We start from the raw sequence: 56879 nt of genomic DNA, 5'->3' as shown, positions 1-56879 counted from the left end.
TCGAAGCCGTGCGCGCCACGGATGTTGGCGACGACCGTGCGGGCCGGCTCATTGTTCAGCAGCCACTGGTACAGGCCCTGCAGCGCGAACTCGCGCGCGCGGTGGCGCGGCGTGCGGTTCTTGCTCGGGTTGGCGTGCGTGGTTTTATCGGTCATGTGATTCTCTTCCTTCCTTATTCCTGGAGCGCTTGACAAACCCCCACGGCGGCAAGGCCGCCATGGGGGAAAGCTCAGGCGCTCTTATTCTTCTTCGGCCTGCAGCTCTTCGAGCGCGAACAGCAGGTTCGACATCTCGACCGCGACGCGCGCCGCTTCCAGGCCCTTCTCGGCCATGCGGACTTCGGCCTGCTCGTCGTTCTCGGTGGTGAGGATGGCGTTGGCGATCGGCATGCCGTAGTCCAGGCCGATGCGGGTGATGCCCGCGCCCGACTCGTTCGAGACCAGCTCGAAGTGGTAGGTTTCGCCGCGGATCACCGCGCCGAGCGCGACCAGCGCATCGAACTGCTGGGTCTCGGCCATCTTCTGCAGCGCCAGCGGCACTTCCAGCGCACCCGGGACGGTAACGTGGAGGATGTCCTCGTCGCCGACGCCCAGGCGCTTCAGTTCGGCCAGGCAGGATGACAGCAGGCCATGGCCGACGTCGGCGTTGAACCGCGCCTGCACGATGCCGATGCGCAGGCCTTCGCCCGCCAGGTTGCTTTCATAAGTTGGTACCGTCATGGCTGACCTCTTCTTCTCTGTGATGTATATATATTAGTGTGATTTCTCTACGGCGCGTCGTACCGGACCCGTCACGCGGACGGCTGCGGCAGGTAGCCGGTGACTTCCAGGTCGAAGCCGGTCATCGACGGCATCTTGCGCGGGTTGGCCAGCAGTTGCATCTTGCCCACGCCGAGATTGCGCAGGATCTGGGCGCCGATACCGTAGGTGCGCAGGTCCATCGATGCCGCACGCGCGCTCCTCGGGCCGGTATCGCGCGGGGCGAACTGGGCGAACAGCTGGTCGGCGGTCTCGCCGCAGTTGAGCAGCACGATGGCGCCACAGTCGCCGCCCTGCACCGCCTTCATGGCCGAGGCCAGGTCCCAGGAGTGGGTCGAGGCGCAATTGCCGAGCACGTCCAGGATCGAGACCGGCTGGTGCACCCGCACCAGGGCTTCCTTGTCGCGCGCCAGTTCGCCGTGCACCAGGGCCAGGTGGGCGGCGCCGCTCGGCTTGTCGCGGAAGGCGACCAGCTTGAACTCGCCATACGGGGTGCTCAGGGGACGCTCGGCCACGCGCTCGACCAGGCTTTCGTTCTGGCTGCGGTAATGGATCAGGTCGGCAATGGTGCCGATCTTCAGCTTGTGTTCGCCGGCGAAGTCGATCAGGTCCGGCAGGCGCGCCATGGTGCCGTCTTCCTTGATGATCTCGCAGATCACCGAGGCCGGGGTCAGGCCGGCCATCTCGGTCAGGTCGCAGCCGGCTTCGGTATGGCCGGCGCGCATCAGGACGCCGCCCTTCTGGGCGCGCAGCGGGAAGATGTGACCCGGCTGGACCAGGTCGTCCGGGGTCGTTCCCTTGTTCACGGCGACCTGGATGGTGCGCGCGCGGTCGGCCGCGGAAATGCCGGTGGTCACGCCCTCGGCCGCCTCGATCGACACCGTGAAATTGGTGCCGAACGAGGTGCCGTTCTTCGAGGTCATCATCGGCAGCGCCAGCTCGTCGCAACGTTCTTCGGTCAGGGTCAGGCAGACCAGGCCACGCGCATGGCGGATCATGAAGTTGATCGCTTCCGGGGTGACGAAGTCGGCGGCAAGCACCAGGTCGCCCTCGTTTTCGCGGTCTTCTTCGTCGACAAGAATGACCATGCGCCCTGCGCGCAGTTCGGCAACGATTTCCTCGGTGCTGGAGATAGGCATACGGATTCCTTGAAACGGGGGATTTTGCGTAATCCGCTATTTTAAAGGATTTACTGTCTTTCAACCGAGGTGATGGCGGGCCCCAGGACCACAACGCTGGGAATACGTCAAGCTTTGTTCCCTGAAAGCAACAAATTCCGAACAGTGTGCGTGAAAGGACACAAATTTGTTTACCCTATAGTTTCCCGCACGCAACAAGACAGCGTGCCCACGCATGCCTGGATTATGATAAAGACATTGCGGCCGGGTGCGTCACGGAGGTGTTTCCCGAGTGATAGCCGGCCATTTTCTGGAGTTGCCATGATGGTCGTCCGCCATCCGCCCGATCCATGCAGCCTTTCTGCGCAAAGGCGGCGCTGAATGGCCACGATCCTCGTCGTCGACGACCGGCCGAGCAACCGTGCCTTCCTCAAGGCGCTGATCGCTTACACCGGCCACCGGCTGCTCGAAGCGGAGGACGGCGCCCAGGCCCTGGCGCTGGCACGCGCACAACGCCCCGACCTGATCATCACCGACCTGCTGATGCCCGTGATGGACGGCTACGAACTGGTACAGCAGCTGCGCCGCGATGCCGACCTGCGCAGCATCCGCGTGATTTTCTTTTCGGCCGTCTACGCGGAACGCGAGACCCGGGCGATGGCGGCGCGCTGCGGCGTCGCCACCGTCCTGTCCAAGCCGGCCGACCCGCAGCAGATCCTGGGCGCCATCGGAGCCGAGCTGGGCATGCGCGAGGGCGTCGCGCCGCCGGCGCCGCCGGTCCAGGAAAGCGAACGTGCGCTTCCCTTCGACCTGGGCGCGCGCCTGGCCGAACTCGAACGCATGTGCCTGACCCTGATCGGCGAGCGCCGCGTCGAGACCCTGGCCGCCTCCTTCCTCGACGCCGCGCGGCGCGTCCTGCACGCCGACTTTGCCGCCCTGTGCCTGCTCGACCGGGGCGAACGTAGCGTGCGCCACCTCGACACCTGGGCGCTCGCCCCCAGCCTGCTGGCCTCCCACGCCCTCGACGAAGCCCGACTGCCCGGCATGCTGCTGCGCGCCCGGGCGCCGCTGCGCCTGAGCAAGGGCGATCCCCTGCTGGGCGGCATCCCGTCCTGCCATCCGGCCATGGGCAGCTTCCTGGGCCTGCAGGTGCACGACCTGCAGCACCCGCACGGCTGGCTGTACTGCGCGCGCCGCCCGGGCGCACCCTCGTTCACCGACGAAGAGGAACGCTGGGCCACCGCACTGGCCGCCCAGCTGGCGGTGGCCTATGAAAACCTGAACCTGTACGACCTCATCCAGCGCCATGCGGCCCAGCTCCAGCTGGAAGCGCTGGCGCGCGCCGACGCCGACCATGCCCTGCGCGAAAGCGAGCACCGCCTCGAACTGGCGCGCCAGGTGTTCGACAGCACCCAGGAAGGCATCGTGATGACCGATGCCGACGCCAACATCGTGGCGGTGAATCCGGCCTTCGAGCAGATCACGGGCTTCGGCGAAGCCGAGGTGCTGGGCCAGAACCCGCGCATCCTGCGTTCGGGCCGCCATGACGCCGGCTTCTACCTCGCCATGTGGCAGTGCCTGGAACACGACGGCCAGTGGCGCGGCGAGATCTGGAACCGGCGCAAGAACGGCGAGGTCTATCCGGCGCGCACCAGCATCAGCGCCGTGCGCGACGAGGCCGGCAAGCTGACGGCCTACGTGGCCGTATCGACCGACCTGTCGGCCCTGAAAGCCGCGCACTACCAGCTCGACTTCCTGTCGAACCACGACGCGCTCACCCTGCTGCCCAACCGCTCGCTGTTCAACGACCGCCTGCAGCAGGCGATGGCGGCCGCGCGCCAGGGCGACGGCCAGCTCGCGCTGCTCATGTTCAATGTCGACCGCCTGTCGCGCATCAACGACAGCCTGGGCCACGCGGCCGGCGATGCGGTGCTGCGCGAGGTGGCGCGCCGGGTGGGCGACATCGCCGGCCCCACCGACACCCTGGCGCGGCTGTCGGGCGACGAGTTCGTCCTGCTGCTCACCGCTTGCCGCGACAACGAGGACATCATCCTGGCCGCGCGCCGCCTGATCGATGCCATCGCCCAGCCCCATTCGGTCGGCGGGCACGACGTGGTGGTGACCGGCAGCGTCGGCATCAGCATCTTCCCGCGCGACGGCAACGCCCCGGGCGACCTGCTGAAAGCCGCCGACGCCGCGCTGACCGAGGTGAAGGGTGCGGGGCGCAACGGGTTCCGCTTCTTCAAGGGCGAGATGAACGCGCAGGCCTTGCGCTGGCTGGCCCTGGAAACGCGTCTGCGGCGCGCCATCGAGCGCGACGAGCTGGCCCTGCACTACCAGCCACAGGTTGCGCGTCTCGACGGCCGCGTGGTCGGGATGGAAGCCCTGCTGCGCTGGCGCAGCGCCGAAATCGGCGTGGTGCCGCCGGGCGACTTCATCCCGCTGGCCGAGGATACCGGCCTGATCCACCCGATCGGCGAATGGGTGATCCGCCAGGCATGCTTCCAGAACAAGGCCTGGCAGAACGCCGGCCTGCCGCCGGTGCGGGTGGCGGTCAATGTCTCGGCCAGCCAGTTCAAGGCCGGCTCGGTGTGCGCCGTCGTGCGCAAGGCCCTGCTCGATAGCGGCCTGGCGCCGCGCTACCTGGAGGTGGAGCTGACCGAGAGCGTGATGCTGGGCGACAGCGCCGTGGCCGAGACGCAGATGGCCGAGCTGCGCGCCATGGGCGTGTCGCTCTCGCTGGACGACTTCGGCACCGGTTATTCCTCGCTCGGCTACCTGTCGCGCTTCCCGCTCGACAAACTGAAGATCGACCAGACTTTCGTGCGCAACATCACGGTCGAGCAGCGCAGCGCGGCGATCGCCCAGGCCACCATCGCGCTGGCCCAGGGCCTGGCGCTGTCGGTCGTGGCCGAAGGCGTGGAAACGGTGGGCCAGCGCGACTTCCTGGGCCTCATCGGCTGCGACGTCATGCAGGGCTACCTGTACAGCCGCCCGGTGCCGGCCCACGAAATGGCACAACTGCTGGCCAAGGGACGCGTTACTGTATGAACATACTACGGCCTTGGCGCAACAGCGTCGGCCGGCACGCGCGGTAGAATGCGTGCTCGTCACCAGAATCGGATTCCAGATGAGCAAGAAACCCCTGCGCGGCCCCCTCGGCCTGATCGGCCACTGCCTGGCCGCGCTGCTGTGCGTACAATCGCTGGCGGCCGTGCCGGTGGCCGCCGCACAAGCCCCCGCGACAGCCGAGCCGCCCAGCGCCAGGGCCACGTCCCGGACCGCCGGTTCCTTGCGCCTGGACGCCCCGATCCCGGTCGGTCCGCAGGTCAAGGTAGGCAAGCTCGCCAACGGCCTCACCTATTACATCCAGCGCAATGCCCGCCCCGAACGCAAGCTCGAACTGCGCCTGGTGGTCAAGGCCGGCTCGATCCTCGAGGACGAGGACCAGCGTGGCCTGGCCCATTTCGTCGAGCACATGGCCTTCAACGGCTCCACGCATTTCCGCAAGCATGAGCTGGTGTCCTACCTGCAGTCGATCGGGGTCGGCTTCGGCGCCGACCTGAACGCCTACACCTCGTTCGACGAAACCGTCTACATCCTGCCGATCCCGACCGACAAGCCGGAACACGTGGCCAAGGCCTTCCAGGTGCTGGAAGACTGGGCCCACGGCCTGGACTTCGATCCGGAGGCGGTCGACAAGGAACGCGGCATCGTGCTCGAAGAGCTACGCCTCGGCAAGGGCGCTTCGGACCGCATGGGCAAGCAGATCATGCCGGCGATCTTCAACGGCTCGAGGTATGCCGAGCGCCTGCCGATCGGCACCGAAGAGGTGCTGCGCAACTTCAAGCCTGACGCCTTGACGCGCTTCTACCGCGACTGGTACCGCCCCGACCTGATGGCGGTGGTGGTGGTCGGCGACATCGACCCGGCCCGGGCCGAGAAGCTGGTCAAGTCGCACTTCGCGCACCTCAAGAATCCCAGCCCGGCGCGCCCGCGCGCCTATGCCGAGATCCCGACGCGCCAGGCAAGCGAGGCCCTGGTGGTCACCGACCCCGAGGCGACCGGCAATGCGGTGCTGATCCGCTACCCGGTGCAGCCGGTGGTCGAGGCCGGCACTGTCCGCGCCTACCGCGACGACCTGGTGCAGTCGATGTTCTCGAGCATGCTGAACCAGCGCCTGCAGGAGCTGTCGCAGCTGCCGGAGCCGCCCTTCATGGGCGCCAGCAGCTCGCTCGGCAAGCTGACCCCGCGCTACCGTTCCTACAATGCCTCGGCCGCGCTCGGACCGCGCGGCGCCGAAGCCGCCCTCACCGCCCTGGTCGAGGAAAACGAGCGCGCGCGCCGCTTCGGCTTCAGCGCGGACGAACTCGAGCGGGTCAAGAAAAACCTGATGCGCACCTACGAACAGGCCTGGAACGAACGCGCCAAGAGCGATTCGGGCACCTATGCCGCCGAGTACATCCGCAATTTCCTGCAGCAGGAAGCGATTCCCGGCATCGACACCGAGTACCGCTACGTCAAGGAACTGGTGCCCGGCATCACGCTCGCCGAGATCAACGACTATGCGCGCCGCACCATCCCGCTCGCGTCGGGCAAGCTGGTGCTGTACACCGGCGTGACCCGTCCCGAGACGCCGCAGGGCGCACAGCTGCTGGGCGCGGTGGCCGCGGCGCAGCGCGCCGAACTGCAGCCGCGCGACGAGAAGACGCTGGCGAAACGCCTGATGGAACGCCCGCCCAAGGCAGGCAGCATCGTGGCCGAGACCCACGACAAAGCGCTCGGCCTGACCCGCCTGACCCTGTCGAACGGGGTCAAGGTGATCCTCAAGCCGACCGACTTCCGCAACGACCAGGTATTGATGAGCGCGGCCCGCTTCGGCGGCCAGAGCCTGTTCGGCGACCAGGACATCCTGAATGCGCGCTTCGCCAACGCGATCGTGGCCAGCATGGGCGTGAAGGATTTCACGCCGCTGGACATGCGCAAGATCCTGGCCGGCAAGGCGGCCCAGGTGAACGTCGGCCTGGCCAACTACACCGACGTGGTGGTGGGCGCCTCGGGCGCGACCGACATCGAGACCATGCTGCAACTGACCTGGCTGAAGTTCCAGGACGTGCGGCGCGACGAAGACCTGTTCCGCTCCTACGTCGGCAAGCAGGCCGAGCAGGCTCGCAACCAGACCGCCCAGCCGGGCGCGCACTTTGGCGACGCGGTCATGGCGGCGCTGTACAACAAGCATCCGCGCGCCCCGCGCACCCTGAAGGCGGAAGAATACGAGCAGATCGACCTCGACCGCAGCATCGAGATCTTCCGCCAGCGCTTCTCCTCCGCCCGCGACCTGAGCTTCATCCTGGTCGGCAGTTTCGACGTGGCCACGATCAAGCCCCTGCTGGCGACCTACCTGGGCAGCCTGCCGACGCCGGAACTCACCGTGGCCTACCGCGACGTCGGCCTGCGCCCGGCGCAAGGCGTGGTCAAGCGCGAGGTGCGCAGCGGCTCCGAGCCGAAGAGCACGATCTCGCTGACCTTTACCGGCGCGGCCGAATTCAGCGAAGCCGAACAGCTGCGCCTGTCGGCCCTGCTCGAGGTGCTCAACCTGCGCATCATCGATGTGCTGCGCGAGAAAATGGCGCTGATCTACGGCGGCGGCGCCTCGGGTGTGCTGAGCAAGATCCCCTACGGGCACTACTCGATCGGCGTGACCCTGCCCACCGGACCGGAACATGTGGACAAGGTGATCGCGGCGACCTTCGCCGAGATCGAAAAGCTGCAGCGCGATGGCCCGCAGGCGGCCGACCTGGACAAGGTGAAGAGCAACTGGATCCAGAACCACCGCCGCTCGCTGCGCGAGAACGGCTACTGGCTGGGACACCTGCAGACGGCGCTCAGCGAAGGCACCGACCCGGCATCGATCCTGCAGGTCGAGCAGCAGGTGCAGGCCCTGCGCGCCGAGGATATCCGGGTGGCGGCGCGGCGCTACTTCAACGAACAGAACTACGTGCAGGTGGTCTTGAATCCGGAGGCGCCGACGGCGACTGCCGTGGCGGCGTCCGGAACCGGGAGCGCAGCGCCAGGCGGTTGACTGTGTAGGGTGGGCGGATGTCCGCCCACGCGTTCAACCAGCAGCAAGATCGTCGTGCACGAGCATGGAACCGATAACGCCCACCCGACGATTCACCCCTTCGCCGACAGCATGCGCTCCACGTAGCGCGCGATCAGGTCGATCTCCAGGTTCACCTGCGAGCCGGCCTGCAAGTGCTTCAGGGTGGTGACCTCGATCGTGTGCGGAATCAGGTTGATCGAGAAGCGGCATACCTTGCCGCCTTCAGCCTCGAGGTCTTCCACGCGGTTGACGGTCAGCGACACGCCGTTGACCACCACCGATCCCTTGTAGGCCAGGAACTTGGCCAGCTCCCAGGGCGCATCGATCACCAGTTCGCGCGATTCGCCCACCGGCTCGAAGCTGTGCACGGTGCCCAGTCCGTCGACGTGGCCGGACACCAGGTGGCCGCCCAGGCGCTCGGCCAGGGTCAGCGCCTTTTCCAGGTTGACTTCGCCGGGCGCTTCCAGCCCGACGGTCTTGTTCAGGCTTTCGCGCGAGACGTCGACGGTGAAGCCTTGCCCGGTCTTGGCCACCACGGTCATGCAGGCGCCGTTGATGGCGATCGAGTCGCCCAGCGCGACATCGCCCAGCGCCAGCGGGCCGGCGTCGACTTCCAGGCGCACGCCCGCGAAAGAACCGCCTTCGAGCGGCTTGACCGACGTGATGGTGCCGACGGCGGCGACAATTCCAGTAAACATGTGGACTTCTTCCTCAGTGTTGGTGTTCAGTGTCAGGTGCGGCGAAGCGCGCCAGGATGCGGAGGTCCGCGCCGATCCGCGCCACGTCGTGGAAGCGCAGCCGGCGCTGATCGCCAAGCCGCGCCAGCGGCGGCAGGTCGAACATGCCCTGCCCCGGCCCGATCAGGCTCGGCGCCAGGTAGGCCAGCAGTTCGTCGACGCAGCCTTCGCGCACCATCGATGCGTTCAGTTTCGATCCCGCTTCCACGTGCACTTCGTTGATCTCGCGCCGGCCGAGCTCGCGCATCAGGGCCGGCAGGTCGACCTTGCCCTGCGGGTTCGGCAGCACGATCACCTCATGGCCCGCCGCGCGCAGCGCCGCCGCTTTTTCGGCGCATCGTTCCTGCACGTCGACGGCGGCGACGATCCAGCACGGCTCGCCCTGCAGGATGCGGGCGGCGAGGTCGATCTCGAGCCGGCTGTCGACGATCACGCGGCGCGGCTGCATCGGCGTGTCGATGCCGCGCACGGTGAGCTGCGGGTCGTCGGCCTTGACGGTGCCGATGCCGGTCAGGATCGCCTGCGCGCGGGCGCGCCAGGCATGGCCGTCGGCGCGGGCCTCGGGCCCGGTGATCCATTGGCTCTCGCCGTCCGCCAGTGCGGTGGCGCCGTCCAGGCTGGCCGCGACTTTCAGGCGCACCCAGGGCAGGCCGCGCCGCATGCGCGAGAAAAAGCCGATGTTCAGCTCGTGGGCCTGGTCGGCCAGCACGCCGGACGTGACGGCGATGCCCGCCGCCTGCAGCCGGGCCAGGCCGCGGCCGGCGACCAGGGGATTGGGGTCGGTCATGGCCGCCACCACCCGCCCCAGCCCGGCCTGCACCAGCGCATCCGCGCATGGCGGCGTGCGCCCGTGGTGGCTGCACGGCTCCAGCGTCACGTAGGCGGTGGCGCCGCGCACGTCAATGCCGCGCCGCGCCGCATCGCGCAGCGCCCCGATCTCGGCGTGGGCCTGGCCGGCCGGCTGGGTATGGCCGGCGCCGATCACGGCGCCGTCGCGCACGATCACGCAGCCGATGCGCGGATTCGGCGCGGTGAGATACATGCCTCGCGCGGCCCAGGCCAGCGCCAGCGCCATGCCGTCGTTGTCGTTGAGGATCTGTGCGCTGTCGTTTGCCAAAGTCTTTCGTTCCGCTGTCGAGGAGCCTGCTACGGCGCTTGCGGGCCGTCGCAGCCGTCGTCGCGCGCCGGATTGCACATCCGCACGCGCCCGAGCATGTTGATTTTAATACGCCGGATCTGCCCGCCGTGAAACAGCGAGAGCGTACCGAGCCGGGAGGCGCCGCTGTTGCTGTCGCTGCAGCTGCGCCCGGCGCCATTGTAGGCGATGTACTGCGGCGGTGCAGACTGGGTGAAGGAAAAGCCGACCTGCAGGCCCGGCGGCAGCGGCCCGTGCACCGCGATCAGCTCATCCGGCGGCCCCGGCTGGCGGTCGCCGTCGCGGTCGACGAAGACCGTCCAGCCCCGGGTCCAGTCGCTGCCCCGCGGGTCGCGCGGCACCAGCTTGACCCGCTCGCCCCTGGCGATGGCCTGGGCCCGGGTGGTCGCAAGGGCGTCGAGCAGCTCGCCGGAAACGGCTCTCAGCTGCTGGGCGGCGACCAGGGCGTGCAGGTCCGGCGCGGCCAGCGCGAAGGCGACGGCGGCGATCGCCAGCACCACGGCGAGCTCGGCCAGGGTGGCGCCGCCGCGCTTGCACGGGCTCATGGCCAGCAGCGTGCTGCCGCGCCGCTCGCGCCCTGCGCGCCGGTGCTGTCGAAGCTGAGCGTGCCGCAGTCCGGGTCGGTGAACCCGGCGTCGACCCTGTCCGTGCCCGGCCGGGCGCGCAGCTCGATGCACTGGCTGAGCTCCTCGCCGTCGCAGGGGCGCCCGTCGAGCTCGTAGGCGCTGTCCTCGGGCCGCGCGCCGAGCCACCAGCGAAATCCCCCGCCATCGGCGCCATCGGCGCCATCGGCGCCGTCGGCATCGCCGGCCGACGCGGAGAAGGCGACATAGGTATGGTGCAACGCGCGGTACTGCTCCTGCCGCTGCATGGCCTCGACCAGGGCCAGCTGCGCCTCGACCCTGCGGGTCTTGCGCACATGGCGTGCATAGCCCGGATAGGCGATCGCCGCCAGGATCGACACGATCGCCAGCACCGCCAGGACCTCGACCAGGGTGAATCCGTGCTGTCGTTTCATTGCGCTTCGCTCCTTGCCGCTAGGGTTTCCTGCCAGTTGCCGATTTCGCGCCAGCCGACGCGGAGGCCCGGGCCGCCGGGCGTGCCCGGCAAGGGCGGTGGCCCGGCCTGCGCTGCGTCCGGCAGCGCTTGCGCGGGAGCGCTGGCGGCCGGCAGCTTGCGGTAGTAGGCCTGGATCGCCACCTGGGTAGTCGCCGCGCTGCCGAAGCCGAGCGCGGATACCCGGTACAGCAGGCTGCCGCCGGCGGCCGGCATGCGCTCGATGAGATAGCGCGGCGCCTGCCCGCCCGCGCCTGCCGGCATGCGGGCGCCGGTGAAGGTGCCGAGCGCGACCGCCGGCCCGTCCGCATCGGCCAGCGCGGCGAAGATGTCGCCGGCGTCAACGGCCCCCTCGCACAGGCCGTCATAAGGTGCGCCGCCCCCGCAGCCGGCGGCGAACGCGGCCGGAGTGGCGCCGGCCAGCGCCGCCGCGCGCGCCGAGCCTGGGTCGGCGCCGCCTTCGATATCGTGCTCGGCGTCCGCCAGCGCCGCCATGGCGCCGTGCAGGGCCAGCATGCGGTCGCGCTCGTGGCCGGCGGCGCGGGCGCCGTTGATGGCCGTGCGCGCGGCGGCCAGGCCGGTCGCCAGGATCGCCAGCATCAGCAGCATGGCGGTCAGCAGCGCGACACCGCGCTGCCGGCCGCGACGCGATGCATGCGGGGCGGGTATCGTCATGCGGGCCTCAGCGGCTGCGCGCCGGCAGCGCGATCGTGGTGCCGAACACCTTGCGGTAGCGCGGCGGCTCCGCACCCGACAACAGGTCTTCGCCCAGGCGCGTGCCGGCGTCGTCGCCACCGGCCAGCTCGCCATAGTCGCTTCCGAACAGGTCGTAGACCGTGTCGCGTGCGCCCGCCAGCGGGCTGGCCGGGCCATGCAGCAGCAGGGCCACGCGCACGCTCGCCACCTGCTTCCAGTGGGTGCGCCGGCGCAGGTCGGCCTCGCGCTCGGCCGCGGTGGCGCCGGCCAGCACCAGGCCGGCGTCCAGCCCGGCCAGCGCGCTGGCGTTCACGTAGCGCTCCGGGGCGCCGTCGGCGTCGCCGTCCAGCCCATACAGCACCTGGAAGCTGTCGACCGCGCCGACCACCGCATCGGCCGACCAGGCGCTGGCGCCCCGGTACTTGCAGCGCAACTCGGCCTCACCCTGGGCATTGCGGGCGACGTAGAAGATGCTCCAGCCCTCTTCGTCGCGGTGCACGCTGAAGCCGGCGCAGTCGAGCGTGGTGCCGTCGCCGTTGGGCGCGGCGCCCGTGCCCGGGAAACGGACCGCCAGCACGTCGCTGCCATTGACGGCCTGGGTGCTGGAATTGTCGATCGCGACGCCGGCCTTGCTCACGCTGCGGGCGTCGAGGCCGGCCAGGCGCGCGGGGGCGGACGGATCCGGCCCGTCGGCCTGGCCCTCCCAGTCGACCGCGGCGGACTGCCTTACCGCGCGGGCAATCGCTTCCAGCGCATAGCGGCCGGCATCGTCCATGGCGGCCGTTTCCGCTTGCGCGGCGAAGCTCCGGCTGGCCCAGATGAACAGGCTGGCGCCGGCGAGCAGCACCCCCAGGCCGATCGCCATGGCGACCAGCAGTTCGGGCATCGTCATGCCGCGCTGGCGGGGCGCGCCGGCGCTCATCGGATCACCCCGACATAGCCGGGCCCGTCGCCGCTGCCCTGCCAGCCCAGCTTGACGACCGGCAGCGCATCCGCGTCACCGTCGCAGCGCCAGCGATAACGCCGGCGGGCGCTGTCCCACGGCGACCCGTCGCGGCACACGGCGATGCGCCCGCGAGGGAATTGCGCATGCACCGCCTGGCGGATGTCATGCAGGTCGAACGCGGCCAGCTGGGCCGGCGTGCAGGCCGCGCCGCCGAAACAGAGCACCCCGGCGGCGGGCGGCCCGTCGGCCGCGTCGTAGGCGAAGTCCAGATAAGGATTGGCGCCATCGGGCAATTGCGCGACGGCCGGATTGACCTGCATGCGCGCGGCCAGCGCCGCCGCCAGCTGGGCCGCCTCGGACATCAGTGCCGACTGCTGGCGCGTGCGTTCGGCGCTCAGTTGCGCGGCGCCCGCGCCGACGATCCCGACCGCCAGCACGAACAGGGCCACCAGCACTTCGACCAAGGTGAATCCCAGCGACTGCGCCCGCCTCCGCACCATATGCCTCCCTCGACAGCGTTGACCAACCGAGCTGCGAAGTTATCAGGCGGGCACAGGCCAGCAGTGAGCTGGCGCAATCGTGTCGGGGGAACTGCTGAGTGCGTGTATTGGGGGGAATTACTTGCGCGGGTGGCCCACTTCGGCCAGCGCTTCCTGGAACTCGGCCAGGTCTTCGAAGTTCTTGTAGACCGAGGCGAAGCGGATGTAGGCGATCTTGTCCAGGCGCTTGAGCTCCTGCATCACCAGCTCGCCGACATAGCCGGTGTCCACCTCGCGCCGGCCGCTGGTCAGGAGCTTTTCTTCGATGGTCGCGACCGCGGTGTCGATGGCCTCGGCGGCCACCGGGCGCTTGCGCAGCGCCAGCATCAGGCTGTCGCGCAGCTTGTTGGACGAGAACTCGGTGCGGCTGCCGTTCTTCTTGACGATGATCGGCATCGACAGTTCGATCCGCTCGTAGGTGGTGAAGCGCTTGTCGCACTTCGCGCAGCGCCGGCGCCGGCGGATGGCGTCCCCCTCCTCGGACACGCGGGTGTCGAGGACCTGGGTATCTTCATGCTGGCAGAACGGACATTTCATGGCGCCGGGGTGCTTCTTGAAAAGGGGCTGCGCGTTGCAGCAACAGCCTGCAGCCCCGGGTTGCCCAAGGTTCAGCTCAAGCGGCGTAGACCGGATACTTGTCGGTCAGCTGCTTGACTTCCGCCTTCACGCGCTCGATGGTCGCGGCGTCGTGCGGGTTATCCAGCACGTCGGCGATCAGGTGACCCACCTTGACCGCGTCTTCTTCCTTGAAGCCACGGGTGGTGAAAGCCGGGCTGCCCAGGCGGATGCCCGAGGTGACGAAGGGCTTCTGCGGGTCGTTCGGAATACCGTTCTTGTTGCAGGTCATGTGGGCCTGGCCCAGGATCGCTTCGGCTTCCTTGCCGGTGAGGCCCTTGGCGCGCAGGTCGACCAGCATCACGTGCGATTCGGTACGGCCCGAGACGATGCGCAGGCCGCGCTCGGTCAGGGTGTTGGCCAGCGCCGCGGCGTTCTTGACCACCTGCTTCTGGTATTCCTTGAACTCCGGCGACAGCGCCTCTTTAAATGCCACGGCCTTGCCGGCGATCACGTGCATCAGCGGGCCACCCTGGATGCCCGGGAAGATCGCGGAATTGATCTGCTTCTCGTACTCGGCCTTCATCAGGATGATGCCGCCGCGCGGGCCGCGCAGCGACTTGTGGGTGGTCGAGGTGACGAAGTCGGCGTGCGGCACCGGGTTCGGGTACTCGCCCGCGGCGATCAGGCCGGCGTAGTGGGCCATGTCGACCATGAAGTAGGCGCCGACTTCCTTGGCGATGCGGGCGAAGCGCTCGAAGTCGATGCGCAGGGCAAAGGCCGAGGCGCCGGCGATGATCATCTTCGGCTTGTGCTCCCGAGCCAGGCGTTCCATGGCCTCGTAGTCGATGTCTTCCTGCTCGGTCAGGCCGTAGGAAACGACGTTGAACCACTTGCCCGACATGTTCAGCGCCATGCCGTGGGTCAGGTGGCCGCCTTCGGCCAGCGACATGCCCATGATGGTGTCGCCGGGTTTGAGCATGGCGAAGAACACGCCCTGGTTGGCCTGCGAGCCCGAGTTCGGCTGCACGTTGGCGGCTTCGGCGCCAAACAGTTGCTTCAGGCGGTCGATCGCCAGCTGTTCGGCGACGTCGACGTATTCGCAGCCGCCGTAGTAGCGCTTGCCCGGATAGCCTTCGGCGTACTTGTTGGTCAGTTGCGAACCCTGCGCTTCCATCACGGCCGGCGAGGTGTAGTTCTCCGAAGCGATCAGTTCGATGTGGTCTTGCTGGCGAACGTTTTCCTTCTGGATGGCATCCCACAGTTCCGGGTCGACATTGGCGAGCGTATGGTCTTTGGCAAACATGTAAAACTCCAATCGAGAGAAATACCAGGCAACGGGCAGCGCGTCAGTGGCGGGACCGGCAGGCGCACAGGCAGCCCGCGCAAGGACACGGTCCAGTTGGTGGCTGCCCAGGCGAACGGCGAATGGCGTCTCAGGTTCCCCGGTGGATGTCCACCTTTTGCCGTGCGCGGCGCGATGTCGCGCGCACGGTGTTTCGCCAGTTACGTGAGACGTGAATTAGGACGATTGTATGTGATCCGGGCCTCTTAGGGCAAGGAAAGTGCTGTCTTCCTTGCAAGCCTGCCGATGGCGCGCGGGCGGCCAGCAGGCTTGTGGCGGTTTCGGCTACAATTTTCAGCTCCTCTGCTTCCCGGGACCACCATGATCGTCTTTATCACCGGCGCTTCGGCCGGCTTCGGCGCCGCGATGGCGCGCACTTTCGTCCGCAACGGCCACCGCGCCATCCTGGCCGCGCGCCGCACCGAGCGCATCGCCGAACTCGCGCGCGAACTGGGCGAGGCCGCCCTGCCGGTCACGCTGGACGTCACCAGCCGCGCCTCGATCGAGGCCGCGCTGGCCGGACTGCCGGAAGGCTGGCGCGAGATCGACGTGCTGATCAACAATGCGGGCCTGGCGCTGAACACCTTGCCGGCCCATGAAGTGCCGCTGGAAGACTGGGACACCATGATCGCCACCAATTGCCAGGGCCTGGCGGCGATGACCCGCGCGGTGCTGCCGGGCATGGTCGCGCGCGGCAGCGGCCTGGTGATCAACCTCGGTTCGGTGGCGGGCCACTACCCCTACCCCGGCGGCAACGTCTACGGCGCCACCAAGGCCTTCGTCGAGCAGTTCACCCTGAACCTGCGCGCCGACCTGGCCGGCACCGGCGTGCGCGCCACCAACCTGGCGCCGGGCCTGTGCGGCGGCACCGAATTCTCGAACGTGCGCTTCAAGGGCGACGCCGCCGCCGCGGCCAAGGTCTACGAAGGCACGCTGCCCCTGAGCGCCGAAGACATCGCGAACACCGCCTACTGGATCGCCACCCTGCCGCCGCATGTCAACGTCAACAGCATCGAACTGATGCCGACCTGCCAGGGCTTCTCGCCGTTCGCCATCAAGCGCAGCTGATGTCCGCCGGGCGCCGCTGCCACATGTACCGCGCGCTCTGCAATTGTGAGAAAGTGTTACAGTAATTGGCCTTTCGGCTATGTTTCACGTCTACTACTGCGCACCGTAGCTGCCTTGAACGAAAGGCACGCCCGACCATATTGCTTCCTTATGTTCGTAAGCGTACATAAGGATAGCAAAAATCGCGTAAAATGTTTCCAAATTACACTTAACGGCAGGGGAAATGCCTTCAGCTTTTGACTGGACAGTCAGGGTCTATTACGAAGATACCGACGCCGGTGGCATCGTGTTTTACGCCAATTACCTGAAATTCTTCGAACGGGCGCGCACGGAGTGGCTGCGCGCGGCCGGCGTCGGCCAGGGGGCATTGCTGGAGGCCGATGGCGCCGCCTTTGTCGTCAAGAACGTCTCCCTCGACTACCATGCGCCGGCCCGGCTGGACGACGTGCTGACCATTCGCACCACCGTCGAAAAGCTCGGCCGGGCGTCGGTCCAGTTCGCCCAGCAGGCCTGGAACGGCGAGCGGCTGCTGACCACGGCCAGCGTCAAGGTCGGCTGCGTCGACATCGCCACCATGCGCCCCCGTTCGCTTCCCGATCATGCTGCTGATAAAATGCGCGCCGCATAGGCGCCCGCTCAGTTCAAAAGACACAAGACAACCGACCCAAGACCGATGACCGAGACTCCAGACCTTTCGTTGACCGCCCTGATCTTCAACGCCCACCCGCTGGTGCAGTTGATCATGGCCCTGCTGCTGATCCTCTCGATCGTGAGCTGGACCTATATCTTCCGCAAGGTATTCGCCTTGCGCGCCGCGCGCGGCCAGACCGAGCAGTTCGAACGCAGCTTCTGGGCCGGCGGCAACCTGCACACCCTGCACCAGAGCGCCAGCGCACAGCGCGACCAGAGCGGCCCGCTGGCCCGCATCTTCGAAGCCGGCATGGGCGAGTTCATCAAGGGCAAGCAGGCCGCGCGCGACGCCATCGACATGGGCCCGGTGCTGGACGGTTCGCGCCGCGCCATGCGCGCCGCCTTCCAGCGCGAACTCGACGCACTCGACATCCACCTGAACTTCCTGGCCTCGGTCGGCTCGGTCTCGCCCTACATCGGCCTGCTCGGCACCGTGTGGGGCATCATGAACGCCTTCCGCGGCCTGGCCAACGTGCAGCAGGCCACCCTGGCCGTGGTCGCACCCGGCATCGCCGAAGCGCTGATCGCGACCGCGATCGGCCTGTTCGCCGCGATTCCGGCGGTGGTGGCGTACAACCGCTTCACCCACGATATCGACCGCCTGGCGATCCGCTTCGAGAGCTTCGTCGAGGAATTCTCGAACATCCTGCAGCGCCAGGCGCGCTGACGAAGGAGATTGGTGATGGCCTTTTCCAGCAGCAGCCTGCGCGGCGGACGCAAGCGCAAATTCAAGTCCGAGATCAACGTCGTGCCTTACATCGACGTGATGCTGGTGCTGCTCATCATTTTCATGGCGGTGCCGGCCAACGAGGTGCCAAGCGTGGTCAACCTGCCGAGCGCGGAGAAGACCGCGCTGCCGCCGGATACCTATATCCGGATCTCGGTCCAGGCCGACAACCGCCTGTCGATCGGCGTCGGCGGCAAGCAGAAGCTCGCCCTCGAAGACGTGGCCGACCGCACCGCCCTGCTCGAGCGCCTGCGCGCCCTGCACGAGGAACATCCCGACTATCCGGTCCTGATCGAGGGTGACCGCGACAGCAAGTACGACGATGTGATCCAGCTGATCTCGGAAGCGAAGAAGATGGGCATCAACCGGGTGGGCCTCGCCACCAAATGACGCCCGGTGCCTAATCCTATGTCAGCAATGAAGCCAGCCACCGCCGGCGCGCCCTACCGCGTGCCGCCAGAACCGAGCCGACTGCCGGCCTTCCTGCTGGCGGTGGCCGTGCACGCCGTCCTGATCGGCTTCCTGTGGTTCGGCATCAGCTGGCAGAGCAACGAACCGGTCGCGGTCGAGGCCGAAGTCTGGGACATGTCGGTCCAGAGCGCCGCCGCGCCGACCTTGCCGCCGCCGCCCGCGCCCGAGCCTGAGCCTGAGCCCGCACCCGAGCCGGAGCCGGCGCCGCCGCCGCGCCCGGTCGAGCCGCCGCCGGTGGAGCGCCCGGCGCCGACGCCGCCGCCGGACATCAACTTGAAACGCGAGAAAGAGCGCAAGGAACAGGAAAAGCGCAGGGAACAGGAAAAGCGCGAGGCGGCCGAGCAAAGGGAGCGTGAAGAACGCCAGGAACGCCTGCGCAAGGAAGAAGAGCGCAAGCAGGAACTCGCCGAACAGAAAAAGAAAGCGCGCGAAGAAGCCGAGGAAAAGAAGAAGGAACTCGCGAAGAAGGAAGCCGAGGAAAAGAAAAAGGCCGAGAAGCTCGCGGCCGCCAAGGCCGCCAAGGAAAAAGCGGCCAAGGAAAAGGCCGAGGCCGCCAAGCTCGCGAAAATCGCCCAGGACGAACTCAAGCGTATTTCGGGGGCGATGGGCAGCACCGGCACTGCCGCGAAGTCGACCGCGCCGAAGGCCGACGCCGGCTACGTTGCCGCGATCACCGCCGCCATCAAGAGCGCCACCGCCTACGGCGGCGGCACCTCGATGCCGGGCAACCCGAAGGCCGTGTTCAAGGTCGAGCAGTTGCCGACCGGCGAAATCATGTCGGTACGCCTGGTAAAAAGCAGCGGTGTGCCTGAGTTTGACAGAGCAGTGGAAAATGGTATCAAAAAGGCATCCCCGCTTCCCAAGAAAAAGGACGGGACGGTGGAACGCACGCTCGACGTCAACTTCTCGATGAAAGATTACGACTGATTAGCTTCAGGAACAGATGATGAAAAAACTCCATTACCTGCTGTTTAGCGCCACCCTGCTGATGGGAACCGCCACCCAGGCCCAGATCAAGGTGGAAATCGCCGGTGTCGGCAGCAACCAGATCCCGGTCGCGGTGGCCGCCTTCGCCGACGAAGGCATCGCCCCCGCCGACGTCTCCGACATCATCCGCGCCGACCTCGAGCGCAGCGGCGTGTTCAAGGTGATCGACGCCGGCCAGACCATCAGCGACAGCGCCAGCATCGACCTGGCCGCCTTCCGGGCCCAGGGCGCGGACGCCCTGGTGGTCGGCAGCGTGAGCAGGCAGCCGGACGGCCGCTTCGCGATCCGCTACAAGCTGCACGACACCATCAAGGGTGCGCCGATCTCGCAACTGGGCGGCGAAGTGCAGCCGCAGTTCACCCGCCTGCAGGCGCACCGCATCGCCGACGACGTCTACGAAAAGCTGACCGGCGTGCGCGGCATCTTCTCGACCCGGATCGCCTACGTCAAGGACACCGGCAAGCAGCACGCCCTGGTGGTGGCCGACGCCGACGGCGAGAACGAGATCGTGGCCGCCTACGGCCGCGAGTCGATCATCTCGCCGGCCTGGTCGCCGGACGGCACCAAGGTCGCCTACGTCTCGCTGGAAGACCGCAAGCCGGTGGTCTACCTGCAGGACCTGCGCACCGGCAAGCGCAACGTGATCTCCAACGTCAAGGGCAACAATTCGGCCCCGGCCTGGGCCCCGAACGGCAACCTGCTGGCCGTGGCCCTGTCGAAGGATGGCAATACCGAAATCTACACCGTGGGTTCGGATGGCAGCGGCCATCGCCGCCTGACCAACAACCCGGCGATCGACAGCGAGCCGCAGTTCTCGGCGGACGGCCAGACCATTTACTTCATGAGCGACCGCAGCGGCGGTCCGCAGATCTACAAGATGAGCGCCGCGGGCGGCAATGCCACCCGCGTGACCTTCAACGGCAATTACAACATCAGCCCACGCGTCTCGCCTGACGGCAAGACCCTCGCCTGGATTTCCCAGCGCAACGGCACGTTTTCCCTTTATGCGATGAACCTGGCCAGCGGCCAGGAGCTGCGCCTGGCCGATGGGGCCACCGAACCGAGTTTTTCGCCTAACGGCAAGTACATCATGTATGCGATCAAAGGCGGCGGGCGTGCCTCGCTGGCCGTGGTCTCGGTGGATGGACGGATCAAGCAGCGCTTGAGCACCAATGCGGGAAACATTCGGGAGCCCAGCTGGGGTCCCTTCATGAAGTAAAAAGTAGTAAAACTTTAATAGACAAGGAGAAAAACCATGCGCAACTTCCAGAAAGTAGCCCTCATCGCTTCGGCCGTCCTGCTGACCGCCTGCTCGTCGACCAAGCTGCAGGAAACCCCGGTGGTCGAAAAGACCCCGACCCCGGCACCGGTCGCCCAGGCCGAGCCTGAGCGCGTCGTCCGCCCGGTCGAAACCGGCAACGTCGATCCGCTCAACGATCCGCAGGGCGTGCTGGCCAACCGCAGCGTCTACTTCGACTACGACAGCTTCGTCGTGCGCGAAGACGGCCAGCCGGTCGTGACCAACCACGCGGGCTACCTGACCAAGAACAACGGCCGCAAGGTCCTGATCCAGGGCAACACCGACGAGCGCGGCGGCACCGAGTACAACCTGGCCCTGGGCCAGAAGCGTGCCGAAGCCGTCCGTCGTGCGATGGCCGCGCTGGGCGTGTCGGACAACCAGATGGAAGCCGTGTCGCTGGGCGAAGAAAAGCCGAAGGCAATGGGCAGCAACGAAGAAGCCTGGGCTGAAAACCGCCGCGCTGACATCGTCTACCAGTAATCCTTCACGATCACGCCGGGAGGTTTTAAGACTCGGCTGATTGACAGCGGGGCGGACAGCAGTGCAGACTGCATCCGCCCCGCTTTACTTTGCAACCGGAAAGAACCCTGCCATGATGAAACTGTCCCCGACCCGTCTTGCCTGCCTGATCCTGGCGGCCTGGATGCCGCTGCAGGCGCAAGCCGGCCTGCTCGACGACGAAGAAGCGCGCAAGGCCATCCTCGACCTGCGCGCCAAGGTCGACGCCATCGCCCGCGACCTGAACGCCCGCATCGAGACCAAGTCGGACAAGACCATCCAGATCGACATGCTGAACCAGCACGAGCAGACCATGCAGGAAATCGCACGCCTGCGCGGCCAGATCGAAGTCCTGGCCAACCAGGTCAGCCGCACCCAGGAAAGCCAGAAGCAGCTCTACGCCGATCTCGACACGCGTCTCAGGAAGGTCGAGCCGCAGCAGGAAACCGTGGACGGCCAGGTCGCCTCGGTGCTGCCGTCCGAAAAAACCGCCTACGACAGCGCCACCGGGATCTTCCAGACCGGCGACTACAAGGCCGCCAGCGCCGCCCTGCAGGATTTCGTGCGCCGCTACCCGGATTCGGCCTACGCAGCCAACGCGCAGTACTGGCTGGGCAATGCCTATTTCGCGCTGGGCGACTACAAGAAGGCGATCGCCGCCCAGGAAGTCGTCACCACGACCTACGCCGGCAGCCCCAAGGTGCCGGACGCGATGCTCAACATCGGCAGCAGCTATGCCCTGCTGAAAGACAACAAGAACGCCAGGAAGGCGCTGCAGCAGCTGGTGTCGAAGTATCCCGAATCGAGCGCCGCCAAGACCGCGAAAGACCGCCTGGCCTCGCTGAAGTAAACCCGCGCGTGCGCCGCGATGTCCTCGGTGATGTCGCGCAGCATTTGACAGCGAGCGCGGCGCCGCCTATAATCTTGCTTCTTTCGGGTCGTTAGCTCAGTTGGTAGAGCAGCGGACTTTTAATCCGTTGGTCGCTGGTTCGAGCCCAGCACGGCCTACCAGAATCAGCAGAAGCGCCAGCCTCCGGGCTGGCGTTTCTGTTTCCGCACCGGCCGCATGGCGGGCATTCAGCGCTGCGCCAGCCTGGCCTCGACCACGATCACCTGTGCCAGGCGCCGATCGGGCACGTAGCGCATCAGCATGTCGTCACCGCTCTCCCCGCGCTGGAATTCCATCGCCATGCCGCCGTCGCGCGAGGCGTAGTTATTGGGAGACAGCGCAACCAGGTACATCGCAGGCCGGCGGTCGATCCGCGCCCAGATGCCGCCGGCGGCCGGCTCGACCTTCATGCGCCAGCCGTTGGACATGGCGTAGACGCCGCGCACGGCATCGAGCTGTTCCTGGTAGACCCGCGGCGCGCGCGCCGGGGCGCTCACCTGCACGCTCGAGAGCGCCGGATTGGCGCTGGACGGCGTGGAACGCGTCTGGGCCGCCGACTCGGCCACCAGCAGCAAAAGGGACCCGACAACCAGCATACTGAGGGGACGCATGATCGCTCCTTCGCAAATGACGTGCATCCCGGCCCCGCCGGGACGCTACACCCAGTCTAGGGCGACGCTTGCTTCGTACAAGACCTGTTCTGGCCTACATCACGAAACGGTCGCACTCCCGGAAAAGCCAGACCGGCGCGATATGATACAAAAAATGCAATGACTCCCTTTTTTTTGCATCATGTTGCGAACTTCGACTGCCTGTGACCGGTCCTGACAGTCCCATCGGCATGGGCGGTGTCGGATATCACCGACGCTTGCGAACATTCGCTTGACAGCGGGCGAATGTGGCCGGATATTGTTGTTTAGAGGAAAGCACTTGAAATCACAAGCAATTGTGCGCCCCTTGAAATCGACACTGGTACATGTAAAATAGACAACATCCGATGCGCTGCCGGCACGGCGCGTATTGCGGACTGGATTTTTGATGTGAGACGCTACTGGTACTGCATGTCCGCCACCACTTATTTGTACACTGGCTTGCACACAGCGCTGCACAGCGACGTCATGCGTACCTTGTCCACCTGCGCCGCTCGCGACGCGAGCGCGGCGCCGGCCATGCCGGCTGCCGGCCGCCAGCCGTTCGCGAGATCCGTTTCGCACAGCGCCGTCCGGCCTGCCTGAACGGCAGGCGCGGCGCGTGTGGCGCGCTCGGCTGCCGGCATCCGCTACGAACCAGACACCACCATCGACCGCCTGTCTCCGCTGGAGACGGCAAAAGGAGACCACCATGAACACCGAACATTCACACCCGAACATCCATGCGGCCACGGTCGACCGGAGCAATCCGAATGCCCCGAAGCGCAGCATCGCCAAGTCGCTCGTCGCCAACGGTCGGCGCCTGCGCGCCCGGGTCGGCGTCGCCGTCGGCCTGTGCCTCGGCCTGGCCGCGCTCGTCATCGTCCTGGAATAAGGCGGGCGGCGCCCAGCGCCGCGCATGAAAAAAGGCAGCGGCCGTCCAGGGCGCTGCCTTGCCGATGGTGCGGCCGGACGGCGCAGCCCACGGCTGCCCCCCGCCCTGCCACGCCCTTAAAACGCTTCCCAGCCTTCAGTCGCTTCCGCCGCCTGGGCCTTGGCCGGCTTGCGCGCCGGTGCCGCTGCGGGCGTCCTGCTTGCGATGCGCGCCTGCGCCCTGGCAGGCCGCGCGGACGCTGCCGGAGCGCGCACCGCGCTTGCCGGGCCCCGCGCCGCGCCCGGCGCCGTTCCCGCCTGCACGTCCAGCTTGAAGGTGCCGACTGCCTGCGCCAGTGCCGCCGCTTCTTCCTGCAAGGACTGCGCCGCCGCCGAGGCCTGTTCGACCAGCGCGGCGTTCTGCTGCGTCACCTCGTCCATTTGCGTGACCGCGCTGTTGATCTGTTCGATGCCGGCGGTCTGCTCCTGGCTGGCGGCCGTGATCTCGGCCATGATGTCGGTCACGCGGCCGACGCTCTGCACGATTTCCGCCATGGTCGCGCCGGCCTGATCGACCAGTTCGGTGCCGTGGTGCACCTTCTGGACCGAGTCGTCGATCAGGACCTTGATTTCCTTGGCCGCCGCGGCGCTGCGCTGCGCCAGGTTGCGCACCTCGCCCGCGACCACCGCGAAACCGCGCCCCTGCTCGCCGGCGCGCGCCGCTTCCACCGCCGCGTTCAGCGCCAGGATATTGGTCTGGAAGGCGATGCCGTCGATGACCGAGATGATATCGACGATGCGGGTCGCCGAACTGTTGATCGCGCCCATCGTGCGCACCACCTGCTCGACCACTTCGCCGCCCTTGCCCGCCACCTGCTGGGCCGAAGCCGCCAGCACATTGGCCTGGCGCGCGTTATCGGCGTTCTGCTTGACGGTCGAGGTCAGCTCTTCCATCGAGGACGCGGTTTCTTCGAGCGAACCGGCCTGCTGCTCGGTGCGGCTCGAGAGGTCGAGGTTGCCGGCTGCGATCTGGCCGGAGGCGGTGGCGATGGTATCGGTGCCGCCGCGCACCCGGGTGACGATCTGCACCAGCGAGGCATTCATGTCCTTCAGGGCCAGCAGCAGGCGGCCGGTTTCGTCCTGCGAACCGACCTCGATCTTCTGGGTCAGGTCGCCCGCCGCCACGGCGCCGGCGATGCGCACCGCCTCTTCGATCGGACGTACGATCGCGCGCACCAGGACCCAGCCGACGAACGCCGCCATCAGCAGCCCGAACGCGAGGCCGGCCAGGCAGACCAGGCGCACGGTTTTGTAGGAAGCCTGGGACCGTTCGTACTCTTCCCGGGCGACGCGCTGTTGCAAGGCAATCAGCTGATCGCCCAGCGCGCGCACCGGCTGGAAGCTGCGCGCCATGTCGCCGCCGACGATCTGGCCCGCCAGCGCGCTGTCGCCCGCACGCGTGGCCGCGATCGCCGGCAGCAATCCCTTGTCCAGGAACAGCTTGCGCGCCTCGACGAACTTCGCCGCCAGCGCGGCTTCCTCGCTCGTCATGGCCGTGGCGGCATAGGCTTTCCAGTCGGCGGAGACCTGGCCGACGTTGGCGTCCGCTTCGGCGAGCATCGCATTGCGCTGGGCCGCGTCGTCGGCGTATACCGCCTTGGCGACGAGCAACTGATTCGTTGTAATCAATTGCATCACGCGACTCAATTGCCCCAGTGCGGAGACGCGATCGTCGTGCATGCTCTTCAGTTCGTCATTCGTCACGCTCAGGTTGTAGAGACCGATCACGGCGCCCGCCACCAGCTCGGCCGCCAGGAAAACGATCAGAAAAATGAGTCGAGAGCGGATGCTCAGCTTGTTCAGCATGTTAAATTCCTGACAAATATTTATTGAAGTACGGAAACTGATTACAGTATAGAAATAAATCCGCGGGGCGGCGCGTGTCGACGCAGTCCCCGGCCACATTTCGCGCCCGGCGTCGCTACCGAACCACACTAGATGTTTCAAATGACAAGTTTCTTGTTGAGTGAGCAAAACGGGACCGTGCCCACGGCGATGCCGGTTTGGCTATAGAATGCTGCGATTGATTTCCGCAGCGCACTAGCTGCCTTGAAAGGCTCTGATGAACTTCCCCGTCCTGATCAACCTTGGCCTGGCCCTGCTCGTATGCGTCCTGCTCTACCGGCTGCAGGCCAACCACGTCTCCTTCACCAAGCGCGTGTTCACCGGCCTCGGCCTCGGCGTGCTGCTGGGGGCGGCCATGCAGGCCGTGTACGGTGCCGCCTCGCCCGAGGTGGCCGCCACCAATGCCTGGCTCGACGTGATCGGCAGCGGCTACGTGCAGCTGCTCCAGATGATCATCATCCCGCTGATCATGGTCTCGATCGTGCAGGCCATCCTCAAGCTGCGCAATGCCGCTTCGCTCGGCACCATCAGCAGCTTGACGATCGGCATCCTGATCGCGACCACGATCGTGGCGGCCATCATCGGCATCCTGATGGCCAAGCTGTTCGGCCTGAGCGCGGTGGGCCTGACGGCGTCCACGGCGGAAGTGGCGCGCGGCGAATACCTGCAGGGCAACCTGGCGACCGCGAAGGATATTTCGCTGCCCGGCATGCTGCTGTCCTTCATTCCGGCCAATCCCTTCCTGGACATGACCGGCGCCCGCAAGACCTCGACCATCGCGGTGGTGATCTTCTCGATCTTCATCGGCATCTCGGCCACTGGCATCGCCGGCAAGAAGCCCGAGGTGTTCCAGTCCTTCAGCGACTTCGTGCACATGGCCCACGTGATCGTGATGCGCATGGTGACGCTGGTGCTGCGCCTGACGCCCTTCGGCGTGTTCGCCCTGATGGCGAAGGTGGTCGCGGGCTCGAGCCTGCAGGACATCCTGAGCCTGGCCAGCTTCGTCGCCGCCTCCTACTGCGCGCTGGCGCTGATGTTCGGGGTGCACCTCCTGATGATCACGGCCGGCGGCCTGAACCCGCTGCGCTTCGTGGCCAAGATCTTCCCGGTGCTGGCCTTCGCCTTCAGCTCGCGCACCAGCGCGGGCTCGATCCCGATGAGCGTTGCGACCCAGACCGCGCGCCTGGGTACGCCCGAAGGCATCGCCAACTTCGCCGCCTCCTTCGGCGCCACCATCGGCCAGAACGGCTGCGCCGGCATCTATCCGGCCATGCTGGCGGTGATGATCGCCCCGACCGTCGGCATCGACCCGTTCACGGCCGGCTTCCTGCTGCCGCTGCTGGCGATCATCGCCTTCGGCTCGATCGGCGTGGCCGGCGTCGGCGGCGGCGCCACCTTCGCGGCGCTGATCGTGCTGTCGGCGATGGACCTGCCGGTCGCGCTCGCCGGCCTGCTGATTTCGGTGGAGCCCCTGATCGACATGGGCCGCACCGCCCTCAACGTCAGCGGCTCGATTACCGCCGGCACGCTCACCAGCCGCGTGCTCGGACAGACCGACCTGCGGGTGTTCCAGAGTGACGCGGAGCTCAACCTGGACAGCGAGGAGCGTGCCGTTTAGGAAACGGCCGGTGCGGTCCGGCAGCACGGGCCGCGTCCCATTTCGATGCTCTGCAAACACCCCTTGTAAGCGCCTTCCGACGCCGGGGCGAGCCTCTGCGGAAGCCCTGCAATCGTGCGCTTTCCGCCCGTAGAATCCGTCTATGATGCCGTCATGTCAATATCAAGGACGGGTTGGTGATGGAACAGAAGTGGCCGCAAGAAATCTGGGTGGTCAGGCACGGACAGAGCGCCGGCAATGTCGCGCGCGATCTCGCGGAAGCCGCCGCCGGCCACCACATCGACATCGCCCACCGCGATGTCGACGTGCCCCTGTCCGAACTGGGCGAGCGCCAGTCGCAGGCGCTCGGGTCCTGGTTCGCGGCGCTGCCGCCCGAGCAGCAGCCGACCGTGGTGCTGCACTCGCCCTACGTGCGCGCGTTCGAGACCGCCAATATCCTGATGCAGCGCCTGGATCCGGCGCACCGCAGCCGGCTCGTGGTCGAATCCGACGAGCGCCTGCGCGAGAAGGAATTCGGCATCCTCGACCGCCTCACCACCTACGGCATCGCGCATCACCATCCCGACCTGTACGAGCAGCGCCAGCACGTCGGCAAGTTCTACTTCCGCCCGCCCGGCGGCGAGAGCTGGTGCGACGTGATCCTGCGCCTGCGCAGCGTGGTCGACACCCTGAACCGCGAGTACTGCCGCGAACGCGTGCTGATCGTCGCGCACCAGGTGACGGTCAATTGTTTCCGCTACCTGTTCGAGCGTCTCGACGAAAAAACCATCCTCGACTTCGACCGCGCCGCCGACGTGCCGAACTGCTCCGTCACTTCCTACACCTTCGATCCCGATCTCGGCAAGGGCGGCCATCTGGCCCTGCGCCTGGTTAACTTCGTCGCGCCGCTCGAAGCGAGCGGGACGCCTGTCACCGCCAGCAAGGACCTGCCTGCAGCACCGAAGGCCTGAGCCCGCTCCATGGAACTCCTCGACCACGCCACCGCCGTGCATGACGTCGACGCAGCCCTGCTGCGCGGCTGGCCCGTGCCGATGCCGGCCATCGAAGGCGACAAGGAAATCCGCGGACACGTGCTGGTACTGGGCGGCTCCTGCGAAATGCCGGGCGCGGTGATCCTGGCCGCGACCGCCTGCCTGCGCGCAGGCGCCGGCAAGCTCACCATCGCCACCGGCCAGAGCGTGGCCCAGCTGGTAGCCCTGGCCATGCCCGAGGCGCGCGTCATCGGCCTGCGCGAACACGCGAGCGCCGGCTTCAGCATGGAGGCCCTGGCCTGCCTCGATCCGCTCGCCGAGCGCGTCGACGCGGTGCTGATCGGGCCGGGCATGCGCGACGAGCCCGCCACCGCCGCCCTGGTGCATGCGCTGCTGCCGCGCCTGGATGCGGCCGAGACCCGGGTGGTGCTCGACGCCTGTGCGATGGGGGCGCTGCTGCACCCGCCCGCCGACCGGCCGCAAGGCGCGCCCTGGCGCTTCGAGCGCCCGGTCATCCTCACCCCGCACGCCGGCGAGATGGCGCACCTGAGCGGGATCGCCAAGGACGACATCACTGCCGCGCCCGACCCGCGCGCGCTGGAGACGGCACGCGCCTGGAACGCCGTGATCGCATTAAAAGGTGCGCGCACTGTCATCGCAACGCCGGATGGAACGTTGTATCAGCATGAAGGCGGCAATGTGGGCCTGGCGATCTCCGGCTCCGGCGACGTGCTTGCAGGGATCATTGCCGGCCTGGCTGCGCGCGGTGCGCCACTGGACCAGGCCGCCTGCTGGGGCGTGGCGCTGCATGCGCGCGCCGGCGAACGCTTGGCGGAACGGATGGGCCCGTTGGGATATCTAGCGCGAGAAATATCGCAAGAGATACCCGCGCTGCTGGAACAGCTCGCCGGCAAGGACGCCGGCGACACGACAGGCATCCGGCAGACGCCGATGGCCTGGTGAGAGGCTGCCTGGGTACGCGGCAAGAAACCGGTATGCGCCCTTGGCAGGCAGCACCGGATACGATGCGGCGACTGCGCCGCGGCACGAGCACTGCAAGCAGGCGCCAACGCCACATCGATCGATGGGCGAGCACCTGGTACGACTGATTTCCAGCAAATCCGCAGCGTAGCGCGGAAACGAGTACGACGGTGTGCGGTCCAACTTGCCGGCGGCCTGGCTGCCAGTGATTGTTCAGTCGGATTCGTACACTGACCGGGGCCGCGTGTTGCGTCGGTTCCCTGATGGTTCCACTGCTGGGTTCCCGAACCCTCAGAGGACCTAACCTGGCGCCGCAGGCAGTCCCGGGCCTCACCTGGACCCTGCGGCACAAGATAGACGTGAACGAGGAGTTTAAACAATGAAAGCACTGACCAAAGCACCAAAAATCCTGCTGACTGCTGCCGTGCTGGCCTCCCTGCTGGGCGCTTGCCGCAAGAACGAGCCGGCGACCGACACCATGACCACCACGCCGGACACCTCCGCCACCGCGCCGAGCAGCACCTCGGGCACCACCGGCACCGTGGGTGACACCGGCACCGGCGCCACCGGCACCGGCACCACCGGCACCACTGGCGACATGGGCACCGGCACCACCGGCGACATGGGCACCGGCACCGGCGCAACCGGCACCACCGGCGACATGGGCACGGGCACCGGCGCGACCGGCACCACCGGCGACATGGGCACGGGCACCACCGGCACCACCGGCACCACCGGCACCACCGGCACCACCGGCACCTCGGGCACCTCGGGCACGACCGGCACCACCGGAACCGGCACCGGCACCACCGGCGGCACCACCGGCCGCTGATTCGCCATCCGCCAGGCAAGGAACGGAGCCCGCGATGCGGGCTCCGGGGCTTCCGGGTCAACCGGAAGATTGGCTTCCTGCCCTGTCTGTTCCCCTGTCTGTTCCCCTGTCTGTTCCCCTGTCTGTTCCCCCGTTTGTTGCCCTACCTTCGGCGCGATCTCCGGCCCTGATCAGGCGCGTTCGCCACGCGCCCGCAGCGCCAGGTCGAGCACTCGACCGACCTCTTCGAATTCCGCGGGCTTGGTCAGGTGACGATCGAAGCCGGCCTCGCGCGCCCGTTGGCGGTCCTGTTCGGTGCCCCAGCCGGTCAGCGCGACCAGCGTGCTGTGCTCCAGGCCGGCGATGCGGCGCAATGCCGCGGCGGTCTCATAGCCGCTGATGTCCGGCAGGCCGATGTCGAGGAACACCAGCTCGGGCATCAAGTCGCCCGCGAGCGCGATCGCGTCCGCCCCGTCATGGGCCATCCGTACCTGGTGGCCGCCGATCTCGAGCAGGGTGGCGAGCATTTCGGCGGCATCGACGTTGTCGTCCACCACCAGCACCCGCAGCGAACCGCCGGCGCCCTGCGCCGCGGTTTCCTCCACCGGCGCCGGCCCGGATGCCGGCGCCGGCCCGCGATCCGGCAGCGGCAGCGGCAAGCGCACCGTGAAGCGGCTGCCCCTGCCTGCGCCCGCGCTTTCCGCCTGCACGCTGCCGCCATGCAGGCGCACCAGGCGCTGGACCAGGTGCAGGCCCACCCCGAGCCCGCCCTCGCCCATCGCTTCGCTGGAGCGCTCCTGCGCATACATGTCGAATACCCGTTCCAGCGCGTCGGCCGACATGCCGATGCCGGTGTCGGAAACGGCCACCACCGCTTCGCGTCCGTCGACCCGTGCCTCCACGACGATATCGCCGCCGGACGGGGTGTACTTGGCGGCGTTGTTGACCAGGTTGCTGACGATCTGGGACAGGCGGTGGCGGTCCGCATGCAGGAGCACCTGCGCTTCCGGCAGCCGTAGCGCCAGCCGGTGGCCGCGCGCGCTCACCAAGGGCATGGCCATCTCGGCGGCATCGCGCACCACGTCGCCCAGCAGCACGGTATCGAGGCGCAGCGTGATCTTCCCTTCGGCCAGGCGGGCCATGTCGAGCAGGTCGTCGACCAGGTGCACCATGTGGTCGACCTGGCGCCGCATCATGCCCTGCACATCGGGGGCGCCGGCCAGCTCCGCGCCATCGCTGCCCGCGGCGCGCTGTGCCTGCATCAGGTCGATGCCGGCGCTGATCGGCGCAAGCGGATTGCGCAGTTCATGCGCCAGGGTCGACAGGAACTCGCTCTGCTGGCGGTTCTTCGCCCCCAGCTCGTCGGCCAGGTGGCGCAGCTCCTGTTCGGCGTGCTTGTGCCGGCTGACGTCGAAGGTGACGCCGTCGAAGCGCAAGGGCTGGCCGTCCTGGTCGGCATCGCACCAGCCCACCGCGCGCAGCCAGCGCACGCCGCTGGCGCTCTGGTGCGCGCGGAACTCGATGTCGAGCATGCTGCCGTGCTGCAGCGCCTGGCGCAAGCGCGCCTCGAACTGGCCGCGGTCGGCCGCATCGACCGCCTGCGCCAGCTGGGCGATCGTCGCCTGTCCCTGCCCGTCGAGCTCGAACTGGGCCGCCATTTCGCGGTTCAGGCGGAAGTGCTCGAAGGGCGCGTCCGCGTACCAGACCCCGATGCTGCCGGCCTGCGCCACGCGTTCGAAGCGCCGCTGCAGGATCTTGCGCTCGTGGATATCGATCACGGTGCCGACATAGCCGTTCGGACGCCCCGCCTCGTCGACGCGCGGCACGCCCGAGTCGATCACCCAGCGGTACACGCCGTCGCGGCGGCGCAGCCGGAAGTCGATGGAAAACGGCACCCGCGCCGCCGCCGACTCGATGTAGGCATCCACGGTGCGCTGCAAATCCTCCGGATGCACGTTCTCGAGCCAGCCGCGGCCCAGGTCCTGCTCGATCCGGCGTCCGGTGAAGTCGTACCAGCGCTGGCTCAGGTAGGTGCACTGCTCGTCCGCGTCGGTGGTCCAGAGCATCGCAGGCGAAGCGTCGACCAGCGCGCGGAAATAGGCCTCGCGCCGGGCCGCGTCGGCGTGCACGCGGCCGCGATCGCGCGCCAGCGTCACCTGCCCCCGCACGCGCGCCAGCAGTTCGCTCGCCGCGAAAGGCTTGACCAGGTAGTCGTCGGCGCCGGCCTGCAAGCCCTCGATCCTGGCTTCCTCGCCGGCGCGCGCCGACAGCAGGATCACCGGCAGCTGGCGCAGGGCGGCGCTGGCGCGGATCCGCGCCAGCAGGCCGAAGCCGTCCAGGTGCGGCATCATGACATCACTGAGCAGCAGGTCCGGCGGGTCGCGTTCCAGCAGTGCGAACGCGGCTTCGCCGTCGGCACATGAGACCACCTCGGCATACGGCGCGAGCAGCGACTTGAGGTAGGCCCGCATGTCGTTGTTGTCGTCGGCGACCAGGATGCGCGGCCGCGCCGCGGCGCCGGTGGCCGCAATATCGGCGCCGATATGATCCGCGCCTTCGGACGCGATGCCGTCCGCGCCTTCGGCCTCGTCCGGCAGCCAGCGCAGCGCCTCCTCGACGAAGGCGGCGCTGCCGCGGCCAGACGCTTCCCGGGCCGGCGCCGGCGCCGCCAGCACCCGCGCTTCCGGCAGGTGCGCGCAGCCGAACGGGATGTCCACGTCGAAGCGGGTGCCCTCGCCCTCCGTGCTGTGCACCGCGATGCTGCCGCCGTGCAGCCATACCAGCTCCTGCATCAGGGCCAGCCCGATGCCGGTGCCTTCGTGGGTGCGTCCGGCCGCGCCTTCGATGCGGTGGAAGCGCTCGAACACGCGCGGCAGCTCGTGCGCCGGGATGCCGATGCCGGTGTCGCTCACCGACAGCCGTGCCACCTGCGAGGCGCCCGCGCCATGGCGCGCCAGGCGCACCGTGACCGCGCCCGTGAGCGTGAACTTGAAGGCGTTCGACAGCAGGTTGAAGACGATCTTTTCCCACATGTCGCGGTCGACGTACACCGGCTCGCCCAGCTCGTCCGCACGCACCTCGAAGGCCAGGCCGCCGCGCGCCATCGCCGACTCGAACACGGACGCGAGTTCGGTCGTCAGGTGGGCCAGGTCCACCGGCTGGTAGCTGGCCTGGACCCGGCCCGCCTCGATGCGCGAGAAGTCGAGCAGCGAATTGACCAGCTTGAGCAGGCGCAGCGCGTTACGGTGGGTCAGTTCGACGCGCCGGCGCTGGCTCGGTGCGAGCGGTTCGGCGCCGTCGGCCAGGACGTCCTCGAGCGGCCCCAGGATCAGGGTCAGCGGGGTGCGGAATTCGTGCGACACATTCGAGAAGAAAGCGGTCTTGGCGCGGTCGATCTTGGCCAGCTCCTCGGCGCGGCGCTGTTCCTGCTCGTAGGCGGTGACGTTGCCGACCGCGGTGCCGACCGCGGCGCCGAGCAGCTCGAAGAAGTTCAGGTAGTCGGCATCGAGGGCGCGCCGGATGCTGGCGCCGGCCACCAGGTAGCCGTAGGGTTCCTGGTGGCCGGGCGTCAGGACCGGCAGCACCATCGCCGAGTCCGGCGGATCGTCGTAGGTGCCGCAACGCGTGCCGCCGAAGCGCGCGGCCAGGCCGTCGACGCGCTGCGCGCTGCGGGCCGCCCCGGCAGCCGCGAACGGCCAGACGGCATCGTCGGGCGCCACCGTGCTCGGCGCCAGCGCGCAATGCCCTTCGATGCCGGCGCGGCCGCGCAGCAGCAGCCGGCCGCTGGCGGCATCGCGCTGGTAGAACAGGACGAAGGACAGGTCGTGGGCCAGGGCTTCATGGTGCGCCTCGAGCTGCTGGCCGATGTCGCCGGCGGTGCGGGCGGCGGCCAGCGCCTCGCTCAATTCGCGCAGCCCGCGCGTGCGGCGCGCGCCCAGCACCTGGGCCGTGGTCTCGGTAATCGGGTGGAACACCCCGCCCACCGCGCCCGACTCGTCGCGGATCGGCGAGAACGAAAACGTCATGAAGGCCTCTTCGAGATAGCCGAGGCGGTCCAGGAACATGCGCTGGTCGCGGATATAGGCGCCTTCTCCCTGGTGCGCGCGGTCGAAGGCATCGCCCACCACCGGCAGCGCGCTCGCCCACACCTTCTTGAACGCGCCTCCCATCGACGCCGGGTGCAGGTCGCCGCAGATCGGCCGGTAGGCGTCGTTGTAGATCTGGATGTCCTGCTCGCCCCAGCACACCAGGATCGGGAAGGTCGACGACAGGCACAGGCTGACCGTGGTGCGCAGGCTCTGCGGCCAGCGCTCCAGCGGCCCCAGGGGCGTCGCCGACCAGTCCATCGCGCGGATCAGGGCGCCCATCTCGCCGCCGCCGGCCAGCCAGTTGAGGTCGGATTGGGAGCCGCCTGGCGCCGTGGACGTTTCACGCATGAAAATGGCTTTCGAAGGAAGGAGAGTGGAGGCTGAAAAGCAATCCACGTATTTTAAGGCAGCGAGGCGCTTGAACATTGCCTAACGCACAAGGAAATTTGACTATTTTGCGTGGACCCGATTCCGCGCCAGGGCCGGCTGCCAGACCGCAAGCGATCGTCCGCGCCGGCGCCGGCCGCGCGGCGCATCGGCATAGGGGACGGCCCTGAGGGCCGCTCCCCTGCCACACCACCCGGCATGCGGGTCCGCACCGGGCGGTTCGAGTAGTTGAGGTCAAGACAGGCGAGGTACACCGAGTCGGTCGAAATAGCCGATAGTCATCACTGTTTTGAGTAACCTATCGCTGTTGTGCCACCAGCGGCGGCTGTTCGCCGCTACGTGCCTCGCTGCCGACGGCCAAGCCCCAAGTTTAAGGAGCTCCCGATACATGGTGCTTCCGCGCTTCCAGTGCTTGAGCTGGATAGCCCGCAGCCTGTGCCGCAACCATTCATCGAGTCCGCGCCATACCTTTGGGGTTTGCGCCAACTGGAAGTACCCTTTCCAACCCAGCATATAGGAACGAAGTCCCTGCACCACATCCGGCATGCTACGTCCACCAGATCGGCGGGTTAGCTCCCTGATGCGTTGTTTAAACGCTTGCAACGGCTTTTCCGCCACCTTGCGTTTGACTTCGCCCCCACGCCCCACCCACAGGCTGTAGCCGAGGAACTTGCGGCCAAAGACGCTGGCCACGGCGCTCTTGCCTTCGTTGACCACGAGGTGCAGTCTGGCATAGCAGCGCCGCAGCAGCCTCATCACCCGCTGGCCCGCACGCACGCTACGAACATAGACGTTCGCGTCGTCGGCGTAGCGCGCAAAGCGATGGCCGCGCCGTTCCAGTTCCTTGTCCACTTCATCGAGCATGACGTTGGCAAGCAGCGGACTCAATGGACCGCCTTGCGGCGTTCCTTCGTTCCGTTCCTGTACTACACCATGCTCCATGATGCCGCTGTTCAGATAGGCACGGACCAGCCGGATCACTCCAGCGTCGTCGATGCGTTTCTTCAAGCGGTCGATCAGGATGTCATGGTTGACCCGGTCGAAGAACTTCGACAGGTCCACGTCCACCACGATTCTCAGCCCGGACTGGACGTATGCCTGAGCGGCTAATACCGCATCCTGCGCACGCCTGCCCGGTCGGAAGCCGTAGCTATGCTCGCTGAAAGTGGGATCAAGGATCGGTTGCAGCACCTGTAATAGTGCTTGCTGGATCAGCCGATCCGTCACCGTCGGGATGCCAAGCTCGCGCTCGCCACCGTCGGGCTTCGGAATCGTCACCCGACGTACCGGACTGGGCCGGTACGTCCCTGCCAACAGTTGTTCTCGTATGTGAGGCCACTCGGTTGCCAGCAGACGCGAGGTCTGGTCAATGTCCAGTCCATCCACGCCAGCCGCTCCCTTGTTGGCACGCACACGCTTGAACGCCCGCCGCAGGTTCTCTGTCGTCAGCGCCGCTTGCAGCAACGCTGACCCCGTGCCTCCGGTTGCATGCCGCGGGCAGAACGCTTCGTCGCTGAAAGCATCGAGCATGGCTTCACCTTGCCCTACGGCTTCCCGCCCCGCGTTTGCGGGCATCTGACGCTGTGCCTTCTGCATCGACATATCGGATTCACTCCTACTCGTTCGGTCCTTCGTCGGCGGAGTCGAGCCTTCCCAGCGCTACCTCCAACTACTATGACCTCTGCTGAGACCCCGCTCCGATTTTTTTTTTCGTCGCCCTTTCAGGCACAAGGCGGGGCGTCCCCAGGTAAGGGCCGCACTCCTTCATCACACAACCGCCGCATCTACGCCACCTCTCCTTGACCACAAGAGCTTTGCGGTTCATGGCCCGCTCGCCCTGATCGGCAACGCCTTCTATGCGATTCGTGTTCCTCGGCTCATGATTTACGATCCACGCTTCCTTCCCACACTCGGTTACCCTCATGCAGTTGCGCTTCACTTCGCTCACTGTGGTCAGCTCGCGGCAGGACTTTCACCCGCAGGAGTGCGCCCATGCTGGGCGCACATCGGCATAGGGGACGGCCCTGAGGGCCGCTCCCCTGCCACACCACCCGGCATGCGGGTCCGCACCGGGCGGTTCGAGTAGTTGAGGTCAAGACAGGCGAGGTACACCGAGTCGGTCGAAATAGCCGATAGTCATCACTGTTTTGAGTAACCTATCGCTGTTGTGCCACCAGCGGCGGCTGTTCGCCGCTACGTGCCTCGCTGCCGACGGCCAAGCCCCAAGTTTAAGGAGCTCCCGATACATGGTGCTTCCGCGCTTCCAGTGCTTGAGCTGGATAGCCCGCAGCCTGTGCCGCAACCATTCATCGAGTCCGCGCCATACCTTTGGGGTTTGCGCCAACTGGAAGTACCCTTTCCAACCCAGCATATAGGAACGAAGTCCCTGCACCACATCCGGCATGCTACGCCCACCAGATCGGCGGGTTAGCTCCCTGATGCGTTGTTTAAACGCTTGCAACGGCTTTTCCGCCACCTTGCGTTTGACTTCGCCCCCACGCCCCACCCACAGGCTGTAGCCGAGGAACTTGCGGCCAAAGACGCTGGCCACGGCGCTCTTGCCTTCGTTGACCACGAGGTGCAGTCTGGCATAGCAGCGCCGCAGCAGCCTCATCACCCGCTGGCCCGCACGCACGCTACGAACATAGACGTTCGCGTCGTCGGCGTAGCGCGCAAAGCGATGGCCGCGCCGTTCCAGTTCCTTGTCCACTTCATCGAGCATGACGTTGGCAAGCAGCGGACTCAATGGACCGCCTTGCGGCGTTCCTTCGTTCCGTTCCTGTACTACACCATGCTCCATGATGCCGCTGTTCAGATAGGCACGGACCAGCCGGATCACTCCAGCGTCGTCGATGCGTTTCTTCAAGCGGTCGATCAGGATGTCATGGTTGACCCGGTCGAAGAACTTCGACAGGTCCACGTCCACCACGATTCTCAGCCCGGACTGGACGTATGCCTGAGCGGCTAATACCGCATCCTGCGCACGCCTGCCCGGTCGGAAGCCGTAGCTATGCTCGCTGAAAGTGGGATCAAGGATCGGTTGCAGCACCTGTAATAGTGCTTGCTGGATCAGCCGATCCGTCACCGTCGGGATGCCAAGCTCGCGCTCGCCACCGTCGGGCTTCGGAATCGTCACCCGACGTACCGGACTGGGCCGGTACGTCCCTGCCAACAGTTGTTCTCGTATGTGAGGCCACTCGGTTGCCAGCAGACGCGAGGTCTGGTCAATGTCCAGTCCATCCACGCCAGCCGCTCCCTTGTTGGCACGCACACGCTTGAACGCCCGCCGCAGGTTCTCTGTCGTCAGCGCCGCTTGCAGCAACGCTGACCCCGTGCCTCCGGTTGCATGCCGCGGGCAGAACGCTTCGTCGCTGAAAGCATCGAGCATGGCTTCACCTTGCCCTACGGCTTCCCGCCCCGCGTTTGCGGGCATCTGACGCTGTGCCTTCTGCATCGACATATCGGATTCACTCCTACTCGTTCGGTCCTTCGTCGGCGGAGTCGAGCCTTCCCAGCGCTACCTCCAACTACTATGACCTCTGCTGAGACCCCGCTCCGATTTTTTTTTCGTCGCCCTTTCAGGCACAAGGCGGGGCGTCCCCAGGTAAGGGCCGCACTCCTTCATCACACAACCGCCGCATCTACGCCACCTCTCCTTGACCACAAGAGCTTTGCGGTTCATGGCCCGCTCGCCCTGATCGGCAACGCCTTCTATGCGATTCGTGTTCCTCGGCTCATGATTTACGATCCACGCTTCCTTCCCACACTCGGTTACCCTCATGCAGTTGCGCTTCACTTCGCTCACTGTGGTCAGCTCGCGGCAGGACTTTCACCCGCAGGAGTGCGCCCATGCTGGGCGCACCATGAAAAAAAGCCAGCCCGAAGGCTGGCTCTTGCTGCAGGCGATGGCCTCGTGCCTGAGCGATCGGCTTACACCGGTTGCGGCCTGGCGCGACCGCGGCCGCTCAGGAAGCGGCCGAGGCGCATGATGCTGCGGTAGACCAGACGTACGAAGGTCAAGGTCAGGATGGCTTCGACGAAGGTCATCAGGAAGGCCAGCGCCGGGTTGAAGCGGTCTGCGCGGCGATTGAACTTCGCGAACATGCGGTCGCGGGCGATCTCGATGCTGTCGTAGAAGCTCGGCACCACCAGCAGGGTCAGGAAGGTCGAGGTGATGACACCGCCGATGATCGCGATGGCCAGCGGCTGGTAGAACTGGCCGGCGTCGCCCAGGGCCAGCGCCACCGGGAACATGCCCGCGATCAGCGCAAAGGTCGTCATCAGGATCGGACGCAGACGCTTGCGGCCGGCCGCCATCAGGGCGTCCTCGCGGTCCATGCCTTCTTTCTCCAGGGCGCGGGCGGCGTCCAGCAGCAGGATCGCGTTCTTCGCCACCAGGCCCATCAGCATGATGACGCCGATCAGGCTCATCAGGTTAAGGGTATTGCCCGTCAACAGCAGGGCCAGGACCACGCCGATCAGGGACAGCGGCAGCGACAGCATCACGCCCAGGGGTGCGGTGAAGGAGCCGAACTGCATCACCAGGATCAGGTACATCAGGCCGATGCCCGACAGCAGGGCGATGCCCATGGCGCTGAACACTTCCTGCTGGTCCTGGCCGGCGCCGCCCAGCTTCAGGCCGTAGCCCGGTGGGAAGTCGAAGCTCTTGGCCAGCTTCATGGCGTCGGCGGTCACTTCGCCCGGCGAACGGCCCTGGGCATTGGCCGAGACGGTGATCATGCGCTCGCCGTCGCGGTGGCGGATGGCGGCCGGGCCCTTGCCCATCGTGATGGTAGCGATCTGCTCGAGCGGCACCATCATGCCGGTGCCTTGCACCGCGATCGGCAGGCGTTCGATGCTGCCGGTATTGACGCGGTCGTCCGGATGCAGGCGCACGGCGACGTCGCGGGTCTCGCTGCTCGGGTCGACCCAGTCGCCCACTTCGATGCCGGCGAAGGCCACGCGCAGAGACTGGGCGGCGTCGTTGATCGAGATGCCCATGGCATTGGCCAGGCCACGGTCGAGCACGATCTGCAGCTCGTTCTTCGGATCCTGTTCCGACAGCGAGACGTCGACGGCGCCCGGCACCTGCCGCAGTTTCTCCATGTAGGCGGTGGTCAGGTCCATCAGCTTGCGCGAGTCGGAGCCGGTGAACTGGATCTGGACCGGCTTGCCGCCGCCGTTCAGGTCGTCGATCACGGTGTATTCCGCGCCGACCAGGCGGCTGATCTTGTCGCGCAGTTCGACCGCGATGTCGCTGCCGCTACGCTTGCGCTCGCTGCGCTTGCCGATGTCGACGTAGATACGGCCGCCGCCGGTGTTGGCATTGCTGTTGGTGTCTTTCACTTCCGGGATCGAACGGGCCAGCTCGGCTGCCGCTTCGACCTTGCGGCGCGCATATTCCAGGCTCGACGATGCCGGCACGCGGATCTCGACCATGAGGGTGCCCTGGTCCGACTTCGGCAGGAAGCTGGAACCGCCGAACTTGGCGTGCAGGCCGATCGCGGCCACCAGGGTCGCCACGGCGATCGCGGCCATCCACTTGCGGTGGTGCAGCGCCCAGGCGATCACGTTGCCGTAGCGGTCGGCCTGGTGGTCGAACCAGCGGTTGAACCTGTCCAGTACCGCGCCCAGGCCCTTCTTCGGTGCATGGTGGTGGCCCGGCGGGTCGCCCCAGTAGGCAGACAGCATCGGGTCGAGGGTGAAGGAAATGAACAGCGACACGATCACCGAGCAGGTCACGGTCAGCGCGAACGGACCGAACCATTGTCCGGCCATGCCCGGCATGAAGGCCACCGGAATGAACACGGCCATGATCGAGAAGGTGGTGGCGGCCACGGCCATGCCGATCTCGGCAGTGCCTTCGAGGGCCGCGGTACGGCGGTCGGAGCCGAGCTCCATGTGGCGCACGATGTTTTCCCGCACCACGATCGCGTCGTCGATCAGCACGCCGATCGCGAGCGACAGGCCGAGCAGGGTCATGAAGTTCAGGGTGAAGCCGCACAGCCAGACCGCGATGAAGGCGGCCAGCACCGAGGTCGGCAGCGACAGCGCGGTAATCAGGGTCGAACGCCAGGAGTTCAGGAAGGCGTACACCACGAAGATGGTCAGGATCGCGCCCAGCACCAGGGCTTCGATCACGTTGTTCAGGCTGGCCTGGGCGTCTTCGCCGCCGTCGCGCACGACTTCCAGCTTGGTGCCTGGCGGCAGTTCCTTGCTGACTTCCGCGACCACCGCATGGACTTTCTTGGCCAGCGACACGGTCGAGGCGTCGCGCGAACGCGACACCTGGATACCCACGTTCGGTTTGCCGCTGCGCATCGACAGGCTGTTGATGTCGGCGTAGCCATCCTTGACCTCGGCCACCTGGTTCAGGCGCACGATCTGGTCGCCGTTACGCTTGACCACCACCTGCGAGAAATCTTCCGGACGCTCGATGCGGCCGACCAGGCGGATGCCCTTCTCGTCCAGTTCGCTGCGCAGCTTGCCCACCGGCGCATTGGTGTTCTGGGTGCGCAGGGCCGCGGTCACGTCGGACACCGACACGTTGTACTCGCGCAGCTTCTCGGCACGCAAGAGCACCGACAGCTCGCGGCGCAGGGCGCCGTTCACGTTCACGGTCGAGACGCCGTCGATGGCGCGGAAGCGGTCGGCCAGCTCGTCTTCGGCGAAGCGCGAGATTTCCGCATGGCTCTGGCTGCTCGAAGACAGCGCCAGCGACATCACCGGCTCGGACGCCGGATCGATGCGGCGCAGGATCGGTTCGCGCATCTCGACCGGCAGCTTGTAGCGCACCGAAGCGATGGCGTTGCGGACGTCGTCCGAGGCTTCGATGAGGTTGCGGTCGAAGTCGAATTCCATCCAGATCGAGGCGCCGCCTTCGTAGGAGTTGGAATTGACTTCGGTAACGCCCTGGATCGCCAGCATCTGCTTCTCGATGCGGTTGGTGATCTCGCGCTCGGCGGTCTCGGGCGAGGCGCCAGGGTACGGGATGTCGACCACGATGATCGGCACTTCGACGTCCGGGTTCTGGTTGACCTTCAGCTTGGACAGGGCCAGCAAGCCCATGGCCATCATCGCGACGATCAGCACGATCGTCGCGACCGGCTTCTTGACACTGAAATTAGAGAGGAACATGGATTGTTTTCCTTATTTGCCCTGGGTGCCCTGGACCGGCGCCGCGCTGGCCGCACTGGCGATCCGTGCATTCGGCATCTCGACCTTCTGGCCGTCCTTCAGGTTCGAGGTCGGGGCGCGCAGCACGATGTCGCCGGCGGCCAGGCCGCGCTTGACTTCGAGGTTGCCGGTGCGCGGGTCGCGCGCGCCGACCACCAGGTCGACCTTGTTCAGGGTCTTGTCCTTGATGCGCCAGGTATAGGCCTTGTCGCCCGACTTCACGACCGCCGCTTCCGGCAGCATCAGGGCGTCGGTGCTCTGGGCGTCGACGCGGCCTTCGGCGTACAGGCCGGCCACTTTCGGCTGGGCCTTGTCGGCGAATTCGATCACCACCTCGACCTGGCGGGTGACGGCGTTGGCGGACGGGTCGATGCGCTTGATGATGCCGGCAAACTGCTGCTCGCCGTAGCCGTTGACACGGAAATTGACCTTCTGGCCGACTTGCACGGTGGCGATCGAATCGGCCGAGACGCGGCCCTGGAAGCGCATGCTGTCCGGGTCGATCACCTTGACCAGTTCCTTGCCGATGGTGGCGGTGTCGCCGCTTGATACCTTGCGTTCGGAGACGATGCCGTCGAACGGGGCCCGCACCACGGTGCGCGACAGTTGCTGGCGCGCCGTGGCGGCGCGGCTCCTGGCGGCCGACAGCTCGCTCTGGGCGCTGTTGCGGCGCACTTCGGCCTCGTCCAGGCCGACGGCCGAGGTCATGCCCGAGGCGCGCAGGGTCTTCATGCGCTCGAGCTGGCGGTTGGCCTGGTCCAGCGCCTGGCTGGCGGCGCGCACGCCCGCCTCGGCCGACATGACGGTCTCGCGGATCGCGGTTTCATCGAGGCGCACCAGCACGTCGCCGCGCTTGACCCGCTCGCCGTTCTCTTTCAGCACCTGCAGCACCACGGACGAGACTTCGGCGCGCAGGTCGGCCTTGCGCTCGGGCTGGATCGAGCCGGTCACCACGGGTCCACTGCTCAGGGTGTCGCTCTGGACGGTCAGCACGTCTTCCGGAGCGACCTGCAGCTGCGTCGGACGCTTGTCCTTGGCGTCGGCCTGGGCGGCGGTTTGCTCGCCCGGCTTGGCGGCTTCCTTGGACTCCTTGCTGCAGGCGACGAGCGCCGAGGCGATGGCAAGGACGAGTAGTGATTTGCGCAGCATTGTGATTCTCCAGAGAATGGACTCAGTGGTTATTCTTGTAAAAATACGGATATAGACAGCCAGCGCGCAGTATCAAGTAGTGCCCTGCCAACCGCAAGCGACGACTCTGCATACTGCGGAAATCGAGGGATGAAATGCGATATTTCGCGATGAGCTGCATTCCAGGCGAACTGAAACGCAGCATGTTTCGCACCGGCGGCGGACAGGCGGACGTCCGGACCGTCCGCAGGCCGGCACGGGTCCTGTCTTACGCGGCAAACACGGCATTGATCAGGAAGCCCATCCCGATGCCGGTCAGGATGCCGCCGCCGATCTCCACCAGGGTGTGGCCCATGCGTTCGCGCAGGACGATGTGGCCCACGGTCTCGCACGCCAGCCGGTTGATCGCCGCCGCCTGGCGGCCCACGTGCTGGCGCAGGCTGTTGGCGTCGATCATCACGATGAAGGCCAGGGTCAGCGCGACCCCGAAGGCCGGGTGGCCGATCCCCTCGCGCAGCGCGATCAGGGTGGCCATGCTGGTGACGACCGAGCTGTGATTGCTGGGGAAGCCGCCGTTGCCCACCAGGTTGAAGGCCCAGCGGCGCTGGCGCGCGCTGGTGATCAAGAACTTGATCGGGCCGACCACCATCCAGGTGAGTACGGGTGTTACGAGGTATGCGAGATCCATGTCCAAATCCAGGTGAGTTGATGCCAAGCTTTAATGACGCGCAGAATTATCTCAGATGCAAGCCTTCGCTGATACCCATCGGAGGAAGAATCAAGGACATCCGTAGCGCCGCCGCACTACCCGGGACGGTAATATTCTCCCAACTAAACGAGACAGGCAAGGAGGAGGTATGCGGCATTTCCGGTTGTCGATCGTGGTAACGGTCATCCTGATGGCGCTGGCGGGCTGGTGGGGCTACGCGCACCATGGCATGGCGGGCCTGCTGCGGGCGCTCTGGATCACGGCCGTGCTCGGCGTTCTGGAAGTGTCGCTTTCTTTCGACAACGCGGTGGTCAACGCCTCGGTCTTGCGCGGCTGGAACGAATTCTGGCGCAAGCTGTTCCTGACGGTCGGCATCCTGGTGGCCGTGTTCGGCATGCGCCTGCTGTTCCCGCTGGTCATCGTGTCGGCGGCCACGGGGCTCGGCCTGCTGGACGTCTGGCACATGGCGATCGACAACCCGAGCGAGTATTCGCGCCATCTCACCGAAAAGCACGCCGAGGTCGCGGCCTTCGGCGGCGCCTTCCTGATGCTGGTCTTCCTGAATTTTCTGTTTGACGAGGAAAAAGAACTGCACTGGCTCGGCTGGATCGAGGAAAAGGTCGGCAAGTACGGCACCGAGGGCCTGGCCGTCCTGCTCACCCTGTCGGCCGTGTTCGGCGCCATGGTCCTGATGGACCCGGCGCGCAAGCTGCCGGTCCTGATCGCCGGCGTCACCGGGGTGCTGATCTATATCGGCGTACAGTGGCTCAGCGGCCTGCTCGAGAAAGAGGAACAAGACCCGACGGTGGGCAAGATGATCGCCCAGGGCAGCATCGGCGGCTTCCTCTACCTGGAAGTGCTGGATGCCTCGTTCAGCTTCGACGGCGTGATCGGCGCCTTCGCCATCACCAACGACGTCGTCATCATCATGCTGGGCCTGGCTATCGGCGCCATGTTCGTGCGCTCGATGACCGTGTTCCTGGTTTACAAGGGCACCCTGGACGAATTCGTGTTCCTGGAACACGGCGCGCACTACGCGATCGGCATCCTGGCCCTGATCATGTTCGCCAGCGTCCACTACCACATTCCCGAATGGTTCACGGGGCTGTCGGGGCTGACCTTCATCCTGGTGTCGCTGTGGTCCTCGGTACGCTACCGGCGGCGCATGGCGCATGCCTGAGGCCCGCGCACCAGCCCGGCTCGCGCAGCCCAGGCCGGACGCGGGGCCGAACGCGGCATTTTGCTAATTTGTCCAGCCGTGGCAGAATGGGCGCGGCTGTAATCCTGCCATCCTGACAACCGAACCCATTCGAGACCATGCCGAAACGCGCCACCGCCATCCTCCTGTCCGCCATTGCCGCCATCCTGGTGCTGTTCGCGCTGTACACCTGGTTCACCCTGAGCTGGTCGTATTCCGAAGGCGAACGGGCCGGCTACCTGCAGAAGTTCTCGAAGAAGGGCTGGCTGTGCAAGACCTGGGAAGGCGAGATCCTGCTGTCGAGCATGCCGGGCGCGATTCCCGAGCGCTTCGCCTTCACGGTGCGCGACGAGGCCGTGGTGCGGCAATTGCAGAACGCGATGGGGCAGCGGGTGCAGATCACCTACGAGCAGCATGTGGGAATTCCGACCTCGTGCTTCGGCGAGACCGGGTATTTCGCGACCAAGGCCGGCACCGGGCCGGTGAATCCGGTCGCGCCGAGCGACGCTCCGGCGTTGTAATACGCCGTACATATTAGTGCGACCCGGTGATTTGCCTGGCATATCACCGGAACCGCACTGCATCAGTCCCACGGTATCACTTCCCCGGCATCACTCCCGCGGTATCACTCCCCTGTCTTGCGCTGGTTGAGGATCACATCCGCCAGCCGCGTCGCCGCCTGCGAAGCCGACGCCGGCGGGGCGCTCTTGAAGCGCCCCAACACTTCGCGTGTGATGTTCACCGACGTCACCCGGTGCTCGGCTTCCGCCTTGCGTTCGCCGATGGCGCCATGGAGCCCGGCCAGCTCGGCGGCGCCATCCTCGTGACGCTGCGCCTCCAGGTCCGCCAGTTCCTTGCGCGCGCCGGCCATGCGCTGCGTGGCCTCGGCCGCCTTGCGCTGCATCTCGGCGTGGCGCTGGGCGTGCTCCAGTAGCGCGCGCTGGGCCTCGCGCTTCTCGCGCGCCGCCTGCAGCGCGTCCTGCTCGGCGCTTTCGCGCTCGCGCGCCAGCCTTGCCTGTTCTTCCTCGGCCGCGGCGCGCGCCTGGGCGGCCTGGGCCGCCGCCTGCTCCGACGCCAGCCGTGCGGCGGCCGCCTCGCTGGCGCGCGCATCCGCCGCCGCCTGCTGGCGCTGGGCGACCAGCTTGCGCTCGACCAGGGCCAGCGATTCGCGCGCCGCCTCGCTGGCCGCACGCTCGTGCCCGATCGACGCCTCGAGCGCTTCCTGCCGGCGCCGTTCGGCCTCGGCACGCTCGGCCTGCACCTGCGCCAGTTCGGCGGCGCGGCCTGCCTGGGCCTGCTGGGCCGCCGCGGCCGCCTCGGCATGTTCCGCTTCCTCGATGGCCGCGCGCGCCTGCTCGCGCTGCGCGTCCAGGGCCGCCTGCTGGGCGCTTGCGGCGCGCCGTTCGGCCTGCGCCTGTTCGCGCAACTGCGCCGCCGCCGCTTCGGCCGCCCCGGCGCGCGCCTCGGCCGCCTGGCGCAGTTCGCGCTCGGCCTGCAGGCGTTCGTGCTCGCGCGCCAATGCCTCCTGCTCGCTCGCCAGCCGCTCGCGCTCGGCCTCGACCAGCTGCCCGGCCTGCTCGGCGCGCAGGCGCGCGGCCTCGGTGGCCTGCCGCTGCACCTCGGCCTGCTCGCGCTGCGCCGCCATCGCCGTCTCTTCGAAGGCGTTTTCGCGGGCCCTGGCCTCGGCCGCCTGCCCCGCCAGGGCCGCGCGCTCCTGCGCCAGCGCGCGCTCGCGCGCCTGCTCCTCGGCCTCGCGCAGCGCCGCCTGGGCCGCCGCCTCGTCGGCGGCCGCGCGCTCGCGCGCCTGCGCGGCGCACACGGCCTCGGCGTCCAGCCGCAACTGCACCTGGCGGCTCGCTTCCTCCTCGGCGCGTGCGCGCTCCCCGGCCACCTCGCGCAGCTTGCGGTCGGCTTCGATGCGGGCCTCGGTCGCGGCCAGGATGCGGGTCTCGGCCTCGCGCCTGGCCTCGGCGCCGGCGGCGGCCATCTGTTCGAGCCGCTCGCGGTGGGTGGCGGCGTCGCGCAGCTCTTTCTCGGTCTGCAGGCGCAGGCGCAGCGACTGGGCCGCGACGCGTTCGGATTCGGCCTGGGCCAGCGCGATCGCCTCGCGTTCGTGCTCGATGTGGGCCAGCGCGCGCGCTTCTTCCAGCGCCCGCGCCTCGGCCGCGGCGCGGGCGAAGCTCGACGCCAGCGCCACCTGGTCGGCGCGCTCGCGCTGCTGGGTCAGTTCGAGGGCCTCGGCCTCGGCCTGGGCCAGCAGCTCGGCGGTCTGGCGGGCGGCGCGCTCGGCGCGCTCGCGCTCGCGCGCCAGGATCGCCACGCGCGCATCGGCGCTGGCGTTGTGCAGCACTTCTTCCCTGGCGGCCTCGACCGCCGCCATGCGTTCGGCCGCCTGCAGGCGCGCCTGCTCGGTCTGCACCGCCAGGTCCTCGGCGGCCTTGGCCGCCTGGGCCGCCATCTCGGCCTGGGCCTCGACCTGGGCGGCGGCGCGGCGCCGCGCCTCTTCCTCGGCCCGGGCGCGCGATTCGAGCGCCATGCGGTTTTCGGTCTCGTGCTGCACGCGGGCGCGCAGCTCGGTGGTCTCGTGGCGGATCGCCGCCAGGCGCTCGCTCGAGGCCTGCGCCGCGGCGCGCAGCGATTCCAGGCGGTCGCGGTTGGCGGCGATCGCTTCTTCGGACGCCCGGGCACTGGCCAGCGCCGCGTCGGTCGCGGCGGCGTCCATGGCGGCGCGCTCCTCGGCCAGCGAGCGGGCGCGCGCCTCGGCGTGGGCGCGGCTCTCGGCGGCCACGTTGGCCTTGGCCTCGGCCTCGACCCGGGCGATGGCTTCCTGGATGTCGCGCATGTCCATCGGCCCCCGCTCCGCCGCCGGCGGCGCCGGCGGCTCGGCGCCCGGCGGCACCACGCTTCCCGCATGGGAAAGGTCGATCGTGAAATCGCTATCGTCGTACTGGTCGGGCTGGGGCTTGATGGGTTCCATGCTGTTCTCGAGGGCAGGCTGCGTCCAGCCGATTATCCGGCAAAGCGTGCCGGCGCGTCACGCGGAACTGAGCGGCGAAAGCCTGCCAATTCGTTCATACGGGCCACAGCGGCGGCTCGTCCATCAGCGCCACCTGCTCGCGCAGCTCCAGGATGCGGTCCTGCCAATAGCGCTGGGTGTTAAACCAGGGAAATGCCGCCGGAAAGGCCGGGTCGTCCCAGCGCATCGCCAGCCAGCTCGAATAGTGGATCAGGCGCAGGGTGCGCAGGGCCTCGACCAGGTACAGCTGGCGCGGGTGGAACTCGCAGAAGTCCTCGTAGCCGGCCAGCACGTCGGCCATCTGCCCTACCATCTCCTGGCGCTCGCCCGAGAGCAGCATCCACAGGTCCTGCACCGCCGGCCCCATGCGGCTGTCGTCGAAGTCGACGAAGTGCGGGCCGTCGGGCGTCCACAGGACGTTGCCGCCGTGGCAATCGCCGTGCAGGCGCAGCAGGGGCAGCGCGCCGGCCCGTTCGTAGCAGCGCGCCACGCCGTCCAGCGCCTGCTCGACCACGCTGGCCCAGGCGGCCATCAATTCCGGCGGGATGAAGCCATGGCTGCGCAGGTAATCGAAGGGATCGCGCCCGAAGGTCCGCGGGTCGAGCGCGGGCCGCTCGGTGTAGGGCCGGACAGCGCCGACCGCATGGATGCGGCCGATGAAGCGCCCGATCCATTCCAGCGTGGCGGAATCGCCCAGTTCCGGGGCGCGCCCGCCGCGGCGCGGGAATACCGCGAAGCGGTAGCCGGCAAAGCTGTGCAGGCTGCGGCCGTCGATGACGGTGGCGGGCACCACCGGGATTTCGCGCTCGGCCAGCTCGGCCACGAACGCGTGTTCCTCGAGGATCGCGGCATCGCTCCAGCGCGCGGGGCGGTAGAACTTGACGATCACCGGCGCGCCCTCTTCCAGGCCGACCTGGTAGACCCGGTTCTCGTAGCTGTTCAGCGCCAGCAGGCGGCCGTCGCCATACAGGCCGACGCTCTCGACAGCCTCCAGCACCGCCTGCGGGTCGAGCCGCGCGAAGGGGTGGCTTGGGCCGCTTGTTTCAATCGACGAATTCTCCATCCGCGCATTGTACGCGCCGAACATGATTCCTATGCGGTTCGCCCCCGCAGGCGTTACACTGGCGGCCTTCCAACGTAATTGAGCACCCCATGCATCTCGACGAACCCCTCAGCGACAAAGAATTCGACGAACTCGACCAGTTCCTGCTGTCCGACCGCTCCCCCGAGGATGCGATGACGATGGACACCCTGCACGGCTACCTGACCGCGATCGCGATCGGCCCGGAGACCATCATGCCGGCCGAATGGCTGCCGCGCGTCTGGGGCGAGGACGGCAAGCAGGCGCCGGCGTGGAAGAACCCGAAGGAAGAGCAGCGTATCCTGAACCTGATCATGCGCTTCATGAACGAAGTCCTGATCACCTTCGAAGCGGCGCCGAAGGAATTCGAGCCGCTGTTCTGCGAGCATGAGGTGGGTGGCGAAGCCCTGATCGACGCCGAAGCCTGGTGCTGGGGCTTCTGGGAAGGCATGGAACTGCGCCCGGGCTCCTGGGAACCGGTGTGGGATTCCGAAGTGGCCGAGCTGATGCGCCCGATCTACCTGCTCGGCGCCGACGAGATCGACGAATCCGAACTGCAGGAAGTCGAAGACCCGCGCAAGGCGCACGGGCTGGCGCTGCAGATCGAAGCCAACATCCCGGCCATCTACCGCTTCTGGCTGCCGCGCCGCAAGGGCGCGGTCGAGACCCTGGTGCGCGACGAGCCGAAGGTCGGCCGCAACGACGACTGCCCTTGCGGCAGCGGCAAGAAGTACAAGAAGTGCTGCGGGGCGGACGCCGACTGATCCGACTGTTTCGGCATCGGCACGGCCGCCCACCCTACAAAGGCGATGCGCGTAGGGTGGGCAGGTTTCCTGCCCACGCGTTCAAGCAGCTTCAAAACAGCCGCCCGGCTCACGCAGCCGCTTCCAGCCTCTCCCCATCCAGCCCCGCCAGCAAGTCCCCCGGCAGCACCATCCCAAGCAGCCGCCCCTCCCCATCCAGTACGAACACCTGCTGCGCCCCGTCGCGAAAGCGCGCCAGCAGCGTCGACACCGGCGCCTCGCGCTTGACCGCGACGACATCGTCGTCCACCAGCCCGGCCACGGTCGGCACCGTGTCGCGCCCGAACAGCAGCGCCGTCGCGCGCCGGGCGCGGGCCGGCAGCGGGCGGCTGGCGTTGCCGCCCGCCGCGACCAGGGCCGCCATGCTGAGCACGCCCAGGACGCGGCCCTCGGCATCCACCACCGGCAGCGCCGGCACCCCGTGGCGCAGCAGCAGCGCGCGCGCCGCCGACAGCGGCATTTCGGGCCCGAGCACGGCCGGCACCGGATGCGCCAGCGCGCCGCAACCCGTCAGGCGCGCCCTGCGCGCGGCCGCGCGCTCCTCCGTATCCGCAAGAATCGACGCCAGGTCGTCGCGGCTGACGTCGAGCGTCTCGCCATAGTGTTCCAGCGCCGCGTCCAGGTCTTCGCGGGCAAAGCCGGCCTTTTCCTCGGGCGGCCGCGCGGCCGGCTGCACATGCGGGTAGCGGTGCCCCGACAGCCTGTTCCAGGCGATCGCCGCGAGCACCATCAGCAAGGAATTCAGCCCCACCGGCGCCAGCACGAACCAGAAACCGGCGCCGTGCACCGCCGCCCCGCCCAGCACGGCGGTCATCGCCACCGCTCCGCCGGGCGGATGCAGGCAGCGCAAGGAAGCCATCGCGGCGATCGCCAGGCCGCCCGCCAGCGGCGCCGCCAGCAGCGGGTCGGCCACCTGGGCGCAGGCCACGCCCACCAGCGCCGAGACGATATTGCCGCCGATGACGGGCCAGGGCTGGGCCAGCGGCGCGGCCGGCAGGCAGAACAGCAGCACGGCCGAAGCGGCCATCGGGGCGATCAGGACAGGCAGCGCGTGCACGGCCGCGGCGCCGAGCGCGGCGCGGCTGACCAGGGCGGTGGCGAGCAGCGCGGCCAGTGCGCCGAAGGCGGCCGGCGCCTGGCGCGCGATCGAGGTCGGACCGGCAGGGCGCAGGTCTCGCAGACGCGACAGGATCTGGGGCAGGATCGAGAACATGGATATCGTTTGCAACAATAGAACCCGCCATTACACCACAGCTTGCGCAAGCGCGTCACCCCACGCGGGCGGCGAGCATCCATTGGGGCAATCATGTACGATATGCAACGCACTGCGGCGAGCCTGCCGCAACAACCCGACAACGAGGACGCGCGATGAAAACACTCCAGCAACGAACCCTGTCCACCCTGGCCGCCGCGCTGCTGGCCCTGGGCGCCGCATCCCCTGCCTGGGCCGCCGCCCCGATGGCCAAGACCCCGGCGCCGGGCTGGTCGCGCATGATGCTGGGCCAGTTCGAGGTCACTCCGCTGTCCGACGGCACCGTCGACCTGCCGGTCGACCAGTTGCTGGCCCAGGACCCCAAGAAGACCCGGGCCACCCTGGCCAAGGCCCACCTGAAGTCCCCGCTCGAGACTTCGGACAATGCCTACCTGATCAACACCGGCAGCAAGCTGATTCTGATCGACGCCGGCGCCGGCGCCTTCTTCGGCCCGACCCTGGGCAAGCTGGTGGCGAACATGCGGGCGGCCGGCTACGCGCCGGACCAGGTCGACGAGATCTACCTGACCCATTTCCACGGCGACCACGCCGGTGGCCTGGTCCAGGATTCGGCCGCCGTCTTCGGCAACGCGGTGGTGCGCGCCAACAAGGTGGAGTCGGACTACTGGCTGAGCCAGGAAAACATGGACAAGGCCGAGGACAAGGACAAGGGCGGCTTCCAGTCCGCCCGGAAGGCGCTGGATCCCTACGTGAAGGCCGGCCGCTTCAAGCCTTTCGAAGGCAGCGCCGAACTGGCGCCCGGCATCCGCGCCAACCCGAGCGGCGGCCACACGCCGGGCCACACCAGCTACCTGGTCGAGAGCGGCGGCCGGAAGCTGCTGGTCATCGGCGACCTGGTCCACGTCGCCGCGGTCCAGATGGACAATCCGGCGCTGACCATCGCGTTCGACAGCGACCAGAAAGCCGCCGCCGCCACGCGCAGGAAGGAATTCGACGCCGCGGCCAAGGGCGGCTACCTGATCGGCGGCGCCCACCTGCAGTTCCCGGGAATGGGCTACCTGGCCAGGCAAGGCCAGGGCTACCGCTACATCCCGCTGAACTACACCCAGATGCGCTGAACCCGTCCGGCGCGGCCGGCTGCCTGCCGCGCCCCCCCACCAGGCAGGAGCCTCCATGTTCGACGTCGACTGGCATGCATTGTTCGCCTTTACCGTAGCGCCTGCGGAACTGTTCATACGCGGCAGCCTGACCTACTTCTTCCTCTTTTGCCTGTTCCGGTTCGTGGTCCGGCGCGACATGGGCGCGCTGGGCATTTCCGACCTGCTGGTGCTTGTGATCATCGCGGACGCGTCCCAGAACGCCATGGCGGGCGGCTACGAATCGATCTCGGATGGCTTCCTGCTGATCGCCACGATCATCGGCTGGAGCTACACCTTCAATTTTCTCGGTTACCGCTACGCGTTCTTTCGAAAATTCGCCTTGCCCCGGCCGCTCTGCATCGTCAAGGATGGCATCAAGCAGCAGAAAAACCTGAAACGCGAACTGATCTCGGACGAGGAACTGGCGGAGATGCTGCGCGAGCACGAGATCGAGGATATTTCCGAAGTCAGACAAGCCATGCTCGAGCCGGACGGGCAGCTGACGGTGGTGCGCAGGCGCGGCGGCCGCGGCGCGCGCGGGCCGGTCGACAAGCCTGCCGGGCCTTGAGTCAGCGCGCCGGCCCGCTGCGCGCGCCCGCATTGGCCTCGTCCAGCAGGCGTGCCAGCGTATCGAAGTCGACCGGCTTGACCAGGTGGTGCTGGAAGCCGGCCGCGAAGGCCTGCTCGCGATCCTGCCGCTGACCGTAACCGGTGACGGCGATCAGCACCGCATCGGCGGTTTCCGGCTGGGCACGCAGGCGCCGCGCCAGCTCGCGGCCATCCATCCCGGGCAGGCCGATGTCGAGCAGGCAGACATGGGGCGCGCTGCTGCGCGCCCGCTCGAGCGCGCGCATGGGCTCGTGCTCGACCACCACCTCGTGGCCCTGCGCCGCCAGCAGCAGGCCGAGGGTCTCGGCCGCATCGACGTTGTCGTCCACCACCAGCACCTTGAGCAGCTTCGGCGCCCCGGCCTTCGCCGCGGGCGCCGCGCTCTCCGGCAGCGCGGCCGATGCGGCGCGCGCCACCAGCGGCAGGGTGATCACGAAGGTGCTGCCCTTGCCCTGCCCCGGGCTGGAACAGCCGACCGTCCCGCCATGCAGTTCGACCAGGTTGCGCACCAGCGCCAGGCCCAGGCCCAGGCCGCCCTGCGAGCGGTCGGACGAGCGCTCGGCCTGGGCGAACAGGTCGAACACCCGCCTGGTCAGCTCGCGCTCCATGCCGATGCCCTGGTCGCGCACGCTGACCACCAGGACGCTGTTTTCGCCCGTGGTCCGCAGGTCGGCGCGCAGGTCGATCGCGCAGGCTTCAGGGGTGTACTTGGTGGCGTTGCCCAGCACGTTGGCGACGATCTGCACCAGGCGCGCCTTGTCGCCCTCGACCGTCGCCCAGGCCGGCGGCAGCTGCACCGTCAGGTGCTGGCGCCTTGCGTCGATCGTCGGGCGCACCTGCTCCACCGCTTCCTGCACCACGGCGCGCATGGCGACCGGCGCGCGCTCGAGCGTGATCAGGCCGCGCGTGACGCGCGAGACGTCCAGCAGGTCGTCCACCAGGCGCGTCATGTGGCGCACCTGGCGCCCGATGATGCTGCTGCTCTGGCGCACCCGCGCCTCGCTCGGCGGTCCGATGCGCAGCAGCTCGGCGGCGGCGCTGATCGGCGCCAGCGGGTTGCGCAGTTCGTGCGCCAGCATGGCCAGGAACTCGTCCTTGCGGCGGTCGGCCTCCATCAGCCTTTCCTCCGCCAGCTTGCGGTCGGTGATGTCGCGGAAGAAGGCCGCGATGCTGCCGTCCTGCATCGGATAGGCGCGCACCTCGGTCCAGAGCCGCTCGCCATCGGGGAAGGTGTACGCATAGATCGCGGCCGACGCGACCCGGGTGCGCATCACTTCGCGGTACATGCGGCCGGACTCCATGTCGACCGTGTGCGGGAAGACCTCCCAGTGGTTGCGTCCGACCACATCCGGGGCCGTCATCCGGCACAGGCGCAGGCCTTCGACATTCATTTCGAGGATGATCCAGTCGGCGTCGAACACGGCGAAGCCTTCGGCGATGGTGTCGAAGATGTGGCGGCTGCGGTCGCGCTCGGCGCGCAGCTCGGCCTGGGCGCGCGCGGTCTCGGCGGCGGCCCAGGTGCGCTCGGCGACGTCGCGCGCGAGTTGCACGTCGTCCTCGCTCCAGTGGCGCGCATGCGGGCAGTCGATCCCCAGGCAGGCGGCCAGGCGGCCCTGCTTCACCAGCGGCACCACCAGCAGCGCGCCGATCCCGTCGGCCACGTAGGCGCTGCGGTAGCCGATGGTGCGCACGTCGCGCGCGCTGTCGTGGATGCGCACCACGTCGCCGGCGCTCAGCGCGGCGCCCACGGCGGGGCCGAACGCGTCGAGGCCGAAGCCAGGACGCCGTGCCGGCCCTGCGCCGGCGCGCCCATCGCGTGTCCACCAGCGCGGCGCCGAAAAGCGCCCGGTCGCACCATCCATCTCGGCGTACACCACCCGCCCGGCGTGCAGCTCGCCGCCCAGCAGCGCGCTGGCGGTGGCGATCACCTCCTCGCTCGAGGCCAGCGGACGCAGCGCGTCCGACACGGTCAGCTCGAAGGCGGCGCGGCGCTCGGCGGCGACACGGCGCGTGGTTTCCATCACGGTGCAGAAGATCCCGGCCACCTGGCCGTCGTCGCCGATCAAGGGCGCATGCGAGAAGGTGAAGGTGGCGCGCTCCGGATAGCCGCGCCGTTCCACCGTCATCGGCATGTCTTCGAAGTACACCTGCTTGCCCGACAGGGCGCGGTCGATCAGGGGCACCATGTCCTTCCAGACCTCGGCCCACAGGTCGCAGAACCGTTGGCCGAGCGCGCGCTCATGCTTGCGGCCAAGCAGCGGCACATAGGCGTCGTTGTACAGGAAGGTCAGGTCCGGCCCCCACGCCAGGAACATGGGGAAGGCCGAGTGCAGCATCATCTCGACCGCGGTGCGCAGCGCCGGCGGCCAGCAGGCCAGTGGGCCGAGCGGCGTCTGGTGCCAGTCGTGCCGGCGGATGCGGGCACGCATCGCGCCGTCGCCATCGCTGCCGGGTGAAGGTAGTAGGGCCATGCGCCGATTGTCGCATATCTTTGTTGCCCTACGTGCATTTTTGCAAGAAAGGCAAGAGAGCCGTGCGACAGCCGCCGCATGGCGGCGCCCGCATTACAGCTTGATGAAATGCTCGCGGTAGTAGCGCAGCTCTTCGATCGACTCGACGATGTCGGCCAGGGCGGTGTGCTTCTGGTGCTTCTTGAAACCCGAGGCGAGTTCGGGCTTCCAGCGGCGGCACAGTTCCTTCAGGGTCGACACGTCCAGGTTACGGTAGTGGAAGAAGGCTTCCAGCTTGGGCATGCCGCGCGCCATGAAGCGGCGGTCCTGGCAGATCGAGTTGCCGCACATCGGCGACTTGTTGGCCGGGACGTACTGCTTCAGGAAGGCGATCAGTTCCAGCTCGGCCTGGGCTTCGGTGACGGTCGATGCCTTGACCCGGTCGATCAGGCCCGAACGGCCGTGGGTGCCCTTGTTCCAGTTGTCCATCTTGTCGAGGGTCTGGTCGGACTGGTGGATGGCGAACACCGGGCCTTCGGCAATGATGTTCAGGTCGGCGTCGGTGACGACCACCGCGACCTCGATGATGCGATCGTTGTCCGGATCCAGGCCGGTCATTTCCATGTCCACCCAGACCAGGTTGAATTCGTTCGGACGCACGGGCGCGGCGGCGCCTTCGGTTTGTGTAGCTTGTGACATAATTCTCTCTTGGTTCATTGGTACAGCTTCGTTTTTGGCGGTTCCACCGCGACTTATCCTGCATTTTCTCACAGGCACAGCATGTCTTCACTCGGGTTTTCCGTATTGTTCGTCGTTTTCTTCGCGCTGACGCTCGGCGTGCGCTTCTGGCTGGCCAGGCGCCACATCGGCCACGTGCTGCGCCACCGCGCCGCCGTACCGGCCGAGTTTGCGCCGAAGGTGCCGCTGGCGGCGCACCGGAAGGCGGCCGACTACACCGTGGCCAAGACCCGGCTCGGGATCGTCTCGATGCTGTGGGGCGGCGCGGTGCTGATCGGCTTTACCCTGCTGGGCGGCCTGCAGGCGCTGTCCATGTTCCTGCTGGGCGTGACCGGGCCGGGCATGACGCACCAGATGGCCCTGGTGGCCGCCTTCGCGGTCCTGTCCGCCCTGCTCGACCTGCCGCTCGAATGGTATCGCCAGTTCGTGCTGGAAGAGCGCTTCGGCTTCAACAAGATGACGCCGGGCTTGTGGCTGGCCGACATGCTCAAGGGCGCGCTGCTGGGCGCCGTGATCGGCCTGCCGCTGCTGTGGGTGATCCTGGCGCTGATGGACACCAGCGGCGACCTGTGGTGGCTGTGGGCCTGGTGCGTGTGGAGCGGCTTCCAGCTCCTGATGATGGTGCTCTACCCGACCGTCATCGCGCCGATGTTCAACAAATTCAGTCCATTGCAGGATGCTGCCCTGCGCGAGCGCATCGAAGGCCTGATGACGCGCGTCGGCTTCGCCTCGAAAGGCCTGTTCGTCATGGACGGCAGCAAGCGCAGCGCGCACGGCAACGCCTATTTCTCGGGTTTCGGCGCCAACAAGCGCATCGTGTTCTTCGATACCCTGCTGTCGCGCCTCGACCCGCACGAGATCGAAGCCGTGCTGGCGCACGAACTGGGCCACTTCAAGCTGCGCCACATCGTCAAGCGCATCGTGGTGATATTCGGGCTGTCGCTCGCCTTCCTGGCCCTGCTCGGCTACCTGAAGACCCAGGCCTGGTTCTACACCGGCCTGGGCGTGCTGCCGATGATGCAGGCCCCCAACGACGGCATGGCCCTGATCCTGTTCGCGCTGGTGCTGCCGGTGTTCAGCTTCGTGCTCTCGCCGCTCAGCGCCATCACCTCGCGCAGGCACGAGTTCGAGGCGGACGCCTTCGCGGCCCGGCATACCGATAGCAGCCACCTGGTGTCGGCCCTGGTCAAGATGTACGAGGACAACGCCTCGACCCTGACGCCGGATCCGCTGTATTCGAGCTTCTACGACTCGCACCCGCCGGCATCGGTGCGGGTGAAGCACCTGCTGGCGGCGGCATGAGCATGTCCATCAAACCGAGCGAGCGGCACTGCATCCACGGCGCGGCGGCGCTCGACCCGGCCACCATCCAGGCCCGCCTGCGCGCGCTGCCGGCGTGGCGGGCCGTCGGCGCCAGCATCGTGCGCGACTATGCCTTCCCCGACTACCGCGCGACCATCGCCTTCGTGAATGCGGTGGCCAGCATGGCCGAACAGCAGGACCACCATCCGGACATGACGGTGGCTTACCGCCGCTGCACACTGGCCTACACCACCCACTCGGCCGGCGGCGCGCCGACCGACAACGATTTCATCTGCGCGGCGAAGGCCGACGCGCTGTACACGCAGGATTCCGAATGAGCGCAGTCGACAACACCCTGAAGGGCACCATCATCGCGGCGCACGGCCGCCACTACCTGGCCGACGCCGGCGGCGAA

General features: G+C 67.5%; 48 protein-coding genes and 1 tRNA gene (2 of these 49 only partly in view). 24 read left to right on the top strand and 25 right to left on the bottom strand.

Annotation, left to right across the window (positions count from 1 at the left end):
* From nusB to ribB, 3 genes are all read right to left on the bottom strand, one after another.
* Window positions 1-155: the beginning of a transcription antitermination factor NusB gene (nusB, locus tag IM543_08930; protein ID QOY95936.1), read on the bottom strand. The gene continues 316 nt to the left of window position 1, outside the view; only the first 155 of its 471 coding nucleotides appear in the window; the start codon lies at window positions 153-155; its stop codon lies off the left edge, out of view.
* A gap of 84 nt (window positions 156-239) precedes the next feature.
* A complete protein-coding gene (locus IM543_08925; protein QOY95935.1) occupies window positions 240-719 on the bottom strand; it encodes a 6,7-dimethyl-8-ribityllumazine synthase in 480 nt (159 codons plus the stop codon).
* A 71-nt stretch (window positions 720-790) separates the two neighbouring features.
* Window positions 791-1897, bottom strand: a complete 1107-nt coding sequence (gene ribB, locus IM543_08920; GenBank protein QOY95934.1) for a 3,4-dihydroxy-2-butanone-4-phosphate synthase — start codon at window positions 1895-1897, stop codon at window positions 791-793.
* A 360-nt stretch (window positions 1898-2257) separates the two neighbouring features.
* On the opposite strand from ribB, the gene IM543_08915 reads away from it, so the two are divergent.
* Together IM543_08915 and IM543_08910 are read left to right on the top strand one after the other, a co-directional pair.
* Window positions 2258-4927: an EAL domain-containing protein gene (locus tag IM543_08915; GenBank protein ID QOY95933.1), complete on the top strand. Its 2670-nt coding sequence runs from the start codon at window positions 2258-2260 to the stop codon at window positions 4925-4927.
* 79 nt (window positions 4928-5006) lie between these two features.
* Entirely contained in the window at window positions 5007-7958 is a 2952-nt protein-coding gene (locus tag IM543_08910) for an insulinase family protein (GenBank protein QOY95932.1), read from the top strand.
* Between the two features lie 92 nt (window positions 7959-8050).
* Here the strand turns inward: IM543_08910 and IM543_08905 are convergent, their stop codons facing one another.
* The 9 genes from IM543_08905 to IM543_08865 all read right to left on the bottom strand — a co-directional run bounded on the left by IM543_08905 (window position 8051) and on the right by IM543_08865 (window position 14970).
* Entirely contained in the window at window positions 8051-8677 is a 627-nt protein-coding gene (locus tag IM543_08905; GenBank protein QOY95931.1) for a riboflavin synthase, read from the bottom strand.
* A 13-nt stretch (window positions 8678-8690) separates the two neighbouring features.
* Window positions 8691-9791, bottom strand: coding sequence for a bifunctional diaminohydroxyphosphoribosylaminopyrimidine deaminase/5-amino-6-(5-phosphoribosylamino)uracil reductase RibD (gene ribD, locus IM543_08900; GenBank protein ID QOY96590.1), 1101 nt, complete (start codon window positions 9789-9791; stop codon window positions 8691-8693).
* Window positions 9792-9862: 71 nt separating this feature from the next.
* The gene (locus IM543_08895) at window positions 9863-10417 is read right to left on the bottom strand and encodes a GspH/FimT family protein (GenBank protein ID QOY95930.1); all 555 of its coding nucleotides are present in this window, start codon (window positions 10415-10417) and stop codon (window positions 9863-9865) included.
* Complete coding sequence (locus tag IM543_08890; protein ID QOY95929.1) at window positions 10414-10890, bottom strand: type IV pilin protein; 477 nt, start codon at window positions 10888-10890, stop codon at window positions 10414-10416. The genes IM543_08895 and IM543_08890 overlap by 4 nt, the downstream gene beginning before the upstream one ends.
* Entirely contained in the window at window positions 10887-11528 is a 642-nt protein-coding gene (locus IM543_08885; protein ID QOY96589.1) for a hypothetical protein, read from the bottom strand. The genes IM543_08890 and IM543_08885 overlap by 4 nt, the downstream gene beginning before the upstream one ends.
* An 82-nt stretch (window positions 11529-11610) precedes the next feature.
* The gene (locus IM543_08880) at window positions 11611-12546 is read right to left on the bottom strand and encodes a PilW family protein (GenBank protein QOY95928.1); all 936 of its coding nucleotides are present in this window, start codon (window positions 12544-12546) and stop codon (window positions 11611-11613) included.
* Window positions 12543-13070, bottom strand: a complete 528-nt coding sequence (pilV, locus tag IM543_08875) for a type IV pilus modification protein PilV (GenBank protein ID QOY95927.1) — start codon at window positions 13068-13070, stop codon at window positions 12543-12545. The genes IM543_08880 and pilV overlap by 4 nt, the downstream gene beginning before the upstream one ends.
* 117 nt (window positions 13071-13187) lie before the next feature.
* Complete coding sequence (gene nrdR, locus IM543_08870) at window positions 13188-13646, bottom strand: transcriptional repressor NrdR (GenBank protein ID QOY95926.1); 459 nt, start codon at window positions 13644-13646, stop codon at window positions 13188-13190.
* 76 nt (window positions 13647-13722) lie between these two features.
* Window positions 13723-14970, bottom strand: a complete 1248-nt coding sequence (locus tag IM543_08865) for a serine hydroxymethyltransferase (GenBank protein ID QOY95925.1) — start codon at window positions 14968-14970, stop codon at window positions 13723-13725.
* A gap of 360 nt (window positions 14971-15330) precedes the next feature.
* On the opposite strand from IM543_08865, the gene IM543_08860 reads away from it, so the two are divergent.
* The 9 genes from IM543_08860 (at window position 15331) to IM543_08820 (ending at window position 21761) form a co-directional block, all read left to right on the top strand.
* Complete coding sequence (locus IM543_08860; protein ID QOY95924.1) at window positions 15331-16077, top strand: SDR family oxidoreductase; 747 nt, start codon at window positions 15331-15333, stop codon at window positions 16075-16077.
* 223 nt (window positions 16078-16300) lie between these two features.
* Window positions 16301-16705, top strand: a complete 405-nt coding sequence (gene ybgC / locus IM543_08855; GenBank protein QOY95923.1) for a tol-pal system-associated acyl-CoA thioesterase — start codon at window positions 16301-16303, stop codon at window positions 16703-16705.
* A gap of 45 nt (window positions 16706-16750) precedes the next feature.
* Window positions 16751-17434: a protein TolQ gene (gene tolQ, locus IM543_08850; protein ID QOY95922.1), complete on the top strand. Its 684-nt coding sequence runs from the start codon at window positions 16751-16753 to the stop codon at window positions 17432-17434.
* Window positions 17435-17449: 15 nt separating this feature from the next.
* On the top strand, window positions 17450-17884 hold the full coding sequence (locus IM543_08845) for a biopolymer transporter ExbD (GenBank protein ID QOY95921.1): 435 nt from the start codon (window positions 17450-17452) through the stop codon (window positions 17882-17884).
* A gap of 27 nt (window positions 17885-17911) precedes the next feature.
* Entirely contained in the window at window positions 17912-18892 is a 981-nt protein-coding gene (gene tolA / locus IM543_08840) for a cell envelope integrity protein TolA (protein QOY95920.1), read from the top strand.
* Between the two features lie 19 nt (window positions 18893-18911).
* Window positions 18912-20171, top strand: coding sequence for a Tol-Pal system protein TolB (gene tolB, locus IM543_08835; protein QOY95919.1), 1260 nt, complete (start codon window positions 18912-18914; stop codon window positions 20169-20171).
* A gap of 36 nt (window positions 20172-20207) precedes the next feature.
* Window positions 20208-20732 carry a peptidoglycan-associated lipoprotein Pal gene (gene pal / locus IM543_08830; GenBank protein ID QOY95918.1) on the top strand — a complete coding sequence of 175 codons (525 nt, stop codon included), beginning with the start codon at window positions 20208-20210 and terminating at the stop codon, window positions 20730-20732.
* A 112-nt stretch (window positions 20733-20844) separates the two neighbouring features.
* On the top strand, window positions 20845-21600 hold the full coding sequence (gene ybgF, locus IM543_08825) for a tol-pal system protein YbgF (protein QOY95917.1): 756 nt from the start codon (window positions 20845-20847) through the stop codon (window positions 21598-21600).
* An 85-nt stretch (window positions 21601-21685) separates the two neighbouring features.
* Window positions 21686-21761 (top strand) — tRNA-Lys (locus tag IM543_08820).
* Window positions 21762-21827: 66 nt separating this feature from the next.
* Here IM543_08820 and IM543_08815 read toward each other — a convergent pair.
* Window positions 21828-22250: a hypothetical protein gene (locus IM543_08815; protein ID QOY95916.1), complete on the bottom strand. Its 423-nt coding sequence runs from the start codon at window positions 22248-22250 to the stop codon at window positions 21828-21830.
* Between the two features lie 730 nt (window positions 22251-22980).
* On the opposite strand from IM543_08815, the gene IM543_08810 reads away from it, so the two are divergent.
* A complete protein-coding gene (locus tag IM543_08810; GenBank protein ID QOY95915.1) occupies window positions 22981-23163 on the top strand; it encodes a hypothetical protein in 183 nt (60 codons plus the stop codon).
* A 116-nt stretch (window positions 23164-23279) separates the two neighbouring features.
* Here IM543_08810 and IM543_08805 read toward each other — a convergent pair whose 3' ends face one another.
* Entirely contained in the window at window positions 23280-25007 is a 1728-nt protein-coding gene (locus IM543_08805; protein QOY95914.1) for an MCP four helix bundle domain-containing protein, read from the bottom strand.
* Between the two features lie 256 nt (window positions 25008-25263).
* Between IM543_08805 and IM543_08800 the strand changes: the two genes are divergently transcribed.
* From IM543_08800 to IM543_08785, 4 genes are all read left to right on the top strand, one after another.
* Window positions 25264-26664, top strand: coding sequence for a cation:dicarboxylase symporter family transporter (locus tag IM543_08800; GenBank protein ID QOY95913.1), 1401 nt, complete (start codon window positions 25264-25266; stop codon window positions 26662-26664).
* A gap of 179 nt (window positions 26665-26843) precedes the next feature.
* On the top strand, window positions 26844-27614 hold the full coding sequence (locus IM543_08795; protein ID QOY95912.1) for a histidine phosphatase family protein: 771 nt from the start codon (window positions 26844-26846) through the stop codon (window positions 27612-27614).
* 9 nt (window positions 27615-27623) lie between these two features.
* A complete protein-coding gene (locus tag IM543_08790) occupies window positions 27624-28598 on the top strand; it encodes an NAD(P)H-hydrate dehydratase (GenBank protein ID QOY95911.1) in 975 nt (324 codons plus the stop codon).
* Window positions 28599-28995: 397 nt separating this feature from the next.
* On the top strand, window positions 28996-29448 hold the full coding sequence (locus IM543_08785; GenBank protein QOY95910.1) for a hypothetical protein: 453 nt from the start codon (window positions 28996-28998) through the stop codon (window positions 29446-29448).
* A gap of 170 nt (window positions 29449-29618) precedes the next feature.
* Here IM543_08785 and IM543_08780 read toward each other — a convergent pair whose 3' ends face one another.
* The 6 genes from IM543_08780 to IM543_08755 form a co-directional block, all read right to left on the bottom strand.
* Window positions 29619-33863, bottom strand: coding sequence for a response regulator (locus IM543_08780; GenBank protein ID QOY95909.1), 4245 nt, complete (start codon window positions 33861-33863; stop codon window positions 29619-29621).
* A 273-nt stretch (window positions 33864-34136) separates the two neighbouring features.
* Entirely contained in the window at window positions 34137-35504 is a 1368-nt protein-coding gene (gene ltrA / locus IM543_08775; GenBank protein QOY95908.1) for a group II intron reverse transcriptase/maturase, read from the bottom strand.
* Between the two features lie 490 nt (window positions 35505-35994).
* Window positions 35995-37362: a group II intron reverse transcriptase/maturase gene (gene ltrA / locus IM543_08770; GenBank protein ID QOY95907.1), complete on the bottom strand. Its 1368-nt coding sequence runs from the start codon at window positions 37360-37362 to the stop codon at window positions 35995-35997.
* 470 nt (window positions 37363-37832) lie between these two features.
* Window positions 37833-41039: an efflux RND transporter permease subunit gene (locus tag IM543_08765; protein ID QOY95906.1), complete on the bottom strand. Its 3207-nt coding sequence runs from the start codon at window positions 41037-41039 to the stop codon at window positions 37833-37835.
* Between the two features lie 12 nt (window positions 41040-41051).
* Window positions 41052-42227 carry an efflux RND transporter periplasmic adaptor subunit gene (locus tag IM543_08760; protein QOY95905.1) on the bottom strand — a complete coding sequence of 392 codons (1176 nt, stop codon included), beginning with the start codon at window positions 42225-42227 and terminating at the stop codon, window positions 41052-41054.
* Between the two features lie 247 nt (window positions 42228-42474).
* Window positions 42475-42894: a divergent PAP2 family protein gene (locus IM543_08755; GenBank protein ID QOY95904.1), complete on the bottom strand. Its 420-nt coding sequence runs from the start codon at window positions 42892-42894 to the stop codon at window positions 42475-42477.
* A gap of 169 nt (window positions 42895-43063) precedes the next feature.
* Here IM543_08755 and IM543_08750 point away from each other — a divergent pair, with 169 nt between their 5' ends.
* Both IM543_08750 and IM543_08745 read left to right on the top strand, forming a co-directional pair.
* The gene (locus IM543_08750) at window positions 43064-44095 is read left to right on the top strand and encodes a DUF475 domain-containing protein (GenBank protein QOY95903.1); all 1032 of its coding nucleotides are present in this window, start codon (window positions 43064-43066) and stop codon (window positions 44093-44095) included.
* Window positions 44096-44232: 137 nt separating this feature from the next.
* A complete protein-coding gene (locus tag IM543_08745) occupies window positions 44233-44634 on the top strand; it encodes a hypothetical protein (protein ID QOY95902.1) in 402 nt (133 codons plus the stop codon).
* Between the two features lie 104 nt (window positions 44635-44738).
* Here IM543_08745 and IM543_08740 read toward each other — a convergent pair whose 3' ends face one another.
* Together IM543_08740 and IM543_08735 are read right to left on the bottom strand one after the other, a co-directional pair.
* Window positions 44739-47090 (bottom strand): hypothetical protein, encoded by a 2352-nt coding sequence (locus IM543_08740; GenBank protein ID QOY95901.1) that lies wholly within the window; start codon window positions 47088-47090, stop codon window positions 44739-44741.
* A gap of 94 nt (window positions 47091-47184) precedes the next feature.
* A complete protein-coding gene (locus IM543_08735; GenBank protein QOY96588.1) occupies window positions 47185-48192 on the bottom strand; it encodes a serine/threonine protein kinase in 1008 nt (335 codons plus the stop codon).
* A gap of 89 nt (window positions 48193-48281) precedes the next feature.
* Between IM543_08735 and IM543_08730 the strand changes: the two genes are divergently transcribed.
* Window positions 48282-48974, top strand: coding sequence for a UPF0149 family protein (locus IM543_08730; GenBank protein QOY95900.1), 693 nt, complete (start codon window positions 48282-48284; stop codon window positions 48972-48974).
* A 109-nt stretch (window positions 48975-49083) separates the two neighbouring features.
* Here the strand turns inward: IM543_08730 and IM543_08725 are convergent, their stop codons facing one another.
* On the bottom strand, window positions 49084-50226 hold the full coding sequence (locus IM543_08725) for an HPP family protein (GenBank protein ID QOY95899.1): 1143 nt from the start codon (window positions 50224-50226) through the stop codon (window positions 49084-49086).
* Between the two features lie 155 nt (window positions 50227-50381).
* Between IM543_08725 and IM543_08720 the strand changes: the two genes are divergently transcribed.
* Together IM543_08720 and IM543_08715 are read left to right on the top strand one after the other, a co-directional pair.
* Window positions 50382-51344, top strand: a complete 963-nt coding sequence (locus tag IM543_08720; GenBank protein ID QOY95898.1) for an MBL fold metallo-hydrolase — start codon at window positions 50382-50384, stop codon at window positions 51342-51344.
* Window positions 51345-51399: 55 nt separating this feature from the next.
* On the top strand, window positions 51400-51933 hold the full coding sequence (locus IM543_08715) for a DUF421 domain-containing protein (GenBank protein QOY95897.1): 534 nt from the start codon (window positions 51400-51402) through the stop codon (window positions 51931-51933).
* Between the two features lies 1 nt (window position 51934).
* On the opposite strand, the gene IM543_08710 is transcribed toward IM543_08715, so the two are convergent.
* The gene (locus IM543_08710; GenBank protein ID QOY96587.1) at window positions 51935-54403 is read right to left on the bottom strand and encodes a PAS domain-containing protein; all 2469 of its coding nucleotides are present in this window, start codon (window positions 54401-54403) and stop codon (window positions 51935-51937) included.
* 135 nt (window positions 54404-54538) lie between these two features.
* Complete coding sequence (gene orn, locus IM543_08705) at window positions 54539-55123, bottom strand: oligoribonuclease (GenBank protein ID QOY95896.1); 585 nt, start codon at window positions 55121-55123, stop codon at window positions 54539-54541.
* An 81-nt stretch (window positions 55124-55204) separates the two neighbouring features.
* Between orn and IM543_08700 the strand changes: the two genes are divergently transcribed.
* The 3 genes in view from IM543_08700 to rsgA are tightly spaced (at most 2 nt apart) and all read left to right on the top strand, a layout consistent with a single transcriptional unit that may run on beyond the window.
* Window positions 55205-56464, top strand: a complete 1260-nt coding sequence (locus tag IM543_08700) for a M48 family metallopeptidase (GenBank protein QOY95895.1) — start codon at window positions 55205-55207, stop codon at window positions 56462-56464.
* Between the two features lie 2 nt (window positions 56465-56466).
* Window positions 56467-56802 carry a 4a-hydroxytetrahydrobiopterin dehydratase gene (locus IM543_08695; GenBank protein QOY96586.1) on the top strand — a complete coding sequence of 112 codons (336 nt, stop codon included), beginning with the start codon at window positions 56467-56469 and terminating at the stop codon, window positions 56800-56802.
* Window positions 56799-56879, top strand: partial view of a ribosome small subunit-dependent GTPase A gene (gene rsgA, locus IM543_08690; GenBank protein ID QOY95894.1) — the 5' end (the start) only. It continues 834 nt past the right edge of the window; the window shows 81 of its 915 coding nt (coding positions 1-81); it begins with the start codon at window positions 56799-56801; its stop codon lies off the right edge, out of view. The genes IM543_08695 and rsgA overlap by 4 nt, the downstream gene beginning before the upstream one ends.

The organism is Massilia sp. UMI-21 (assembly GCA_015277795.1).
In the GTDB taxonomy this organism is placed as follows: Bacteria; Pseudomonadota; Gammaproteobacteria; order Burkholderiales; family Burkholderiaceae_D; genus Telluria.
This window is presented reverse-complemented; position numbering and strand designations above follow the sequence as displayed.

Excerpts from the sequence above, each read along its gene's own strand:
- orn (QOY95896.1), bottom strand. The coding sequence starts at position 55,123 with ATGTCACAAGCTACACAAACCGAAGGCGCCGCCGCGCCCGTGCGTCCG.
- IM543_08750 (QOY95903.1), top strand. The coding sequence starts at position 43,064 with ATGCGGCATTTCCGGTTGTCGATCGTGGTAACGGTCATCCTGATGGCG.
- IM543_08765 (QOY95906.1), bottom strand. The coding sequence starts at position 41,039 with ATGTTCCTCTCTAATTTCAGTGTCAAGAAGCCGGTCGCGACGATCGTG.
- IM543_08715 (QOY95897.1), top strand. The coding sequence starts at position 51,400 with ATGTTCGACGTCGACTGGCATGCATTGTTCGCCTTTACCGTAGCGCCT.
- ybgC (QOY95923.1), top strand. The coding sequence starts at position 16,301 with ATGCCTTCAGCTTTTGACTGGACAGTCAGGGTCTATTACGAAGATACC.
- pilV (QOY95927.1), bottom strand. The coding sequence starts at position 13,070 with ATGGTGCGGAGGCGGGCGCAGTCGCTGGGATTCACCTTGGTCGAAGTG.
- tolB (QOY95919.1), top strand. The coding sequence starts at position 18,912 with ATGAAAAAACTCCATTACCTGCTGTTTAGCGCCACCCTGCTGATGGGA.
- IM543_08780 (QOY95909.1), bottom strand. The coding sequence starts at position 33,863 with ATGCGTGAAACGTCCACGGCGCCAGGCGGCTCCCAATCCGACCTCAAC.
- ltrA (QOY95907.1), bottom strand. The coding sequence starts at position 37,362 with ATGTCGATGCAGAAGGCACAGCGTCAGATGCCCGCAAACGCGGGGCGG.
- IM543_08865 (QOY95925.1), bottom strand. The coding sequence starts at position 14,970 with ATGTTTGCCAAAGACCATACGCTCGCCAATGTCGACCCGGAACTGTGG.
- IM543_08915 (QOY95933.1), top strand. The coding sequence starts at position 2,258 with ATGGCCACGATCCTCGTCGTCGACGACCGGCCGAGCAACCGTGCCTTC.
- IM543_08880 (QOY95928.1), bottom strand. The coding sequence starts at position 12,546 with ATGAGCGCCGGCGCGCCCCGCCAGCGCGGCATGACGATGCCCGAACTG.
- IM543_08790 (QOY95911.1), top strand. The coding sequence starts at position 27,624 with ATGGAACTCCTCGACCACGCCACCGCCGTGCATGACGTCGACGCAGCC.
- IM543_08805 (QOY95914.1), bottom strand. The coding sequence starts at position 25,007 with ATGCTGAACAAGCTGAGCATCCGCTCTCGACTCATTTTTCTGATCGTT.
- IM543_08895 (QOY95930.1), bottom strand. The coding sequence starts at position 10,417 with ATGAGCCCGTGCAAGCGCGGCGGCGCCACCCTGGCCGAGCTCGCCGTG.
- tolA (QOY95920.1), top strand. The coding sequence starts at position 17,912 with ATGAAGCCAGCCACCGCCGGCGCGCCCTACCGCGTGCCGCCAGAACCG.
- IM543_08720 (QOY95898.1), top strand. The coding sequence starts at position 50,382 with ATGAAAACACTCCAGCAACGAACCCTGTCCACCCTGGCCGCCGCGCTG.
- pal (QOY95918.1), top strand. The coding sequence starts at position 20,208 with ATGCGCAACTTCCAGAAAGTAGCCCTCATCGCTTCGGCCGTCCTGCTG.
- IM543_08845 (QOY95921.1), top strand. The coding sequence starts at position 17,450 with ATGGCCTTTTCCAGCAGCAGCCTGCGCGGCGGACGCAAGCGCAAATTC.
- IM543_08735 (QOY96588.1), bottom strand. The coding sequence starts at position 48,192 with ATGGAGAATTCGTCGATTGAAACAAGCGGCCCAAGCCACCCCTTCGCG.
- IM543_08740 (QOY95901.1), bottom strand. The coding sequence starts at position 47,090 with ATGGAACCCATCAAGCCCCAGCCCGACCAGTACGACGATAGCGATTTC.
- IM543_08890 (QOY95929.1), bottom strand. The coding sequence starts at position 10,890 with ATGAAACGACAGCACGGATTCACCCTGGTCGAGGTCCTGGCGGTGCTG.
- IM543_08795 (QOY95912.1), top strand. The coding sequence starts at position 26,844 with ATGGAACAGAAGTGGCCGCAAGAAATCTGGGTGGTCAGGCACGGACAG.
- IM543_08785 (QOY95910.1), top strand. The coding sequence starts at position 28,996 with ATGAAAGCACTGACCAAAGCACCAAAAATCCTGCTGACTGCTGCCGTG.
- IM543_08755 (QOY95904.1), bottom strand. The coding sequence starts at position 42,894 with ATGGATCTCGCATACCTCGTAACACCCGTACTCACCTGGATGGTGGTC.
- ltrA (QOY95908.1), bottom strand. The coding sequence starts at position 35,504 with ATGTCGATGCAGAAGGCACAGCGTCAGATGCCCGCAAACGCGGGGCGG.
- IM543_08800 (QOY95913.1), top strand. The coding sequence starts at position 25,264 with ATGAACTTCCCCGTCCTGATCAACCTTGGCCTGGCCCTGCTCGTATGC.
- nrdR (QOY95926.1), bottom strand. The coding sequence starts at position 13,646 with ATGAAATGTCCGTTCTGCCAGCATGAAGATACCCAGGTCCTCGACACC.
- IM543_08745 (QOY95902.1), top strand. The coding sequence starts at position 44,233 with ATGCCGAAACGCGCCACCGCCATCCTCCTGTCCGCCATTGCCGCCATC.
- IM543_08925 (QOY95935.1), bottom strand. The coding sequence starts at position 719 with ATGACGGTACCAACTTATGAAAGCAACCTGGCGGGCGAAGGCCTGCGC.
- ribB (QOY95934.1), bottom strand. The coding sequence starts at position 1,897 with ATGCCTATCTCCAGCACCGAGGAAATCGTTGCCGAACTGCGCGCAGGG.
- IM543_08885 (QOY96589.1), bottom strand. The coding sequence starts at position 11,528 with ATGCTGGCGATCCTGGCGACCGGCCTGGCCGCCGCGCGCACGGCCATC.
- IM543_08760 (QOY95905.1), bottom strand. The coding sequence starts at position 42,227 with ATGCTGCGCAAATCACTACTCGTCCTTGCCATCGCCTCGGCGCTCGTC.
- ybgF (QOY95917.1), top strand. The coding sequence starts at position 20,845 with ATGATGAAACTGTCCCCGACCCGTCTTGCCTGCCTGATCCTGGCGGCC.
- IM543_08910 (QOY95932.1), top strand. The coding sequence starts at position 5,007 with ATGAGCAAGAAACCCCTGCGCGGCCCCCTCGGCCTGATCGGCCACTGC.
- IM543_08730 (QOY95900.1), top strand. The coding sequence starts at position 48,282 with ATGCATCTCGACGAACCCCTCAGCGACAAAGAATTCGACGAACTCGAC.
- IM543_08905 (QOY95931.1), bottom strand. The coding sequence starts at position 8,677 with ATGTTTACTGGAATTGTCGCCGCCGTCGGCACCATCACGTCGGTCAAG.
- tolQ (QOY95922.1), top strand. The coding sequence starts at position 16,751 with ATGACCGAGACTCCAGACCTTTCGTTGACCGCCCTGATCTTCAACGCC.
- IM543_08710 (QOY96587.1), bottom strand. The coding sequence starts at position 54,403 with ATGCGTGCCCGCATCCGCCGGCACGACTGGCACCAGACGCCGCTCGGC.
- ribD (QOY96590.1), bottom strand. The coding sequence starts at position 9,791 with ATGGCGCTGGCGCTGGCCTGGGCCGCGCGAGGCATGTATCTCACCGCG.
- IM543_08860 (QOY95924.1), top strand. The coding sequence starts at position 15,331 with ATGATCGTCTTTATCACCGGCGCTTCGGCCGGCTTCGGCGCCGCGATG.
- IM543_08810 (QOY95915.1), top strand. The coding sequence starts at position 22,981 with ATGAACACCGAACATTCACACCCGAACATCCATGCGGCCACGGTCGAC.
- IM543_08815 (QOY95916.1), bottom strand. The coding sequence starts at position 22,250 with ATGCGTCCCCTCAGTATGCTGGTTGTCGGGTCCCTTTTGCTGCTGGTG.
- IM543_08700 (QOY95895.1), top strand. The coding sequence starts at position 55,205 with ATGTCTTCACTCGGGTTTTCCGTATTGTTCGTCGTTTTCTTCGCGCTG.
- IM543_08725 (QOY95899.1), bottom strand. The coding sequence starts at position 50,226 with ATGTTCTCGATCCTGCCCCAGATCCTGTCGCGTCTGCGAGACCTGCGC.
- IM543_08695 (QOY96586.1), top strand. The coding sequence starts at position 56,467 with ATGTCCATCAAACCGAGCGAGCGGCACTGCATCCACGGCGCGGCGGCG.